The sequence below is a fragment of the Curtobacterium sp. MCBD17_023 genome (assembly GCF_003224415.1).
Taxonomy (GTDB): Bacteria; Actinomycetota; Actinomycetes; order Actinomycetales; family Microbacteriaceae; genus Curtobacterium.
In genome coordinates this window covers 57337-115007 of record NZ_QKLJ01000002.1, presented here as the reverse complement: position 1 = coordinate 115007, position 57671 = coordinate 57337, and the positions used below count along the sequence as shown (strand labels likewise).

The 57671-nt window shown below is 70.9% G+C and carries 51 protein-coding genes and 1 pseudogene (2 of these 52 only partly in view); 7 read left to right on the top strand and 45 right to left on the bottom strand.

The window, feature by feature from the left end:
• The 12 genes from DEI84_RS03110 to hrcA form a co-directional block, all read right to left on the bottom strand.
• Positions 1–1104, bottom strand: the 5' portion of a protein-coding gene (locus DEI84_RS03110; protein WP_110889641.1) for an ABC transporter permease. The gene continues 291 nt to the left of window position 1, outside the view; only the first 1104 of its 1395 coding nucleotides appear in the window; its start codon is at positions 1102–1104; its stop codon lies beyond the left edge, outside the window.
• Entirely contained in the window at positions 1101–1850 is a 750-nt protein-coding gene (locus DEI84_RS03105) for an ABC transporter ATP-binding protein (RefSeq protein WP_110825318.1), read from the bottom strand. Before DEI84_RS03105 ends, DEI84_RS03110 begins: the two co-directional genes overlap by 4 nt.
• Before the next feature lie 108 nt (positions 1851–1958).
• Positions 1959–2654: a response regulator transcription factor gene (locus tag DEI84_RS03100; protein ID WP_110889640.1), complete on the bottom strand. Its 696-nt coding sequence runs from the start codon at positions 2652–2654 to the stop codon at positions 1959–1961.
• Positions 2651–3892, bottom strand: a complete 1242-nt coding sequence (locus tag DEI84_RS03095) for a sensor histidine kinase (protein ID WP_110889864.1) — start codon at positions 3890–3892, stop codon at positions 2651–2653. Before DEI84_RS03095 ends, DEI84_RS03100 begins: the two co-directional genes overlap by 4 nt.
• A gap of 86 nt (positions 3893–3978) precedes the next feature.
• A complete protein-coding gene (gene era, locus DEI84_RS03090) occupies positions 3979–4917 on the bottom strand; it encodes a GTPase Era (protein WP_110825316.1) in 939 nt (312 codons plus the stop codon).
• On the bottom strand, positions 4914–6236 hold the full coding sequence (locus DEI84_RS03085; protein WP_110889863.1) for a hemolysin family protein: 1323 nt from the start codon (positions 6234–6236) through the stop codon (positions 4914–4916). Before DEI84_RS03085 ends, era begins: the two co-directional genes overlap by 4 nt.
• Before the next feature lie 5 nt (positions 6237–6241).
• Entirely contained in the window at positions 6242–6703 is a 462-nt protein-coding gene (gene ybeY / locus DEI84_RS03080) for an rRNA maturation RNase YbeY (RefSeq protein WP_110825315.1), read from the bottom strand.
• On the bottom strand, positions 6700–7794 hold the full coding sequence (locus tag DEI84_RS03075; protein ID WP_110825314.1) for a PhoH family protein: 1095 nt from the start codon (positions 7792–7794) through the stop codon (positions 6700–6702). The genes ybeY and DEI84_RS03075 overlap by 4 nt, the downstream gene beginning before the upstream one ends.
• Positions 7745–8098 (bottom strand): histidine triad nucleotide-binding protein, encoded by a 354-nt coding sequence (locus DEI84_RS03070; RefSeq protein ID WP_110889639.1) that lies wholly within the window; start codon positions 8096–8098, stop codon positions 7745–7747. The genes DEI84_RS03075 and DEI84_RS03070 overlap by 50 nt, the downstream gene beginning before the upstream one ends.
• A 76-nt stretch (positions 8099–8174) precedes the next feature.
• Positions 8175–8939, bottom strand: a complete 765-nt coding sequence (locus DEI84_RS03065) for a 16S rRNA (uracil(1498)-N(3))-methyltransferase (RefSeq protein ID WP_110889638.1) — start codon at positions 8937–8939, stop codon at positions 8175–8177.
• Positions 8939–10051, bottom strand: coding sequence for a molecular chaperone DnaJ (dnaJ, locus tag DEI84_RS03060; protein WP_110825311.1), 1113 nt, complete (start codon positions 10049–10051; stop codon positions 8939–8941). Before dnaJ ends, DEI84_RS03065 begins: the two co-directional genes overlap by 1 nt.
• 51 nt (positions 10052–10102) lie before the next feature.
• Entirely contained in the window at positions 10103–11125 is a 1023-nt protein-coding gene (gene hrcA, locus DEI84_RS03055; protein WP_110825310.1) for a heat-inducible transcriptional repressor HrcA, read from the bottom strand.
• A 123-nt stretch (positions 11126–11248) separates the two neighbouring features.
• On the opposite strand from hrcA, the gene DEI84_RS15905 reads away from it, so the two are divergent.
• Entirely contained in the window at positions 11249–11752 is a 504-nt protein-coding gene (locus DEI84_RS15905) for a DUF4870 domain-containing protein (protein WP_258371683.1), read from the top strand.
• Positions 11753–11765: 13 nt separating this feature from the next.
• On the opposite strand, the gene hemW is transcribed toward DEI84_RS15905, so the two are convergent.
• Complete coding sequence (gene hemW / locus DEI84_RS03045) at positions 11766–12983, bottom strand: radical SAM family heme chaperone HemW (RefSeq protein WP_110889637.1); 1218 nt, start codon at positions 12981–12983, stop codon at positions 11766–11768.
• Between the two features lie 29 nt (positions 12984–13012).
• Here hemW and DEI84_RS03040 point away from each other — a divergent pair, with 29 nt between their 5' ends.
• Complete coding sequence (locus DEI84_RS03040; RefSeq protein ID WP_181420332.1) at positions 13013–13723, top strand: HAD family hydrolase; 711 nt, start codon at positions 13013–13015, stop codon at positions 13721–13723.
• A gap of 98 nt (positions 13724–13821) precedes the next feature.
• Here the strand turns inward: DEI84_RS03040 and DEI84_RS03035 are convergent, their stop codons facing one another.
• The 3 genes from DEI84_RS03035 to DEI84_RS03025 form a co-directional block, all read right to left on the bottom strand.
• A complete protein-coding gene (locus tag DEI84_RS03035; RefSeq protein WP_258367534.1) occupies positions 13822–14466 on the bottom strand; it encodes a DUF1990 family protein in 645 nt (214 codons plus the stop codon).
• On the bottom strand, positions 14463–16310 hold the full coding sequence (lepA, locus tag DEI84_RS03030) for a translation elongation factor 4 (protein WP_110889635.1): 1848 nt from the start codon (positions 16308–16310) through the stop codon (positions 14463–14465). The genes DEI84_RS03035 and lepA overlap by 4 nt, the downstream gene beginning before the upstream one ends.
• A gap of 85 nt (positions 16311–16395) precedes the next feature.
• Complete coding sequence (locus DEI84_RS03025; protein ID WP_110889634.1) at positions 16396–17535, bottom strand: pyridoxal phosphate-dependent aminotransferase; 1140 nt, start codon at positions 17533–17535, stop codon at positions 16396–16398.
• A 191-nt stretch (positions 17536–17726) separates the two neighbouring features.
• On the opposite strand from DEI84_RS03025, the gene rpsT reads away from it, so the two are divergent.
• Complete coding sequence (rpsT, locus tag DEI84_RS03020) at positions 17727–17987, top strand: 30S ribosomal protein S20 (protein ID WP_110889633.1); 261 nt, start codon at positions 17727–17729, stop codon at positions 17985–17987.
• A 399-nt stretch (positions 17988–18386) separates the two neighbouring features.
• Here rpsT and holA read toward each other — a convergent pair whose 3' ends face one another.
• Positions 18387–19406, bottom strand: a complete 1020-nt coding sequence (holA, locus tag DEI84_RS03015) for a DNA polymerase III subunit delta (RefSeq protein ID WP_110825304.1) — start codon at positions 19404–19406, stop codon at positions 18387–18389.
• 791 nt (positions 19407–20197) lie between these two features.
• A pseudogene (locus DEI84_RS16065) lies at positions 20198–21271 on the bottom strand (ComEC/Rec2 family competence protein); the annotation flags it as partial.
• Between DEI84_RS16065 and DEI84_RS15900 the strand changes: the two are divergent.
• Positions 21248–21577: a hypothetical protein gene (locus tag DEI84_RS15900; protein WP_258371682.1), complete on the top strand. Its 330-nt coding sequence runs from the start codon at positions 21248–21250 to the stop codon at positions 21575–21577. The pseudogene DEI84_RS16065 and the gene DEI84_RS15900 sit on opposite strands and share 24 nt — an antisense overlap.
• Before the next feature lie 581 nt (positions 21578–22158).
• Here the strand turns inward: DEI84_RS15900 and DEI84_RS02995 are convergent.
• The 12 genes from DEI84_RS02995 to DEI84_RS15445 form a co-directional block, all read right to left on the bottom strand.
• A complete protein-coding gene (locus tag DEI84_RS02995; protein ID WP_110889631.1) occupies positions 22159–22902 on the bottom strand; it encodes a ComEA family DNA-binding protein in 744 nt (247 codons plus the stop codon).
• A 133-nt stretch (positions 22903–23035) separates the two neighbouring features.
• Positions 23036–23230 carry a hypothetical protein gene (locus DEI84_RS02990; RefSeq protein ID WP_110889630.1) on the bottom strand — a complete coding sequence of 65 codons (195 nt, stop codon included), beginning with the start codon at positions 23228–23230 and terminating at the stop codon, positions 23036–23038.
• Between the two features lie 120 nt (positions 23231–23350).
• A complete protein-coding gene (gene leuS, locus DEI84_RS02985) occupies positions 23351–25906 on the bottom strand; it encodes a leucine--tRNA ligase (RefSeq protein ID WP_110889629.1) in 2556 nt (851 codons plus the stop codon).
• A gap of 50 nt (positions 25907–25956) precedes the next feature.
• Entirely contained in the window at positions 25957–27672 is a 1716-nt protein-coding gene (gene cydC / locus DEI84_RS02980; protein WP_110889628.1) for a thiol reductant ABC exporter subunit CydC, read from the bottom strand.
• Complete coding sequence (gene cydD / locus DEI84_RS02975) at positions 27669–29387, bottom strand: thiol reductant ABC exporter subunit CydD (protein WP_110889627.1); 1719 nt, start codon at positions 29385–29387, stop codon at positions 27669–27671. The genes cydC and cydD overlap by 4 nt, the downstream gene beginning before the upstream one ends.
• Before the next feature lie 13 nt (positions 29388–29400).
• The gene (gene cydB / locus DEI84_RS02970; protein WP_110825300.1) at positions 29401–30405 is read right to left on the bottom strand and encodes a cytochrome d ubiquinol oxidase subunit II; all 1005 of its coding nucleotides are present in this window, start codon (positions 30403–30405) and stop codon (positions 29401–29403) included.
• A gap of 1 nt (position 30406) precedes the next feature.
• Positions 30407–31819, bottom strand: a complete 1413-nt coding sequence (locus DEI84_RS02965; protein ID WP_110889626.1) for a cytochrome ubiquinol oxidase subunit I — start codon at positions 31817–31819, stop codon at positions 30407–30409.
• 315 nt (positions 31820–32134) lie between these two features.
• Entirely contained in the window at positions 32135–33058 is a 924-nt protein-coding gene (locus tag DEI84_RS02960; protein ID WP_110889625.1) for an ABC transporter substrate-binding protein, read from the bottom strand.
• The gene (locus DEI84_RS02955) at positions 33055–33783 is read right to left on the bottom strand and encodes an ABC transporter permease (protein ID WP_110889860.1); all 729 of its coding nucleotides are present in this window, start codon (positions 33781–33783) and stop codon (positions 33055–33057) included. The genes DEI84_RS02960 and DEI84_RS02955 overlap by 4 nt, the downstream gene beginning before the upstream one ends.
• Positions 33780–34496 (bottom strand): ABC transporter permease, encoded by a 717-nt coding sequence (locus tag DEI84_RS02950; protein WP_110889624.1) that lies wholly within the window; start codon positions 34494–34496, stop codon positions 33780–33782. The genes DEI84_RS02955 and DEI84_RS02950 overlap by 4 nt, the downstream gene beginning before the upstream one ends.
• Positions 34493–35401 (bottom strand): ABC transporter ATP-binding protein, encoded by a 909-nt coding sequence (locus tag DEI84_RS02945; RefSeq protein ID WP_110889623.1) that lies wholly within the window; start codon positions 35399–35401, stop codon positions 34493–34495. The genes DEI84_RS02950 and DEI84_RS02945 overlap by 4 nt, the downstream gene beginning before the upstream one ends.
• Positions 35402–35600: 199 nt before the next feature.
• The gene (locus tag DEI84_RS15445) at positions 35601–36248 is read right to left on the bottom strand and encodes a TetR/AcrR family transcriptional regulator (protein ID WP_181419594.1); all 648 of its coding nucleotides are present in this window, start codon (positions 36246–36248) and stop codon (positions 35601–35603) included.
• Between the two features lie 141 nt (positions 36249–36389).
• Between DEI84_RS15445 and DEI84_RS02930 the strand changes: the two genes are divergently transcribed.
• Both DEI84_RS02930 and DEI84_RS02925 read left to right on the top strand, forming a co-directional pair.
• Positions 36390–37547 carry an App1 family protein gene (locus DEI84_RS02930; RefSeq protein ID WP_110825294.1) on the top strand — a complete coding sequence of 386 codons (1158 nt, stop codon included), beginning with the start codon at positions 36390–36392 and terminating at the stop codon, positions 37545–37547.
• Positions 37548–37664: 117 nt separating this feature from the next.
• Positions 37665–39536, top strand: coding sequence for a glycoside hydrolase family 15 protein (locus DEI84_RS02925; protein ID WP_110889622.1), 1872 nt, complete (start codon positions 37665–37667; stop codon positions 39534–39536).
• 331 nt (positions 39537–39867) lie between these two features.
• On the opposite strand, the gene DEI84_RS02920 is transcribed toward DEI84_RS02925, so the two are convergent.
• From DEI84_RS02920 to DEI84_RS02895, 6 genes are all read right to left on the bottom strand, one after another.
• Positions 39868–41241 carry a glucose-6-phosphate dehydrogenase gene (locus DEI84_RS02920; protein ID WP_110889621.1) on the bottom strand — a complete coding sequence of 458 codons (1374 nt, stop codon included), beginning with the start codon at positions 41239–41241 and terminating at the stop codon, positions 39868–39870.
• 226 nt (positions 41242–41467) lie between these two features.
• Positions 41468–41884: a cytochrome c oxidase subunit 4 gene (locus DEI84_RS02915; protein ID WP_110825291.1), complete on the bottom strand. Its 417-nt coding sequence runs from the start codon at positions 41882–41884 to the stop codon at positions 41468–41470.
• 6 nt (positions 41885–41890) lie between these two features.
• Positions 41891–43630 carry a cytochrome c oxidase subunit I gene (gene ctaD / locus DEI84_RS02910; RefSeq protein ID WP_181419595.1) on the bottom strand — a complete coding sequence of 580 codons (1740 nt, stop codon included), beginning with the start codon at positions 43628–43630 and terminating at the stop codon, positions 41891–41893.
• A gap of 12 nt (positions 43631–43642) precedes the next feature.
• On the bottom strand, positions 43643–44545 hold the full coding sequence (coxB, locus tag DEI84_RS02905; RefSeq protein ID WP_110825512.1) for a cytochrome c oxidase subunit II: 903 nt from the start codon (positions 44543–44545) through the stop codon (positions 43643–43645).
• Between the two features lie 307 nt (positions 44546–44852).
• On the bottom strand, positions 44853–45221 hold the full coding sequence (locus DEI84_RS02900; protein WP_110825290.1) for an iron-sulfur cluster assembly accessory protein: 369 nt from the start codon (positions 45219–45221) through the stop codon (positions 44853–44855).
• A 104-nt stretch (positions 45222–45325) separates the two neighbouring features.
• Positions 45326–46789 (bottom strand): dipeptidase, encoded by a 1464-nt coding sequence (locus DEI84_RS02895; protein WP_110889620.1) that lies wholly within the window; start codon positions 46787–46789, stop codon positions 45326–45328.
• A gap of 51 nt (positions 46790–46840) precedes the next feature.
• Between DEI84_RS02895 and DEI84_RS02890 the strand changes: the two genes are divergently transcribed.
• Positions 46841–47416, top strand: a complete 576-nt coding sequence (locus tag DEI84_RS02890; RefSeq protein WP_110825288.1) for a DUF3043 domain-containing protein — start codon at positions 46841–46843, stop codon at positions 47414–47416.
• Between the two features lie 398 nt (positions 47417–47814).
• Here DEI84_RS02890 and DEI84_RS02885 read toward each other — a convergent pair whose 3' ends face one another.
• The 9 genes from DEI84_RS02885 to DEI84_RS02845 all read right to left on the bottom strand — a co-directional run.
• A complete protein-coding gene (locus tag DEI84_RS02885) occupies positions 47815–48816 on the bottom strand; it encodes a quinone-dependent dihydroorotate dehydrogenase (protein WP_375537642.1) in 1002 nt (333 codons plus the stop codon).
• A gap of 62 nt (positions 48817–48878) precedes the next feature.
• The gene (gene nrdR / locus DEI84_RS02880; protein WP_110825286.1) at positions 48879–49382 is read right to left on the bottom strand and encodes a transcriptional regulator NrdR; all 504 of its coding nucleotides are present in this window, start codon (positions 49380–49382) and stop codon (positions 48879–48881) included.
• Between the two features lie 12 nt (positions 49383–49394).
• Positions 49395–50702, bottom strand: a complete 1308-nt coding sequence (gene hisD / locus DEI84_RS02875; RefSeq protein WP_110889618.1) for a histidinol dehydrogenase — start codon at positions 50700–50702, stop codon at positions 49395–49397.
• A 76-nt stretch (positions 50703–50778) separates the two neighbouring features.
• Positions 50779–54261 carry a DNA polymerase III subunit alpha gene (gene dnaE, locus DEI84_RS02870; RefSeq protein ID WP_375342305.1) on the bottom strand — a complete coding sequence of 1161 codons (3483 nt, stop codon included), beginning with the start codon at positions 54259–54261 and terminating at the stop codon, positions 50779–50781.
• Between the two features lie 173 nt (positions 54262–54434).
• Positions 54435–55358 (bottom strand): RluA family pseudouridine synthase, encoded by a 924-nt coding sequence (locus tag DEI84_RS02865; protein ID WP_110889616.1) that lies wholly within the window; start codon positions 55356–55358, stop codon positions 54435–54437.
• A gap of 10 nt (positions 55359–55368) precedes the next feature.
• A complete protein-coding gene (lspA, locus tag DEI84_RS02860; RefSeq protein ID WP_258368848.1) occupies positions 55369–56040 on the bottom strand; it encodes a signal peptidase II in 672 nt (223 codons plus the stop codon).
• Between the two features lie 2 nt (positions 56041–56042).
• Positions 56043–56723: a DivIVA domain-containing protein gene (locus tag DEI84_RS02855; protein ID WP_110889615.1), complete on the bottom strand. Its 681-nt coding sequence runs from the start codon at positions 56721–56723 to the stop codon at positions 56043–56045.
• Between the two features lie 190 nt (positions 56724–56913).
• Positions 56914–57210 carry a YggT family protein gene (locus tag DEI84_RS02850; RefSeq protein ID WP_110825280.1) on the bottom strand — a complete coding sequence of 99 codons (297 nt, stop codon included), beginning with the start codon at positions 57208–57210 and terminating at the stop codon, positions 56914–56916.
• A 117-nt stretch (positions 57211–57327) separates the two neighbouring features.
• Positions 57328–57671 carry the 3' portion of a cell division protein SepF gene (locus DEI84_RS02845; protein ID WP_110889614.1) on the bottom strand. It continues 238 nt past the right edge of the window, so 344 of the gene's 582 nt are visible here — the last part of the coding sequence; the start codon falls outside the window, past its right edge; it ends in the stop codon at positions 57328–57330.

Sequence of the window (57671 nt, the reverse complement as noted above, 5' to 3'; positions counted from 1 at the left end):
CAGCCCGAGCTCCCGACGGCGCTGCAGGACGCCGAGCGCGAGGGCGTTGACGACCCCGACGGCGGCGATCACGGCCGAGAACCCGACGATCACGCTCACGACGGCGTTGAGCTGCTCGAAGAAGCTCCGCTGCTCCTCGAGCATCGCGGGCGTCATGCCGTCCACGCCGGACAGGGTCGACTCGGTGACGTGCTGCATGATGCCGAGCGCCACGGCGAAGGTCACGAGCAGCGTGACACCGATGACGAGCCCGATGGTGGCACGGGCGGACCGCGCCGGAGCACGCATGGCGTTGCGTCCGGCGAGCAGGACCACCGGGTCGTGCGCGCCGACCCGGCCGATCGCCTGCAGCACCGGGGGCATGACGATCGTCGCGCCGACGGCGACCCCGGCGAAGGAGACGAACCCGCCGAGCGCCGCCGGCAGGACGGCGAGCGGGGTGACGGCGCTCATCGCGAGCCCGAGGACGGCGAGGAGCGCGCCGCCGGACATGAGGACGATCGCCCAGACCCTGCGGGCGGTGCCGGACCGGACGTCGTCGTGGCTCGGCTCGACGCTCGACGACAGGGCCTCGAGCGGGGTGACCGTGAGCACGCGGCGCGACCCCGCGGCGAAGGCGCCCCAGGTCGCGAGGACCACCGCGACCACCGGCAGGACGAGCTCCCACGGCACGAGGGTGTACGAGCGGTCCGGCAGGAAGCCGTTCCCGCGGAGGACGGTCACGAACACCGCCGACAGCCCCGTGCCGACCAGGGCGCCGACGACCCCGCCGACCAGCCCGACGAGCAGCCCGGTGCGGGTGATGCGGGACCGGATGGACGCCCCCGTGGCGCCGACGAGCCGCTGCAGGGCGATGACGCGGGTCTGCCCGGCGATGAGGGTCGCGCACGTGTTGGCGGTGACGATCGCCCCGACGTACAGGGCGATGCCGAGGAAGAGCCACCCGATCACCGAGAGGATCGCCTTGACGGTGGCGACGTCGTCCAGCGGGCTCATCGCCATCGCCTCGGTGACGATGCCGGGTGCGATGACGAGCGCGGAGCCGAACGTCGTGCCGAGCGCCGCGACGAGGACGGTCGGAGCGAACTGTCGGAGCCCGTTCACGCGGCGGCCTCCATCCCGAGCATCGTGGCGGAGATGTCCGCTGCGGCCATCGCGGGGCGGTCGGCGACGATCCGGCCGTCGGCCAGGAACAGGATCCGGTCCGCGTTCGCCGCCGCCACGGGGTCGTGCGTGACCATCACGACGCTCTGCCCCCAGTCGGCGACCGCACCGCGCAGGATGGCGAGCACGTCACGGCCGGTGCGGGAGTCGAGCGCGCCGGTCGGCTCGTCGGCGACCACGACGGCGGGTCGGGAGGCCAGCGCGCGGGCGATGGCGACGCGCTGCTGCTGCCCGCCGGAGAGCTGGTGGGGTCGGTGCGTGAGACGGTTGCCGAGGCCGAGCATGTCGACGAGGCGGTCGATCCACGCCGACTCCTCGCGGTCCGGCTTGTGGCCGCCGAGCAGGAACGGCAGCCGGATGTTCTCGCTGACGTCGAGCGTCGGCACGAGATTGAAGGACTGGAACACGAAGCCGAGACGGCGACGACGGAGTTCGGTGAGCTCCCGGTCGCCGAGGCCGGTGATGTCCGTGCCGTCGATGGTGATGCGACCGGACGACACCTGGTCGAGTCCGGCGGCGACGTGCATGAGGGTGGACTTGCCGGAGCCGGACGGGCCCATGACGGCCGTGAACTCGCCCGCGCCGATGTCGACGCTGACGTCGTCGAGCGCAGTCACCCGGCGCGAGGCGTCACCGTAGTGCTTGGACACGTGGTCGAGACGGATGATCGGAGCGTGGTTGGTCATGGCTCCACGATCGCGTCCGGGAGGACCGTCCCGCGTCCGTCGCCTGGCTCGCGTCCGTCATCCGCTCGGCTCGGTTCCCCCGTCCGGGTCCGCCTGACGGATGATGTTTCAGTCGCCCTTGGTGACGAGCCCGTACTCGTGGGCGAAGACGACCAGGCGGACGCGGTCCCGCAGTTCGAGCTTCGTCAGGACCCGCGAGATGTGCGTCTTCACGGTCGCCTCGCTGACGTACTCGTGCTTCGCGATCTCGGCGTTGCTGAACCCCCGGGCCGCGAGGTCGAAGATCTCGCGCTCGCGGGGCGTCAGGTCCGCGAAGGCGGGCGGCACGCTCTGCCGCTGCTCTGCCGGGTCCTCGTAGCGACGCAGGAGCTCGCGGGTCGCCGAGGCCGCGAACACCGTCGTGCCCGCGTGCACCGTGCGGATCGCCGCGAGCAGGAACTCGGGGTCGGCGTCCTTCAGCACGAAGCCGCTCGCACCGGCCCGGATGGCCTTCGCGGCGGCTTCGTCGAAGTCGAAGGTGGTGAGGACGAGCACCTTGGCGGACGCACCGCTGTCGACGATCCTGGCCGTGGCGGTGATGCCGTCCATGACCGGCATCCGGACGTCCATGAGCACGACGTCCGGGCGGCTCTGCCGGACGAGTTCCACGCCCTCCGCGCCGTCACCCGCTTCGCCGACGAACTGCAGGTCGGGCTGCGACCCGATGAGCATCCGGATCCCGGTGCGGAAGAGTGCCTGGTCGTCGACGAGGGCGACGCGGATCCGTGCCGGCTCGGTGCTGCTCGTGCTGTCCGCGGTGGTCATCTCGTGCTGCGCTCCTGATCGGTGGACGGGATCGTGGCCCGGGGCATCTGCCCGGTGGCGGGTTGGGCGGGCATCCGGACCTCGACGGCGAAGTCGTCGCCTCGGGGTCCCGCGGTCATGCTCCCGCCGGACATGGTGGCACGCTCGCGCATGCCGACGAGTCCGTGTCCGGTACCGGGTCCCGCTCGGTCGTCCTCGGCGCGGCGGTTCACGACGGCGATCTCGACCGTGTCCGGGCGGTAGGTCAGTCTGGCCCGGACGGGTGCACCGCGCGCGCCGTGCTTGTACGCGTTCGTCAGGCTCTCCTGCACGATGCGGTACACGGCGAGCTGCGTGGTCGTCGGCAGCGCGGACGGGTCGCCCTCGCGCTCGACCTGCACGTCGAGGCCGACCTCCCGCATCTGGCCGACGAGCTGTTCGATGTCGTCGACGTCCGGCGTGGGCGCGGTGCCCTGCTCGTGGCGGAGTGCTCCGAGCAGCTCGCGGACGTCCCCGAGGGCCCGACGTGCGGTCGACCCGATCGTGCCGAGTGCTTCGTCGGCGAGGGACGGGTCGGCGCGCAGGGCGTACCGTGCGCCGTCGGCCTGGGCGATCACCACCGCGAGTGAGTGCGCCACGATGTCGTGCATGTCGCGGGCGATGCGTACCCGTTCCTGCTCGATCGCCACGGCGCGGTCGGCCCGGGCGGCGTCACGCTCGGCGAGCAGCTGCGCCTCCCGGCTCATGCCCGCGGCACGCCGGGCGCGGGCGACGACACCACCGAGCCACGGCAGGAGGAGGACGGCGAGGACGATGACGAGGTACGCCAGCAGCGTCTTCAGCGTCTGGTCCCACGCGTCGGCCTGCGAGGACCCGTAGTCGACCTGCCGGGCCCACTCCTGGGCCGCCGAGTAGACCGCCGCGACCACGCTCCCGAGGACGGCCGACACGAGCCCGGCGACGCGGGTCTTCCGACCGCCGTACGCGCTCGTCGTGTACATGACGCCCGCGATCATGATGTCGAAGAGGTTGCCGCGCTGCGCCGTCACCATCTGGAACACCGCGGTCAGCCACGCGAGCGCGAGCGCCAGACCGGGAGCGGACCGCCGCAGCGCGAGCGCGACGACGAAGCCGCCGATTGCCGCGAGGATGACGACCTGGTCGACCCCGCCGACCGACAGCACGGCGAAGACCCCGCCGGCGAAGAGGGCGATCAGGACGTCGACCACGACCTGGTTGCGGAGCATCGGACGGAACACCTGACCACGGTAGGCGGCGGGATGCGTCGCGCGCGTCCGACGACGGGATGACCCCTGCTCCGCGGTCCGCATCGGCCTGGTCCGGGTCAGAACCCGAGGCGTCCGAGCTGCTTCGGGTCCCGCTGCCACTCCTTGGCGACCTTCACGCGGATGTTGAGGTAGACGTGCCGCCCCAGGAGCCCCTCGATCTCGACGCGGGCACGGGTGCCGACGTCCTTGAGCCGACCGCCCTTGTGACCGATCACGATGGCTTTCTGGCTGTCCCGCTCGACGAACAGGTTCGCGAAGACCCGCAGCGGGCCGTCCGGGTCGTCGTCCGCGTCCGGCTCGACGACGTCCTCGATGACGACCGCGAGCGAGTGCGGGAGTTCGTCCCGCACGCCCTCGAGCGCGGCTTCCCGGATGAGCTCGCCGATGCGCTCCTCGTCGGTCTCCTCGGTCACGGCCTGGTCGTCGTACAGCTGCGGCGACTCCGGCAGCAGCGACACGACCTCGTCGAGGAGGTCCTCGAGCTGCAGGCCCTCGGTGCCCGACGTGGGGATGATCGCGTCCCACTCGCGCAGTCGCGAGACCGCGAGCAGCTGCTCGGCGACCTTCTCCTTGCCGGCACGGTCGATCTTCGTGACGATCGCGACCTTCCGAGCGCGCGGGTACTGGTCGAGGGTGTCGTTGATGAAGCGGTCGCCCGGGCCGATCGGCTCGTTCGCCGGCACGCAGAAGCCGATGACGTCGACGTCGCCGAGCGTCGACTGCACGAGGTCGTTGAGCCGCTCACCGAGCAGCGTGCGCGGCCGGTGCACCCCGGGGGTGTCGACGACGATGACCTGTCCGTTCGGCCGGTGCACGATCCCGCGGATGGCGCGGCGCGTCGTCTGCGGCTTCGAGGACGTGATCGCGACCTTCTGCCCGACCAGGGCGTTCGTCAGCGTGGACTTGCCGACGTTCGGACGGCCGACGAAGGAGACGAACCCCGCACGGTAGGGGGTGGTCGTCTCGGGGGCGGCGTCGGTTCCGGGGTCCGTCATGTGGTTCGTGTTCCCGTCGTGGTGGTGTCGGTGTCGCCGAAGGCCTGCTCGGCCGACGCGAGGTCGGTGGTGCGCTCGGCGAGCACCGTGATGAGGTGGCGCCGCTTGCCCTCGACGCGGTCGGCGGTGAGCACGACGCCGGACACGGTGACGGTGTCCCCCGCGGACGGCAGGTGGCCGAGCTCCTTCGTGAGCAGACCGCCGGCCGTGTCGACGTCGTCGTCGTCGAGCTCGATGCCGAACAGGTCGCCGAGCTCGTCGATCGGGAGCCGCGCCGAGATGCGCCAGCGCCCCGGCTCGACCTCGGCGCGGTCGACCACGGCACGGTCGTACTCGTCCGAGATGTCCCCGACGAGCTCCTCGATGAGGTCCTCCATCGTCACCAGGCCGGCGACCCCGCCGTACTCGTCGACCACGAGCACGAGGTGGTTCTTCGCGAGCTGCATGTGGCGGAGGGTGTCGTCCGCGGGCTTCGACTCCGGCAGGAACTCCGCCGGTCGGAGCATCGTGCGGACCGACCGCGACCCGACCTCGGGCCGTTCGTACAGGGCACGGGCGAGGTCGCGGAGGTACGCCACGCCGAGCACGTCGTCGCTGTCGCGACCGGTCACCGGCATCCGGGACACGCCCGTGGCGAGGAACTGCTCCATGACGGCGGCGACCGTGTCGTGCGCGTCGGCCGTCACCATGTCGGTGCGCGGCACCATCACCTCGCGGACCAGGGTGTCGCTGAACGCGAAGACCGAGTGGATGAGTTCGCGGTCGTCGGCCTCGAGCACGTTGCTCTCCGTGGCCTCGTCGACGAGCGACAGCAGCTGCTCCTCGCTCGAGACACTGGAGGCGCTCCGGACCCGGCCCGGCGTCACCCGGTCGCCGATCGCCACGAGGAGCCCGGCGAGCGGACCGAGCACGATGCGGACACCGCGGACGAGTCCGCCCGTCGCGGCGATGATGCCCTCGGCGTGCGCGCGACCGACACTGCGCGGGCTCGAGCCGACGAGCACGAAGGACACCGCGGTCATGATCGCCGCGGACAGGATCAGCGCGATCCACCACGTGTCGGTCACCCGGACGAGGGCGATCGTCACGAGGACCGCGGCGGCCGTCTCGGCGAGCACGCGGAAGAAGTTGAGGGCGTTGACGTGCGCGCCGGGGTCGTCCGCCAGCGCCTCGACGGCACGGCGGCGCTTGCTCCCGCGGGCGATCTCCTCGAGGTCCGCGCGGGACAGCACGGAGAGCGCGGAGTCGGCGGCCGCGAGCAGTCCACCGAGGACCACCAGCACGAACGCCACCGCGAGCAGACCGGTGACGAGGAGCACTGCGGTCACCGCCCCCGACGCTGGGCGGCGAAACCGCGGAGGATCTCGCCCTGCAGGCCGAACATCTCGGCCTTCTCGTCCGGCTCGGCGTGGTCGAACCCGAGCAGGTGGAGGATGCCGTGGCAGGTGAGCAGGAGGATCTCGTCGAGGGTGGAGTGCCCCGCGGTCCGCGCCTGCTCCTCGGCCACCTGCGGGCAGACGACGATGTCACCGAGGAGCCCGGCCGGCGTCGGCTCGTCCTCGGTGCCGGGACGCAACTCGTCCATCGGGAAGCTCAGGACGTCGGTGGGGCCGGGCTCGTCCATCCACCGGATGTGCAGCTGCTCCATCGCGCCCTCGTCGACGAAGACGATCGCGAGCTCGGCGTCGGCGTGCACGTGCATGGCGTCGAGCGCGAAGGCGGCGAGGCGCTGCACGGTGTCCTCGTCCACCGCGACGCCGGACTCGTTGTTGAGCTCGATGCTCACCGGGTGCCTCCTCGGCGGTCGTCCTGGTGCTCGGAGCGCTTCGCGGCCTGCTCGGCGAGCCGTTCCTCGTCGTGGACCGTGTAGGCGTCGACGATCTTCCCGACCAGGGTGTGGCGGACCACGTCCTCGCTGCCGAGGCGGGCGAAGTGGATGTCCTCGACGTCCCGCAGGATCCGCGTCACGAGACGCAGTCCCGAGACGTTGCCCGGCAGGTCGACCTGCGTGATGTCGCCGGTGATCACCATCTTCGAGCCGAAGCCCAGACGGGTGAGGAACATCTTCATCTGCTCGGGCGTGGTGTTCTGCGCCTCGTCGAGCACCACGAAGGAGTCGTTGAGCGTCCGCCCGCGCATGTAGGCGAGCGGTGCGACCTCCACCGTGCCGGCAGCGAGGAGCTTCGGGACGAGCTCCGGGTCCATCATCTCGTTGAGCGCGTCGTACAGCGGGCGGAGGTACGGGTCGATCTTGTCGGTCAGCGTCCCCGGCAGGAACCCGAGCCGCTCACCGGCCTCGACCGCGGGGCGGGTGAGGATGATCCGGGAGACCTCACGGCGCTGCAGGGCCTGGACGGCCTTCGCCATCGCCAGGTACGTCTTGCCGGTACCGGCCGGCCCGATGCCGAACGTGATGGTGTTCTCGTCGATCGCGTCGACGTACGCCCGCTGCCCGTCCGTCTTCGGACGGACCGACTTGCCGCGGCTCGACACGATCGGCGTGCCGAACACGTCGGACGGGCTGCGGTCCGCGTCGATGATGCGGGCCGAGTTCGGGATGTCCGACTGGCCGATGTCCTGCCCGCGCCGGACCATGCCGACGAGTTCGTCGACGAGCGCACGCGCGCGGGTGACGTCACGCTCCGGACCGGACAGCGAGACCTGGTTGCCGCGCACGAGCACGGTCACGCTCGGGTACTGGCGCTCGACGGTCTTCAGCAGGCGGTCCTGCGGCCCGAGCAACTGCACCATGGCGATGCCATCGACGGTGAGCTCTGAGACGGACACGGGCTCGGAGACGGACTCCGGCTCGGTGGTGGCTGGTTCGTCAGCTGGCAAGGGTGCCTTCCTGCAGGTCTCCTGCGAGTACGTGCGCATGCACGTGGAACACGGTCTGACCGGCGGCTTCGCCGGAGTTGAACACAAGTCGGAACTGACCGCCCGCACGCTCGTCGGCGATGCGCTGGGCGGTCGCCACGACGTGGGCGAGCAGTCCGGGGTCCGCGCTCGCGAGCTCGCTCACGGTCGCGTACTCCTGGGTCTTCGGGACGACGAGCACGTGGACCGGGGCCTTCGGCGCGATGTCCTCGAAGGCGATGATGCGGTCGTCCTCGGCGACGATCGTGGCCGGGATCTCACGCGCGACGATCTTCGTGAAGACGCTGGGCTCGGTGCTGGTCATGGCACCATCGTAGAACGCGCGACCGACGCCATGCCTTCCCGCCGTCCGAGCCGGGTCCGATCAACGCGGTGGCCGCTCACCAGCGTCCGAGCCGTGCCTGCAGCACCGCGAGGGCGGCCGGTCCGGCGGTGGAGGTCCGCAGCACGGTGTCGCCCAGGCGCACCCGGAAGGCGCCGGCCGTCTCGAGCCGTTCGAGTTCGGACGGGTCGATGCCGCCCTCCGGGCCGACGACGAGCGCGATCTCGTCCGTCTCCGCCGGTGGTTCCCAGGTGGCCAACCGGACCGTCGCGGTCGGTTCCAGCAGGACCAGCGTGCGCCGCGCCTCCCGTCCGGGTGCCGCCGGACCGGCTCCTGCCCCTCCGGCGAGCTGCGCCGTGGTCACCGGAGCGAGCACCTGCGGGACCCGTGACCGGATCGCCTGCTTCGACGCCTCCTGCGCGATGGCCGCCCAGCGGGCACGGCCCTTCTCGACCTTCGGGCCGTCCCAGCGCGAGACGCTGCGGGCGGCCGCCCACGGCACGACGCGGTCGACGCCGATCTCGGTCGCGGCCTGCACGGCCATCTCGTCCCGTCCGCCCTTCGCGAGGGCCTGCACGAGGGTCAGCGACGGCCGCGGGGCCTCGTCGACCTCCACCGCCTCGACCGTCAGGACCAGCGAGTCCTTGCCGACCGAGGCCACCGGTCCCGTGACGACCGTGCCCCGGCCGTCCGACAGCCGGAGCTCCTCGCCGACGCGGACCCGCGACACCGTCACCGCGTGCCGGCCCTCGGCGCCGTCGAGCGACACCCGGGCGCCCACGGCGACGTCGTCGAGCGCGTCGACGAGGTAGAGCGAGGCCATCAGAAGTTGAAGAACCGGTCGCGGAGCTTGCCGAACATGCCCTGCTGGAAGCGGGACAGCTGCGGGGCGCCGGCCTTGTGCGTCTTCGCCAACTGTTCGACGAGCTGCCGCTCCTTGTGCGAGAGCTTGGTCGGGGTGACCACGTGCACGCCGACCTTCAGGTCGCCACGGCCCGAGCCGCGCAGCTTCGTGACGCCGCGGTCCTTGATCACCAGGACGTCGGCGCTCTGCACGCCCGGACGGAGTTCGAGCTCCACCGGACCGTCCAGCCCGTCGATGGTCGTCGTGGCGCCGAGGATCGCGTCCGTCATGGGCACCTCGAGCGTGGCGAGGAGGTCGTCGCCGTCGCGGCTGAACACGTCGTGGTGGCGCACCCGGACCTCGAGGTACAGGTCGCCGGCGGGACCACCGGCGGGACCGACCTCGCCCTGGCCGGGCATCTGCAGTCGGAGACCGGTGTCGACGCCGGCGGGGACGTCCACCGGGACCGTCCGACGGGCCCGGACACGGCCCTGGCCCTGGCAGGTCGGGCAGGGGTTCGGGATCACGGTGCCGTAGCCGCGGCAGGTGCCGCAGGGGGCGCTCGTCACGACGTTGCCGAGGAGCGAGCGGACCTGGCGCTGGATGTGTCCGGAGCCGCCGCAGATGTCACACGTCTGCGGACTCGTCCCGGGCGCGCAGCACGAGCCACCGCACGTGTCGCAGAGGACCGCCGTGTCGACCTCGAGGTCCTTGTGGGTGCCGAAGACGACCTCGTCGAGGTCGACCTCCAGCCGGAGCAGGGCGTCGCCGCCGCGCTCGGCACGACTGCGTGGACCGGTCCCCCGGCCGCCACCGCCGCCGCCGCCCCCGAAGAAGGCGTCGAAGATGTCGCTGAAGCCGGCGCCCCCACCGCCGAAGGGGCTGTCCTGCCCACCGGCGTCGTAGCGACGACGCTGTTCCGGGTCGCTCAGGACGTCGTACGCGTGCGTGACGTCCTTGAAGCGCTCTGCCGCGTCGGGGCTCGGGTTCACGTCGGGGTGGAGTTCCCGCGCGAGCCGCCGGTACGCCTTCTTGATGTCGGCATCGGAGGCGTCGCGCGGGACGCCGAGGACGTCGTAGTGGTCTGCCAAGTGTTCCTCAGGGGGTGCGTGGGTGGGCGGGGGTGGTGACGGACGCGGCGGTCAGTTCTCGCCGAGCAGCCGCGACAGGTAGCGGGCGACCGCTCGGACAGCGGCCATGTTCGTGCCGTAGTCCATCCTGGTCGGACCGAGGACGCCGAGTCTGGCGATCTCGCCGCGCGCGGCGAGGTAGCCGCCCGCGACGATGCTCGTCGCGTCGAGACCGTACTCCGCGTTCTCGGCACCGATGCTCGCCGCGACCGCGATGTCGTCGACCTGCATCTCCCCGAACAAGCGGAGCAGGGTGACCTGTTCCTCGATGGCCTCGAGCACCGGGAAGAGTCCGCCGGAGAAGTCCTGTTCGCTCTTGGCCAGGTTCGCCGCGCCGGCCATCAGCAGGCGGTCCTGACGGTTCGCCGCGACCTGCTCGACCAGGCTCGCCACGACCACACCGGCGAGCGGCTGGACCTCCGGACGGAGCTGACCGGGGATGGCGCGGAGCGCGTGCGGTGCATCCTGCAGCGGCAGGCCCACCGTGGCGCCGTTCACGACGGACCGCACCTCGGTCAGGGCGGACTCGTCGAACGGGACGTCGGTCTCGATCACGCGCTGCTCGACCCGGGCGGTGTCGGTGATGAGGACCACCATGAGCCGGGTGTCGGCGAGACGGACCAGTTCGACGTGCTGCACGCGGGCGTGACCCATCGTGGGGTACTGCACGAGCGCGACCTGGTTCGTCAACTGGCTCAGCAGCCGGACCGTCCGGGTGAGGACGTCGTCGAGGTCGTTCGACGCACCGAGGAAGGTCTCGATCGCCTGGCGCTGGGCACCCGAGAGCGGTCGTGCGGCCGCGAGGTGGTCGACGAACACCCGGTAGCCCTTGTCGGTGGGCACCCGCCCAGACGAGGTGTGCGGCGCGATGATGAGCTGCTCGTCCTCGAGCTGCGCCATGTCGTTCCGGATCGTGGCCGCGCTCACGCCGAACGCGTGCCGCTCGACGATCGTCTTCGAGCCGACGGGCTCGCGGGAGGCGACGTAGTCGCGCACGATGGCCTTGAGGACCTCGAGACTGCGTTCGCTGACCATCGGTTCCCCTTCCGCTCGTGCTGACCTGCGACCGGCTGGCACTCTCACCGGTCGAGTGCTGATCTTACGCCTGACCGCCGACGTCGCGGGACTTCTGCACAGGTGGCTCGGTACGCTGCGGGCATGAGCTACGGACAGGAGCCCGGCGGCCCCGAGCAGCACCGGGACGGCAAGCCCGACGGACGGCAGTACCCCGGTGGCCAGTACCCGGGTGGTCAGCAGCCCGGCAACGGTCAGCAGTACGGCGGGTGGGAGCGCCCCGGGCAGCAGTATCCGGCCGGGTACCAGCCGCCGCAGCCGATGACCCCCGAGGACCAGCGCCTCTGGGCGACCCTGACGCACGTCGGCGGCATCTTCTTCAACATCCTGGTCCCGCTCGTCGCCTACCTCGTGCTGCGGGACCGCGGACAGTTCGTCCGCGAGCACACCCGGGTGGCACTGAACTTCCACATCACGATGGCCATCGCCTACTTCGCCGGCGGCCTGACGTCCGTGCTCGGCATCGGGTTCCTCGTCATCGCGGCCGCCGCGATCGTGTCGATCGTGTTCGGCATCATGGCCGCCATCGCTGCGAACCAGGGCCAGTTCTACAAGTACCCGCTCTCGATCGAGTTCATCAAGCCCTGACCTCGTCCGGGAGCTAGTCGAGCAGGTCGCGCACGACGGCGTCCGCCAGCAGGCGGCCCTGCAACGTCAGCTCCAGGGAGCCGCCGAGGGCAGCCCGACCGTCCACGAGCCCACGTGCGATGAGCCCGGCGACGCGGCTCCGGGCCTCCTGGCGGAGTTCGTCGATGCGCAGCTCACCGCGCACCCGCGCGGCGAGCAGCACGCGCTCCACGTACCGTGTCTCGGCGTCCAACGTCTCGCGACCGGCCGCCGGCGACACGTCCTGCAGCACCCGGTTCGCGTACGCGGCCGGGTGCTTGACGTTCCACCAGCGCGTCCCGGCGACCGCCGAGTGCGCACCGGGGCCGACGCCCCACCAGTCGTGGCCCTTCCAGTAGGACAGGTTGTGGCGGCTCGCGTGCTGCGGGCCGCGCGCCCAGTTCGAGACCTCGTACCAGTCGTACCCGGCGTCCCGGAGCACCCGGTCGGCGAGCTCGTACATGTCCGCGGCGAGGTCGTCGTCCGGTGCGGGGAGTTCCCCCCGCGAGACCGCGCGACCCATCGCGGTGCCGTCCTCGACGATGAGCGAGTACGCCGAGACGTGGTCCGGCGCGCAGGCGATCGCGGCGTCGAGCGACGTCCGCCAGTCGTCGAGGGACTCCCCCGGCGTCGAGTAGATGAGGTCGAGGCTGACGTCGAGACCCTGCTGCTTCGCGAGGTCGACGACGACCGGCACCCGCTCGGGGTCGTGCGTGCGGTCGAGGGTCGCGAGCACGTGCGGGACCGCGGACTGCATGCCGTAGCTCATCCGCGTGAAGCCCGCCCGCTGCAGGGTGGCGATCGAGTCGGCGTCGACGGAGTCCGGGTTCGCCTCGGTCGTGACCTCGGCCCCGGGGACGATGCCCCACGTGTCCTCGATCGCCCTGAGGATCATCGCCAGGTCGGACGCCGGCAGCATCGTCGGGGTGCCACCGCCGAAGAAGACCGTCGAGACCGGGCGGCGCGGGACGCCGGAGCGCTCGAGCACCTGGTCGGCGAAGGCGATCTCCCGCAGCGCGTGCCCGGCGTAGTCGTCACGCCGCACCCCGCGGAGCTCGGACGCGGTGTACGTGTTGAAGTCGCAGTACCCGCAGCGCACCCGGCAGAACGGCACGTGGACGTAGACGCCGAAGGGGACCTCGCCGGTCCCGGGGGCCGGTTCGACCAGTCCGTCCGCGGGAGCGGGGTCGGCGATCGGGAGAGCACTCGGCATGGGGTCCATTCTCCGTCATCATGGACGGCATGGAGCACCAGCCCGTCACTCCCCCGGCCCCCGTCCCCACCACGGTGTTGTGGGACATCGACGGCACGCTCGTGCGCAACGCCGCGTCACCGGGCAACCTGTACCACCTGGCGCTCGAGCGGGCGCTCGGTCGCGACCTACCGCTGCTCGTCGGCCACCAGCACGGCCGGACCGACGCCGGCATCATCGTCGAGCACGTCCGAGCGCACCACCTGGAGGACGAGCTCGTGCCGACGGTGAGCGGGCACCTGCGCGACCTGTCGGAGGAGCGTCACCGGTCCGGGGACCGCCGCACACCCGCCCCGGGCGCGATCGACCTCGTCCGGCACTTCGCCGCGATCGGCTGGCGGAACGGCCTGCTCACCGGCAACTCCGCCCACCGTGCCCGGATCAAGCTGCTCGGCGCGGGCTTCGACGTCGACGCCTTCGATTGGGACCACTCGTACTTCGGGGACGAGCAGGTCGAGCGGTCCGGGGTGACGGCCCTCGCGGCCGCCGCACTCAGCGGGACCCGGGCGGTGATCGTCGGCGACACGCCCCGCGACGGCGAGGCCGCGGACGCCGTCGGGATCCCGTTCCTCGCGGTCGCGACCGGCGTCTACGACGTCGACGCACTCCGGGCGACGAGCGCTGTGGCGGTCGCCCGCGACTGCGTCGCGGACGCACGCCTCATCGAGGACGCGATCACGCGTCTCGCGCCGCTGGCCTAGGGAGGGGTGACCGGAGCGTCGGACCCGCTGCGGGCCTCCAGGCCGGGAGGCCCGACGTCGGTCCGTCAGGTGGGTCGCCCGGGTGGGTGACGGCCTGGTCAGTCGCCGCGCAGGGCGGCGAGGTACTTCTCGGCCATCACGCGCTGCTGGCGGCGCACCAGGGGGGCCACGAAACGCCACTTCCGGCTCGCCGGCTGCGAGAACTGCCGGACCTGCAGCCACACCGACCCGTCCGGCGTGCGCTCGACGACGAAGGACTCCTCGCCCGACAGCGGGTGCCCCTCGAGGGTGCCGTAGGCGAAGCCCTTCCGGTCGCGCTCGTCGATGATCGCCACGACCCGCACCGGCGCGTGCACCGTCTGCCCGAACGCGTGCATCGTCAGCGTCGCCGTCGTGCCCGCCGTCACGAGCGGGGTGCCGTCCGGCGTCGTCCGCTCGACCCGGGCCGACCCGATGGAGGCCGGGGCGATCGGGACGCCGTGCTCGTCGAACGTGACCGGGTTGTACCGCACCTCGTCGTCCTCGGGCGCGTCCTCGACCCGCACGCCCATGCCGCTGCGCTCCTGGATCTGCCACGTCAGCGCCTGCATGACGGCGGTCTCGAAGCGCTGGTCACCGTGCCCGATGCGGGCGCGGGACTCGGCGGGCGTGAAGCCCTCCGGCGGGTAGGTCATCAGGTCGGAGGCCTGGGTGGCGCCGACCGCGCCGTAGGTCAGCGCCGTCCGGTGCTGCCCGCGGCTCACTTCTTCTTCTCTTCCACGTCGCCGGAGAGCGCCGCGATGAAGGCCTCCTGCGGGACCTCGACCCGACCGATGGTCTTCATGCGCTTCTTGCCCTCCTTCTGCTTCTCGAGGAGCTTGCGCTTCCGGGTGATGTCACCGCCGTAGCACTTCGCCAGGACGTCCTTGCGCATGGCGCGGATGCTCTCGCGGGCGATGATGCGGGCGCCGATCGCGGCCTGGATCGGGACCTCGAACTGCTGACGCGGGATGAGCTTCCGCAGGCGCTCGGTCATGAGCGTGCCGTACGCGTAGGCCTTCTCACGGTGCACGATCGCGCTGAAGGCGTCGACCTGGTCGCCCTGCAGCAGGATGTCGACCTTCACGAGGTCGGCCGCCTGGTCGCCGGTGGGCTCGTAGTCGAGACTGGCGTAGCCCTGCGTCTTGCTCTTCAGCTGGTCGAAGAAGTCGAACACGATCTCGCCGAGCGGGATCTCGTAGCGGATCTCGACCCGGTCCTCGCCGAGGTACTCCATGCCGAGCAGCGACCCGCGCCGCTGCTGGCAGAGGTCCATGATCGCGCCGACGTAGTCCTTCGGGGCGAGGATGGCCGCGCGGACCATCGGTTCGCGGACCTCGACGATGCGGCCGGTCGGGAACTCCGACGGGTTCGTGACCTCGGTGACGGTGTTGTCCTCGGTCGTGACCTCGTAGACCACGCTCGGCGCGGTCGTGATGAGGTCGAGGTCGAACTCGCGCCGCAGCCGCTCGGTGATGATCTCGAGGTGCAGCAGGCCGAGGAAGCCGCAGCGGAAGCCGAAGCCGAGGGCCACCGACGTCTCCGGCTCGTAGACCAGCGCCGCGTCGGACAGCTTCAGCTTGTCGAGCGCCTCTCGGAGCACCGGGTAGTCGCTGCCGTCGATCGGGTAGAGGCCCGAGAACACCATCGGCTTCGGGTCCGTGTACCCGGACAGTGCCTCGGTCGCCGGACGCTGCGCGCTCGTGACCGTGTCACCGACCTTCGACTGGCGGACGTCCTTCACGCCGGTGATGAGGTACCCGACCTCGCCGACGGAAAGCCCCTTGGTCGGCGTCGGCTCCGGGCTCGACACCCCGATCTCGAGGATCTCGTGCGTCGACTTGGTCGACATCATCTGGACCTTCTCGCGCGGCTTGATCGAACCGTCGATCATGCGCACGTACGTCACGACACCGCGGTAGCTGTCGTACACGGAGTCGAAGATCATCGCGCGGGGTGCGGCGTCGACCGTGCCGACGGGCGCCGGGACGGTCCGCACCACGCGGTCGAGCAGCTCCGCGACGCCCTGTCCGGTCTTGCCGGAGACCCGCAGCACGTCCTCCGGCTCCCCGCCGATGAGCTGCGCGAGCTCGGCGGCGTACTTCTCCGGCTCGGCGGCCGGCAGGTCGATCTTGTTGAGGACCGGGATGATCTCGAGGTCGTTCTCGAGCGCCAGGTACAGGTTCGCGAGCGTCTGGGCCTCGATGCCCTGTGCGGCGTCGACGAGCAGGATCGCGCCCTCGCACGCGGCCAGGGAGCGGGACACCTCGTACGAGAAGTCGACGTGGCCCGGCGTGTCGATCATGTTCAGCGCGAAGGTCTCGCCGTCGAGCTCCCACGGCATGCGGACGGCCTGGGACTTGATCGTGATGCCCCGCTCGCGCTCGATGTCCATCCGGTCGAGGTACTGCGCACGCATCGCCCGGTCCTCGACGATGCCGGTGATCGACAGCATGCGGTCGGCCAGCGTGGACTTGCCGTGGTCGATGTGCGCGATGATGCAGAAGTTGCGGATCGCGGCGGCCGGCGTCGAGGCGGGCTCGAGCGGCGCAGATGCTTGTGGGCTCACGGTTCCTCGGGGTGGGTCGGACGGTCCGACGATTGTCCCATGCTCGCGCCTCGGCGGCGCGCAGTGTGCAGGTGACCGTGGACGGTCAGGGCGTCGGCAGGGCCCCGAGACCGCGACGGAGGTCCTCCGGCGTCGCCGCGAGACAGACGCGGATCCAGCCCTCGCCGGTCCGACCGAACGCGCTGCCCGGTGCGACGGCGACCCGCTCACGCTGCAGGAACGCGAGCGCCCACTCGGCGACGTCCCCGTCCGTCGCGTGCGACACGTCGATCCAGAGGTAGAACGCGCCCTTCGGGTCGTTGTACCGGATGCCGGCGGCGTCGAGCACGCCGGTCGCGACCTCCAGGTTCCGGCGGTAGTGCTCGCGGGCGTCCTGCACGGGCGAGTGGTCGCCGACGATCGCCGCCAGGGCGGCCCACTGGTCGGGTTCGGCCACGCAGCTGATGATCGACTCCTGCACGGTCCGCATCGTCGGACCGAGGCCCTTCGGGGTCACGAGGTAGCCGACCCGGACGCCGGTCATCGCGTACGTCTTGCTCAGCGAGAAAGCCGAGAACACCCGGTCGTCCTCGTCGAGCGACGCCAGGCTGACGTGCCGGGTGCCGTAGGTGAAGTACTCGTACACCTCGTCGCTGATCACCCACAGGTCGTGGCGCTTCGCGAGGGCCAGCAGGTCCCGCAGCGTCTGCTCGCCGAAGACGGAGCCGAGGGGGTTGGACGGCGAGTTGACGACGATGGCGCGCGTGCGGTCGGTGATCCGCGCCTCCAGGGCGGCCAGGTCGGGCTCGAAACCGTGCGCCGGCGACAACTGGTACGGCACCGGGTCGGCACCGATGATGTGCGCGTTCATCGTGAAGGTCGTGTACCCGGGATCCGGCACGAGGACCTCGTCCCCGGGCGAGAGCACGAGCGTCATCGCGGTGAACAGCGCCTGCGTCGCCCCGACCGTCACCCACACCTGCTCGAGGTCGACGTCCACCCGGTTCTCGCGCCGGAGCTTCTCCTGGATCGCCTGGCGCAGCTGCGGGATGCCGCCGTTCGGGCCGTAGTCGGTGCGGTCCTCGGCCCATGCGCGGCGGGCGGCGTCACCGATGTGCTTCGCGACCGTGACGTCCGGCTCGCCGATCACGAGCATCGTCACGTCGTCGAGGAGTGACGCCTGCTCGAAGACCCGGCGGATGCCCGAGGGCGGGACGGTGTCGATGCGGGGCGCGAGGGACGGCATCCCGTCACCGTAACCCGTCACGATCCCGCCGCGTGTCCGACGTGTTGCGCTTTGGTGACGCGGGGTCGGCCTGGTAACGTTGCTGGCTGGCTTACGCGTTCCGTCGCCCACGGGTGGAACGCGATGCGACGAAGGGCCCCTCTACCCGGGATCGCAACCACCCGTCCGAGACGAAACCAGGAGCAACACGCATGGCGAACATCAAGTCGCAGCTCAAGCGCATCAAGACCAACCAGAAGGCCACCGACCGCAACAAGGCGTACAAGTCGGAGCTGAAGACGTACATCCGTCACACCAACGAGGCCATCGCCTCGGGCGACAAGGACAAGGCCGTCGCCGCCCTGTCGCTCGCCGCGAAGAAGCTCGACAAGGCCGTGAGCAAGGGTGTCATCCACAAGAACCAGGCCGCGAACCGCAAGTCGGCCATCGCGAAGAAGGTCTCGGCGCTCTGATCTGAGTCGCTGACGACCGAAGGCCCTGCACCGGTGGTGCGGGGCCTTCGTCGTTCCCGGGTGCTGCGGTGCGGCGCGGTGCTGCGTCGGTGCGGTGCGGCCGCGCGGCGTCAACTGGTTTCCGCCCGCCGCATCCGGTCCACACCACGGGGATCAGCGGTTCGAACGGGAAGTCGTTGTGCGCTGCCGGACGGAACCGCGGCTGGTCGAGGTCGGCGCGTGGGGCGCCGACGGTCGGCGCGCAGGCGCCGCGGCATCGACGGTCGGCGTGCAGACGCGGCGGCACCGGGGTCGGCGCGCAGACGCGGCGGCATCGGGGTCGGCGCGCAGACGCGGCGGCATCGGCGGTCGGCGCGCAGACGCGGCGGCGCCGACGCTCGGCCGGGAGGCCCGGAAGCGTCAGCGGGCCTCGCCGCGCCGGGCGATGGTGCGGACCATGAGCTCGAGGGCGAAGTGCGCGTCACGGGAGCCGCCCTTCACGGCGGCGTCCGCCTCAGCGATGCTCGTGATCGCGTTCGCGAGGCCGGCTTCGCTCCACCCGGCGACGTCGCGCTGCGCGCGCTGCACCTGCCACGGCGCCAGGCCGAGCGCGGAGGCGGCTTGTCCGCTCGAGCCGCGGAAGGAACTCACCTTCGCCATCGTGCGGATCTTGCTCGCGAAGGCGGCGACGATCGGGACCGGGGCTTCACCGGTCGCGAGGGCGTGCCGCAGTTCGACGATCGCCGGGGCGGACCGACCGGCGAGGGCGATGTCCGCCACCTTGAAGGCGTTCGTCTCGACCCGCCCGCCGTAGTACTTGTCGACGGTGCGGTCGGTGATCTCGTCGGCTTCGTCGGCGAGGAGCTGCCGGCACGCGGCGGCGAGTTCGGCGAGGTCGTCGGCGAACGCGGCGACGAGCGTCCGCACCGCCGACGGCGCGATCTTCCGACGGGCGGCACGGAACTCCGCGTTGACGAAGTCGATCCGGTCGGTGTCGCGCTTGATCTCGTCGCACTGGACCTCGATGCCGCCGCCGACCCCGCTGCGGATGGTGTCGAGGAGCTTCTTGCCCCGCACTCCCCCACCGTGTCGGAGCACCAGGGTGACGTCGTCGGCGGGACCCTGGAGGTACGAGATGCTCTCGGTGATGAAGGCGTCCGTGCACTTCTCGACGTTCGTGACGCGCACGAGACGGGGTTCGCCGAACAGGGACGGGCTCGCCAGGGTCGCCAGCAGGCCCGGGGCGTACTGGTCGGCCTCGAGGTCGTGGACCTCGAGTGCCGGGTCCTCACCGACGAGCAGGTCGCGCAGCATGCCGATCGAGCGCTCGGCCAGGAAGGTCTCGGCACCGGTGACCAGGACGACCGGGGCGGGACGGATCGCCGACCACGGGACCTGGTCGATCTTCGCTGCGGCGCGCGCGGGCTTCTTGGCGGGCATGCGGGTCCTTCCGGTGGTGCTGGGCGGCGACGCCGGCCCTCCCGCTGCACGGTCGGCAGGAGCGGTCGGGGTCGCCTCGATCCTACGGGCGTCAGCCGACGGCCCGGGCCGACGACGGAGACCGGGGCTGCGGGCCTGCTGCCGGTGCGGTGGATGCCCTGGTCCGGACCGTCGTCGTCATCGTGGCGCTCGGTCCACACCTCGAGCGGGCGAGGACCGGCCGGACCGTCGCTTCCTCCGGGAGCACCGTCATCGGCACCGTCGTCCCCGTCCGTCGGTTCTCCGCCCCGGATGACGATCGTGCCCGACCGGTCCGTCCGGTACGGGGTGGTACCGGCATCGACGAGCATCTCCAGCGCCCGCTCCGTCGGGTGCCCGTAGTCGTTGTCCGCCCCGACGCCGATCAATCCGACACGGGCGGCGAGCAGGCGGTAGAGGTCCGGGTCTTGGTCGGCGGATCCGTGGTGCGCGACCTTGACGACGTCCACCGGGGACAGGGTCTCCGGTGGGGCCGTCCGCAGGAGCCGCCGTTGCGCGTCCTCCCCCAGGTCCCCGAGCAACAGCGCCGTCGTGCACCCCGGGCAACGCCGGCCCGGTGCCGGGTCGATCCGTAGGACGATGCTCGCCGCGTTGCCCGAACGGTCGTCGCCCGCTGGTGGCCAGATCACCCGCCATCGCAGGTCGCCGAGCACGCCCCCGGTCCCGTCGGCGGTACGGCGGACGTCGACACCGGCCGTCTGGAGCTCGGACACCACGCGCACGTCCGCGGGCCGGCCGACCGGTCCGACGAGGGCGATGTCCACCTCACCCGCGACCTCGTCGACCGCACCGACGTGGTCACGGTCGAAGTGCGTCAGGACGAGCAGGTCGATGTGCTCGACGCCGAGCAGGGTGAGGCATGCCCGGAGTCGCTCGGGGTCGTCGCCGGTGTCGACCAGTGCCGTCTGCCCGTCGCTCCTGAGCAGGGTCGCGTCGCCCTGGCCGACGTCGCACATCGCGGTGGTCCAGCCCGTCGGCACCGTACTGCGGACGAGCACGTCGGGCACGGTGACCGCACCGACACCGAGGACGACCGTCACCGCCGCTCCGACGCAGGCCAGCCGTCGGACCCGCCCTGGACGGAGCACCGCGACCACCAGCGCGGCGCAGACCACGGTCGCGAGGAGCACCCCGACCGGGGCAGCCGGCCACGGGGCCGAGGCCGCCGGCAGTGCCGCGGCACGGTCCGCGATCTCCCCGATGCCGGCAGCGGGGACCCACCCGACCGTCGCGAGGAGCTGCGCTCCGGACGGCCACAGCGGGGCGAGGAGGCACGCCACGAGCCCCACGACGGTCGCGACCGGTGCGAGCACCTCGGCGAGCAGGTTGGCCGGCACGGCGTAGGTCGGCAGCGTGGGAGACAGTGCGACCGTCACGGGCCAGCACGCGACCTGTGCGGCGACGGGCACGGCGACCGCGGCGGCCACCGGGGGCCAGAACCGCCGCGTGAGCAGCTCCGTCAGCGGCGGGCCGAGGACCACGATCCCGGAGGCCGCCAGGACCGAGAGCGTGAACGCGGGTGACCGTGCCACCCACGGGTCTGCGACGAGCATCCCGATGGCCGCGAGCGCGACGAGCGGCACACCGCGTACCGGCCGGCCGGTCACGTGCACGACGAGCGCCACGATCGCCATCACGGACGCCCGGGTGATGGACGGGTCCGGCCGCACGAGCACCACGAACCCGAGCAACACCACGACGGCAGCGCCGGCACGCACCGCACGAGGAGCACCGACCGCCCGTCCGAGCAGCACCACCAACGCGACGATGACGGCGCAGTTCGACCCGGAGACGGCAGTGAGGTGGGTCAGGGCAGCGGCTTCCATGGCCCGCTCGGTGTCCGCGTCGAGTCCGGACCGGTCGCCGATGGCCAACCCGCGGAGCAGTGCGGCACCGGGTTCCGGCAGGTCGGCGGTGACGGCGACGAAGGCGGACCGGGCGACTGCGGTGCCGCCGAGCAGGCCGTGCGGCGGTGCGGCCGGACCGAGGTCACCACGGACGAAGAGGACGAACGCGGTCGGCGCTCCGGGCTCGTCGGCCTCGAGCTGACCGCGCACCTGGACGACCGACCCGGCCGCGACTGCCTCCCGACGCGGTTCGAGCGCGGGCACGATCCGGACCGGGACGCGTAGGCCGTCGTGCCGCGGGGTGCGCGCTCCGACCGCCAGGAGCGTCCCGACCACGGACCGGTCGGCGGGCGGGAGGTCACGGTCGAGGCGCACCTGCGCGTGGACGGTCCGGCCGGAGACGGCGCGGACGGCCGGTGGCTCTCGTCGTCCCTGGCCCACCGCGACCGCCACGGACACCAGAGCGACGAGGAGCGCGGCCGTGAGCACCAGGGCCGCCACTGCCCGCACCGAGGCGGTCACACCCGGTCCGGAGGGTCGTCGGTCGACGGCGAAGCTGCCCGACCGCGCCGGTCCCTCCCGGCGTCGGAGCACGACCGTCACGAGCGCCACCACTGCCACGGCGGCCGCCACCGCACCGACCCAGGCAGCTGCATGGGGAGCGCCGACCACGAGCGCGACGACGACCCACGTGCCTGCGGCCGGCCCGGCGAGCCGGAGGTCGGCCACGGAGGCGCGCTGCCCCCGTCCGGCGGCGACCGGGACGGCACCGTGGACGTCGAGGTCGCGTGCGCGCGGTTCGTGCGGCGCCGTCCGAGGCGTCTGCACCCCCGTCGACCCCGTGCTCGCACCCGTCGTCCTCGTGTTCACACGCGCACCCGGTCCCGGAGCTCAGCGAAGCGCGCGTCGCCGATGCCGCTGACCTCGAGCAGGTCCTCGACGGCCTGGAAGCTGCCGTGCTCCTCCCGCCAGGTCAGGATGCGCTGGGCCATGGCCGGACCGATCCCGGGGAGCGTCTCGAGCGTCGTGGCATCGGCGGTGTTGAGGTCCACGACCGCGCCCGCTGGCGATCCCCCGTCCGCCCCGGCTCCAGCTCCGGATCCGGGCCCGGTCGCACCTCCGCCGCCACCGCCTGCCGGGAGTTCGGCGGGCACCTCGGTCTCCCCGACGCGGGGGACGTACAGCCGCTCACCGTCGACGACGGGCCGCGCCAGGTTCAGTCGGGTGAGGTCGGCGTCCGCCGCGGCTCCCCCGGCCGCGTCGAGTGCATCGGCGACCCGGTCGCTCGCGGCCACCCGCACCACACCGGGATGCGCCACCGCCCCGACCACGTACACGACGGCGACGGTGTCGGGCGCGGACGCTCCCGCACCCGCGGCACCGCTCGAGGCCTGCAGGCTCGGCTCGACCGGTGTCCCGGTCGACCGCGCAGCGGCAGCTCCGTCGTCGGACGCGGCCACCGTCGGCGCGCCCGACACCACCGTCACGCCCGTGCCGACGCTGCCGTCGCCGTCGGCGCCCCCGCCCAGCCAGACCACGCCGACCGCGACCAGCACCACGACGCCGACGAGCACCAGGGCGGCACGGGGCGAGAGCGCGAAGCGGGACATGCCGGAACGCTACGGAGCCCGGTTCCCGGATCCGGCCCGGCGGGTTGCACCTGTGGACGACCGCCGCCCCCCGGTCAGATGTGGAGGGACGTCCTCCGCTCGACGCCTGGCACGCTGGGACGGACCTGCGGTCTCAACGCTCGTCCTGGTTCCGCAGGCTCCACACGGCTCGGCCCAGGGTGATGGGCATCACGAGGACCAACAACAGCCACGAGCCGATGTTCGCCGTGTCGAGGACCGCGTTCACGATGCCCACGAGCAGCAGCAGGCTCGACGAGACCATCGTGGTCAGGGCGAACCCCCGCGGCCACGGTCGCCGTGGCACCACGTCTGGACCGTACCGGTCGCTGCGCTGGTCGGTCCCGGCCGGGACCTCGGTCTCGGCCGGGACACGGCGACGACGCCGGAGGCGGTGGGCGCACTCCTGGCGTACGGCATGCCCCGACCGCTACCCCTTGATCGCGATGTTCACGAGCTTCGGCGCCCGCACGATGACCTTCACGATCTCCCGGTCCCCGATGTACCGCTGCACAGCCGCCGAGTCCCGGGCGAGCTGCTCGAGCTCGTCCGCCTCGATCGACTTCGACACTTCAAACGAGTCGCGCACCTTGCCGTTGACCTGCACGACCGCGGTCAGGGTCTCCTGCACGAGCAACGTCGGGTCGGCCTTCCGCCACCCGAACGTCGCGACCGGCGAGTCGTAGCCGAGCGTCTGCCACATCTCCTCGCCGGTGTACGGCGCGAAGACGCTCAGGCCCAGGGCGATCGTCTCCGCGGCCTCGCGCACGGCGGGGTCGGCGGCGCCGGGGCCGCTGTCGATCGCCTTGCGGGTGACGTTGACCAGGTCCATGAGCCGCGCGATCACGACGTTGAACTTGAACGACTCCATCAGGCCCGGGGCGTCGGACAGGAAGCGGTGGGTGGCCTGGCGGACACCACGGTCCCCGGTGGACCACACCGCGTCGGGCGTCGAGGTGACGTCGACGGCGATGCGGTACGCGCGGGCCAGGAAGCGTGCGGAGGCCGCCGGCGAGACGTCCTCCCAGTTGATGTCGTCCTCGGGCGGTCCCGCGAAGCCCATCACGAGACGGATCGCGTCGACGCCGTGTGCGTCGAGCTCGTCGCCGAGCGAGACGCCGCCCTTCGACTTCGACATCTTCGAGCCACCGGAGAGCACCATGCCCTGGTTGAGCAGCGCCGAGAACGGCTCGGTGAAGTCGAGGTACCCGAGGTCGAAGAGCACCTTCGTGACGAAGCGTGCGTAGAGCAGGTGCAGGATCGCGTGCTCGACGCCGCCGATGTACTGGTCGACCGGGGCCCACTTGTTGACGAGCGCCGGGTCGAACGCCTGCGTCTCGTCCTGCGGGGACAGGAAGCGCAGGAAGTACCACGACGAGTCGACGAAGGTGTCCATCGTGTCCGGGTCGCGGCGGGCGGGGCTGCCGTCCACCGGGTTCGGCACGTTGACCCACTCGGTCGCGCCGCCGAGGGGCGACGTGCCCTTCGGCTTGAGGTCGAGGCCCTCGGTGTCCGGCAGGACCACGGGCAGCTGGTCCTCGGGCACCGGGTACTGGGTGCCGTCCTCGCCGTGGATGATCGGGATCGGGGTGCCCCAGAAGCGCTGGCGGGAGATGAGCCAGTCACGCAGGCGGTACGTCTTGGCGGCGCGCCCGGTGCCGCGCTCCTCGAGCAGGCCGATCGCCGCGGTGATGGCGTGCTGCTTGCTCATGCCGTCGAGCGGTCCGGAGTTGATCATCCGGCCCTGCCCGGTGAGTGCCTCCCCCGTGGAGACCGGGTCGAGCGCCGGCAGGTCCTCGAGCGTCGCACCCTCGGGGATGACCGGGATCGCGCCGGTGACGGCCTGGTTCGTGTCGACGACCACCTTGACGGGCAGGTCGAAGGCTCGGGCGAAGTCGAGGTCGCGCTGGTCGTGGGCGGGGACGGCCATGACGGCTCCGTGCCCGTAGTCGGCGAGGACGTAGTCGGCAGCCCAGAGCGGCAGGCGCTCCCCGGTGAGCGGGTGGATCGCCGAGCGGCCGAGCGGCACACCGGTCTTCGGGCGGTCGGCGTTCTGCCGGTCGATGTCCGACGCCTTCTGCGTGGCGACCAGGTACTCCTGGAAGGCGGCGCGGGTGGCGTCGTCGACGGACGGGTCGGCGACGAGTTCCGCGGCCAGGTCCGAGTCGGGCGCCACGACCAGGAAGGTCACACCGTGGATGGTGTCCGGACGGGTGGTGAAGACCGTGACGGGCTCGTCCCGACCCTCGATGACGAAGTCGACGTCGGCGCCGACCGAGCGGCCGATCCAGTTGCGCTGCATCGCGATGACCTTCGACGGCCACCGTCCCTCGAGCTGGTTGAGGTCGTCGAGCAGCCGGTCCGCGTAGTCCGTGATCTTGAAGTACCACTGCGTGAGCTTCTTCTTGACGACGACGGCGCCGGAACGGTCCGAGGTGCCGTCGGGCAGGACCTGCTCGTTGGCCAGGACGGTCTGGTCCACCGGGTCCCAGTTGACCCAGCTGTCCTTCCGGTACGCCAGGCCCTTCTCGTACATCTTGAGGAACAGCCACTGGTTCCACTTGTAGTACTCGGGGTCCGAGGTGTGGATCTCGGTCGACCAGTCGAACGACGGCGCGTAGCGCTTGAAGGAGGCCTTCTGCTGCGCGATGTTCGCGTAGGTCCAGTCCTTCGGGTCGACGCCCCGCTTGATCGCCGCGTTCTCGGCGGGCAGCCCGAACGAGTCCCAGCCGATGGGGTGGAGCACGTTGAAGCCCTGCTGCCGCCAGTACCGCGCCACGAAGTCGCCGAGCGCCCAGTTCTCGGCGTGCCCCATGTGCAGGTCACCGGACGGGTACGGGAACATCTCGAGGATGTACTTGCGCGGGCGCTTGTCGTCGGGGTCGGCGGTGAAGAGGCCGAGCTCTTCCCACCGTGCCTGCCACTTCTCCTGGATGCGCCGGAAGTCGTAGGTGTGCGGGTCCTCGACGTGCTGCTCGATGGTCACGGTCCACAACGATACAAGCCGGGAGGCTCCTCCTGCGTCCTCCGGTCGGCTCACGCCGCGAGCAGGCGTCCGTCCGCCATCCGGAGGGTCCGGTCGACGAGGTCGGCCGGCACCGGCACGTGGGAGACGACGAGGAGCGTGCGCCCCGCTGCGCGGGCCGTCGACACCAGGTCGCGCAGGACGGCGTCGCCGAGGTCGGGGTCGATGTCGGCGGTCGGTTCGTCGAGCACGAGGACCGGGAAGGCGTGCAGGAGCGCCCGCGCGAGCGCCAGTCGGTGGGCCTGCCCGCCGGACACGAGCGTCCCGCGCTCCCCCACGCCCGCGTCGAGTCCACCGCGTCGGGCCACCCACTCGCCGAGACCGACGCGGTCGAGCACCGCGAGCAGGTCCGCGTCCGTCGCACTGTCCCTGGCGAACAGCAGGTTCTGGCGGACCGACTGGTCGAACACGAACGGGTCCTGCTCGATGAGCCCCACCCGGGCGCGGACGGCGTCGGGGTGCAGCGTCCGCGCCTCCACGCCGTCCAGCGTGTAGCTGCCCGTGTGGTCGACGAACCGGACGAGTGCGTCGACGAGGGACGACTTGCCCGACCCGCTCGGCCCGCGCAGCACGACGACCTCGCCGGGCTCGAGGTCGAACGACACCCCGTCCACCGCAGGTGCCGCGGCACCGGGCCACCGGACGGAGAGGTCCCGCACGCGGACGGCCACGGTCGCGGGCGCGGCGAGTTCCTCGGCGGGGGCCGCGGCGTCCGGCTCCGGTACCAGGCCTGCGGGCAGCTCGGCGGGCACGACCTGCTCGACACGCTCCGCGGCCGCGCGCACCCGGCGCAGGGTCAGGACCGCCAGCGGCACGACGCCGACGACCTCGAACAGGGCGAGCGGGACGAACACCGCCAGCGCCCAGAGCGGACCGTCGAGGGCACCCGACACCACCGCGGGCGCACCGACGGCGAGGACACCGAGGACGGCGGCACCGCCGACGAGCCCGACGAGCGCGCCGACGAGGGACTCCACCGCCCCGCGGCGACGGACGGCACGCGTGACGCGGTCGTCCAGCCGCGCGATGTGCGCGAGCCGTTCCTCGAGGGTGCCGAACGCGGCGAAGACGTCGAGCGTCCGCACGGTGTCGAGCACGAGGTCGGCGACGTGCCCGCGGTCCGCAGCGGTCTCCCGGTCCGACCGGGTCGCGACGACGCTCGTGACGACCGTGCCGACGAGCGCGGCGACGCCGAGCGCCAGCAGGAGCACGAGGGCGGCCGGCGGGGACACGAACGCGACCGCGACCACGGAGAGCAGAGCCGCGACCCCGGCCGAGACGAGCGGGCCGACCACCCGGATGGGCAGGTCCTGCAGGCGGTCGGTGTCGGTGACCAGCCGTGTCAAGAGGTCGCCGCGACCGGACGACCCGAGTCCGGCCGGCGCGACGGAGGCGAGTCTGCGGTACATCTCGGTGCGCACGACGGCGAGTTGCCGGAACGATGCGTCGTGACCGGACAGGCGGTCGACGTACCGGAGGGCGGCGCGGCCGAGCGCGAAGGCGCGGACGCCGACCATGACGAGGGTGAGGTACAGGATCGGCGGGTGCTCGGCGGCCCGGGTGATGAGGTACCCGCTCGCGGCGAGGAGCGCGACGGCGCACAACGCGCTGAGCACGCCGGCGGCGACCGCCTTCGCCCATCCGCGACCACGGGGCATCGCGAGCCGGAGGACCGACGGAGGACGGGCCTCCCGGGCGGTCCCGGTCGTGCCGTCGGGCGCGCTCATGCGGACACCGCCTGCGCGGTCCGGACGGCGACCGAGCCGTCGGGGGTGGTCGACACGACGACGTCGGCCGCTGCGACGACGGCCGGACGGTGGCTGGCGACGACCACGACCGCGCCGCCGTCCGCGAGCCGCCGCACGGCGGCGACCACGAGCGCCTCGGACTCGGCATCGAGCGCCGACGTCGGCTCGTCGAGGAGCACCAGCGGCGTGCTGGCGGTCGCGGCCCGGTACAGCCCGCGCGCCACGGCGACGCGTTGCGCCTCACCGCCCGACAGTCCGGCACCGCCGGAGCCGACCGCCAGGCCCGGGTCCACGCCCAGCCCGACCGCACCGAGCGCGCTCCGTACCTGTGCGGCGTCGCCTCCGGCGGCGGACAGGGTCACGTTCTCGGCGACGGTGCCGCGGACGAGCCGCGCCCGCTGGTCCACCCAGGTGGTCCGGTCCGCCACGGACACGTCGGCCGGACCGGGGACGACGACCGTGCCCTCGTGCGGGAGCACACCGCGGAGTGCGGCGAGGAGGCTCGACTTGCCGGATCCGCTCGGTCCGGCGAGCGCGACCACGGTCCCGGCGGGAGCGGTCAGGTCGACCGGGCCGATGACGACGTCCGGCCGGTGCACGGTCACGCCGCTGAGGACCAGCGCGCCGGCGTCCCCGGTCCCCGTCGGCCGGCTGGGCACCGTCGACGACTCGGGGACGGCCCGCTGCGGGTCGGCGTGCTGGGGGTCGGCGTGCTGGGGGTCGGCGTGCTGAGGCTCGGAGAGCACGTCGAGGACGGCCTGCGAGGCCTCGACCCCGTCCTGGGCCGCGTGGAAGTCGGCGCCGACCTGCCGGATCGGGGCGAACGCCTCGGGTGCGAGGACGAGCACGAACATCGCCGCGCCGAGGCCGAGCGACCCGTCCACGAGCCGGATGCCGATCGACACCGCGACCAGGGCGACGGACAGGCTCGCGGCAAGTTCGAGCGCGAACCCGCTGACGAACGACAGTCGGAGCACGCCCAGGGTGCCGCGGCGGTACTCGTCGGTGACCCGGTCGATCCGACCGACCTGCCGCCGGGCCCGTCCGAACACCTTGAGGGTCGCCAGGCCCTCGACCGCCTCCGTGAACGCCCCGCCGAGTCGGGCGAGCGCGTCCGCCTGACGGCGCTGCAGTGTCTGCGTGGCCAGACCGATGAGGACCATGAAGACCGGGATGACCGGCATCGCGCACACGATGACGACGGCGCTCGTCAGGTCCCCGAGCGCGATCGCGACCACGAGGACCGGGGTCGCGACCGCCGTGAGCGCGAGCTGCGGCAGGTAGCGGCCGAAGTACGCGTCGAGGGCGTCGAGACCCGGACCGAGCGTCGTGGCGAACCCGGCGCTCGACCGACCGGCGAGCCACCCGGGGCCCCGGTCGGCTGCGCGCCGGAGCACGGCGGCGCGGAGTTCGCTCTTCACGCGGGCCCCCGCGCGCGCCGCCAGGTCGTCGGTGGCCCATGCCGCGAGCGCGCGGAGCAGGAACGCCGCGCCGAGGAGCGCGAGTGTGGCCGGGAACGTCCCGGGCACCTGCCCGTCCCGGACCGCGTCGACGACCTGGGTCACCGCCGCGGCGATGCCCCAGGCGATCCCGATGGTGGCGGTCGTCCGCACCACGCCCGTCCCCGCGGCGGCGAGGACGAACCCGCGCGCGGTCCGGGACAGCCGGAGCAGACGGGGGTCGAGCGGCTTCATCCGGGCCTCCTGGTCAGTGCGCGGCCTGCGCGACGGTCGCGCGCGAGACCCGCTTGCGGAAGACCCAGTACGTCCACGCCTGGTACGCGAGCACGAGCGGCAGGAACACCACCGCGACCCAGCTCATCACGGTCAACGTGTAGTCGCCGGAGGAGGCATTCGCGACGGTGAGGCTGTTCGCCGGGTCGTTCGACGCCGGCATGACGTCGGGGAACACGGCGGTGAACATGGCCAGGACGACCGCGCCGATCGTGACGGCCATGAGCGTGAACGCTCGCCCCTCCCGCCCACGGGCGGCGCAGAGGACCGCGACCACCAGCGCGACCGCGGCGACGGCGGACAGCACGAGCGACGCCGGGGTGGCGCGGACGGACGCCATCGTGACGAGGAACGCGGCGGCCACCGCGATGGTGAGGACGCCGGAGCGTTTCGCCAGCCGGATGGCCCGCTCCCGCATCTCCCCCTCGGTCTTCAGCGCGACGAAGACGACGCCGTGCGTGAAGAACACCAGGAGCGTCGTCACGCCGGTGAGCAGGGCGAAGGGGTTGAGCAGGTCGAACAGGGTGCCGGTGTAGTCGTGCCCGGCGTCCATCGGGATCCCCCGCACGACGTTGCCGAACGCGACGCCCCACAGGAACGACGGCACCGCGCTGCCGACGATGATCATGAGGTCGAAGCGGCGCTTCCACTCGAGGCGCTTGTCCTGGTGGCGGTACTCGAACGACACCCCGCGGGCGATGAGCGCGGCCAGGATGAGCAGCAGCGCCAGGTAGAAGCCGGAGAACATCGTCGCGTACCACTCCGGGAACGCCGCGAACAGGCACGCTCCGGCGACGATGACCCAGGTCTCGTTGAGGTCCCAGACGGGGCCGATGGTGTTGATGAGCACGCGTCGGTCGGTGTCGTCCTTGCCGAGGAACGGCAGGGACATCCCGACACCGAAGTCGAACCCGTCGAGCACGAAGTACCCGACGAAGAACAGTCCGACGATCGCGAACCAGAGAACAGGCAGGTCCATCTCAGTACACCGTCACTTCGTGCTCGACCTCGCCGGTCTCCTCGTCGACCTCGGCCGGAGCGGCCGGGCCCTCCTGGGCGACCTTCTTGATGAGTCGGAACTCGACCACCGCGAGGGATCCGTAGATGAGCGTGAACACGACGAGCGAGATGAGCACCTCGAGGCCGGTCACGTTCGGGGAGACGCCGTCGGCGGTCTTCAGCAGTCCGAACACGAGCCACGGCTGACGACCCATCTCGGTGAAGACCCAGCCGACGATCATCGCGGCCATCGGCAGCGGGACCGCCCAGATCGCGATGCGCCACATCCAGCGCTGCTGCGGGAAGCGGCCCTTGCGGGTGAGCCAGAGCCCGGCGAGCGACACCATCACGGCGCCGACGCCGAGGGCGATCATCCAGCGGAAGGACCAGTAGGTCACCCAGATGACCGGCTTGTAGTCCCCGGGGCCGTACACCTGCGTGTACTGCGCCTGCAGGTCGTTGATGCCCTCGACCGTGCCGGTGAACGTGTGGGTCGACAGGAAGGAGAGCAGGTACGGGATGCGGATCGAGAACAGCTCGCGGACACCGTCGGGGGTGCCGAGGGTGAAGACCGAGAACGAGGCGTCCTTGCCGGTCGCGGTGCCGTAGAGTGCCTCGGCCGCGGCCATCTTCATCGGCTGCGTCTCGACCATGGTCAGGCCGAGCTGATCCCCGGTGAGGACGGTGAGCGCCCCGGCCGCGACCATCGTCCACAGCCCGAACTTGAGCGCCGGCATCATCGTCTCGAGGTTCTGGTTGCGCGAGAGGTGGAACGCGGCGACCGAGATGATCACGCCGGCCGCGACCATGAAGCACGCGAAGACGGTGTGCGGGAACGCGGCGAGGGCGACCTTGTTGCCGAGGACGGCCCAGATGTCGGTGAGCTCCGCGCGGCCCTTGGCCTCGTTCAGCGCGTACCCGACCGGGTGCTGCATGAAGGCGTTGGCGGCGATGATGAAGTACGCCGACATGATCGTGCCCGCGCTGACGCACCAGATGCTCGCCAGGTGGAGCTTCTTCGGCAGGCGGTCCCAGCCGAAGATCCAGACGCCGATGAAGGCCGCCTCGAAGAAGAACGCCAGGATGCCCTCGAGCGCGAGCGGGGCACCGAAGACGTCGCCGACGAACCGCGAGTAGTCCGACCAGTTCATCCCGAACTGGAACTCCTGCACGATGCCGGTGACGACACCCATCGCGAAGTTGATGAGGAAGATGCGCCCGAAGAAGCGGGTCAGCTGCAGGTAGTGCGCGCGACCGGTGCGGACCCAGGCCGTCTGGAACACCGCGACGACGACCGCCATGCCGATCGTCAGCGGGACGAAGAGGAAGTGGTAGATCGTCGTCAGACCGAACTGCCACCGCGACAGGAGGAGCGGATCGAGGAGGTCGTTCATGCGGCCGGGCCCGTCGGGATCGCCGCGCGCTGTTCGTGCACGTTGAGATGCTTCCTGTGGAAGGGGTTCTGCTCGTTGCCGTCACGTCGTCGGGACCCTTCGACGGTACTGCTGGACGCCCCACTTCGACAAGTTGTAGAGACCCCTCCTGCACATACGTGCACGGCTCCTGCACGGCACAACCGTGCGGAACACATGTCACTCCGGGGGCACATCCGTGCGGAACAGCTGTGCCCGTCGACACCCCTCCCGGGAACGGCGACAGGCGCCGGGCTGGAGGCCCGACGCCTGTCTTCGAGAACGAGGATCCGCCTCCTAGAGGAGACCCTTCTCCGTCAGGAACTCCTTGGCGATGTCCGCGGACTTCTCCTTGTCGACCGTGCTCTTCGTGTTCAGGTCGATGAGCGCTTCGGTCGTCAGGACCTCGCTGACCTCGTCGATCGCGTCGGCGGCCTTCTCGTCGACCTTGTCGGACACGACCGGCGTGACGTTCTGCGGCACGATGAGGTTCTCCGGGTCCTTCAGCGTGACGAAGCCGTTCGCCTTGATGCTCGGGTCCGCGGTGTAGATGTCGGCGAGCTGGACGGTGCCGTCCTTGAGCGCCTTGACCGTGAGCGCGCCGCCCGAGTCCTCGATCGCCTTCGACTCGACGTCGACGCCGTACACGGACTTGAGGCCCTTCGGGCCGTACGGCCGCGTCTGGTTCTCGGAGTTCGCCCCGACGGTCAGCTTCTCCTTCACGTTCTTCAGGTCGGCCAGGCTCGTCACGTCGTTCTCCTCGGAGAACTCCTTCGTCACGGTGTAGCTGTCCTGGTCGGTGGCCTCGGCGGCGTCCAGGGCACGGATGCCCTTCGGCAGCGCCGACTCGAGCTCGTCGGCGATGTCCGACTCGCTCTTCGCGGTCGAGTCCTTGTCGTAGTACTGCAGCAGGTTGCCGCTGTACTCCGGCATCACGTCGACCGCGCCCTTCTGCAGCTGGGGAAGGTAGACCTCGCGCTGACCGATCTGGTAGTTGCGCTCGACCGTGAAGCCGTCCTTCTCGAGGACCTGCGCGTAGAGCTCGGCGATGATCTCGTTCGAGTAGTAGGCCTGCGACCCGACGACGATGGTCTTCGAGTCGGACGGGGCGCTGGAGCCGCTGTCGAGCGGGCTGCTGGACGAGCAGCCGGCGAGTGCCGCTGCCGCGCCCAGGGCGACCGCTGCGGCGAGGCCGGCGCGGAGCTTGGGTGCTGTGATCACGAGGGGGTTCCTTCCGGGATGGGTTTGCGGGGCCGCTCACGCGATCCCGAGCGTCGTCGTGACCCGCGCTCGGCGACGCCCGCGGGCACCACCGCCCGCTGGAGCACGGCGAAGACGACTTCGAACGCGATCGCCAGGACGATCACGAGGACGGAGGCGCCGAGCATCATGGCGTAGTCCTGGGTCTTGAGCCCGAGGAACACGTAGCCGCCGAGGCCACCGGATCCGACGTACGCGGCGAGGGTGGCGGTCGCGACGACCTGCAGCACGGCAGCACGGATGCCGCCGACGAGCAGTGGGAGCCCGAGGGGGATCTCGACCTTGGTCAGGATCTGCCACCCGGTCATGCCCTGTGCGCGTGCCGCGTCGACGGTGACCGGGTCGACGGACTCGATCCCTGCGTAGGCACCGGCGAGCACCGACGGGATCGCCAGGATGACGAGCGCGAGCAGCGGCGCCTGCAGGTTCACGCCGAGCAGGAGGCCGAACAGTGTCAGCACGCCGAGGGTCGGCAGCGCGCGGACGCCGCCGGAGAGCGCGATCGCGACGCCGCGCGCCCTGCCGGTGTGGCCGATGAGGTACCCGATCGGCACGGCGATCACCGCGGCGATGACGACGGCGACCAGAGAGATCCAGATGTGCTCCCACAGCCGGACCGGGATGCCGTTCGGGCCCGGGTAGTTGGCGGGGTCGAGCACCCACGCGAAGGCCTGTCCGATGATCACGAGGACACCTCCGCGGTCTGCAGCACGCGCCGCGCGGCCCGCTCCGACCCGGTCGACGCGCGCGTCCACGGCATCACCATCCGGCCGATCAGCACGAGCAGCCCGTCGATCGCGAACGCGAGGACGAGGACCATGACGATGCCCGCCACGATCTCCTCGGGGATGTTCCGCCCGATGCCGTCGGTGAACAGCGACCCGAGACTCCGGATGCCGAGCACCGCGCCGACCGTGGTGAGCGAGATGGTCGACACCGACACGACCCGGAGACCGGCGAGCAGGACCGGACCGGCGAGCGGCAGGTCGACGCGGAAGAAGCGCTGCACGCCGGAGTAGCCCATCGCAGTCGCCGCCGACGTGGTGGCCGGGTCGACCGACCCGAGCCCGTCCACGGTCGACCGCACCATGAGCGCGAGGCCGTACAGCGTCAACCCGACGACGACGTTGACGGGGTCCTGCAGCCCGGTGCCGATGATGCCGGGCAGCGCGATGAAGAGCGGGAGTGACGGCACGGCGTAGAGCAGCCCGGCGACGGTGACGATGCCGCCGCCGAACCCGCTGCTGAGTCGCGCGGCGCCGGGACGACGGAGTCGGACGACCAGCCACCCGATCGGGATCGACACCAGGAACGCGATGACGATCGGCGGCAGGGCGACGGCCAGGTGCGCCAGCGTGTCGTCCCCGATCGTGTCGAGGTTCGACAGCACCCACTTCACCGGGTGCTCCCACCCTGCGCCGCAGCACCCGGGACGCGTGCGGGCGTCCCGGCCTCGGAGCGGACAGCGGCAGCGGCGTCGACGACGCCTGTGGGACCGGTCAGGACGCCGGCGGCGCGGCCGTCCCCGTCGACGACGATCGGACCGGTCGGGGTCTGTTCGACCCGGAGCGCGCGGCGCCCCCGCCCGGCTCCGATGAAGTTCGCGACGAAGTCGTCGGCCGGCGCGGACAGGATCTCCGCCGGGGTGCCGAGCTGGGCGATCTCGCCGCCCTTCTTGAGGATGACGACCTGGTCGCCGAGCTTGAACGCCTCGTCGATGTCGTGCGTCACGAAGACGACGGTCTTGCCGAGCTCGCGCTGGAGCCGGATCAGCTCGTCCTGCAGGTCGTTGCGCACGAGGGGGTCGACGGCACCGAACGGTTCGTCCATCAGGAGGATGTTCGGGTCGACGGCGAGCCCGCGGGCCACACCGACCCGCTGCTGCTGGCCGCCGGAGAGCTGGGAGGGGTACCGGTCCGCGAGGGAGCGGTCGAGGCCGACTGTGTCCATGAGCTCGAGGGCACGCGCCCGCGCGTCCGCCTTCGGGACCCCGGTCAGCACCGGCACCGTGGCGATGTTGTCCGCGACCTTCCGGTGCGGCAGCAGGCCGGCGTTCTGCATGACGTAGCCGATCCGGCGGCGGAGCTGCACGGGGTCGACGCCGGCGATGTCCTCGCCGTCGATCTGGACGGAGCCCGCCGTGGGGTCGATCATCCGGTTGATCATCCGGAGCAGCGTGGTCTTGCCGCATCCACTCGATCCGACGAACACCGTCGTGGTCCGCGAGGGGATCACGAGGTCGAACGACTCGACGGCGGTCGTGCCGTCCGGGTAGGTCTTGCGCACCGAGCGGAACTCGATCATGGGTGCCCTTCTTGGTGGAGGTAGCCCGACTCCGGAGACAGTACAGGTCCGGGCCCATACCGGACCGGTCGTGTCGGCGCATGACGCCTGGCGGACATCGGTGCGGTTCCCGCGCAGTCCGGACAGGTCCGGACGCACGGACGCCCGCCCCTCGTGTTCGGAGGGACGGGCGTCGCGGTTCGGTCCGGCGGACGACCGGTCAGGAGGCTCGGATCACCGACTCCAGGTAGGGCCGGCTCATCGCGCGGTACGCGTCGATGAGCGCGTGGTCCGGGTTCTCGCGGTCGACGTGCGCGCGGGCGAGGACGGCGTGTGCCGACTCGGCGAGCACGACCCAGGCGCGGCTCAGCGCCTCCGACTGCGGCAGGTCGAAGCGCTCCCGCATGACGACGCCGACGGCACCGCCCAGGGCCGCCAGCCGGTCGGCGTCCTCGTCCCCGGAGGTGGTGTCGATGTCGGCGAAGCGGATCGCCCGGAAGCCGGGCTCGGTGCGGTACATCTCGGCGGTCATCTCGATGAGGGCGTCGCAGCCCTCCTGCCAGGTGGTGGCGCCGGACGCGTCGAGCGTCTCGACGAACCGAGCGGCGAGGCGCTGGGTGCAGCGGATCGCGAGCGCCTCGACGACGGCGATCCGATCCGGGAAGTACCGGTAGACCGTGCCGATGGACGCTCCGGCACGTTCGGCGACCATGGCGGTCGTCAGGCGCTCGAACCCGATCTCGTCGATCACCGCCGCGGCGGCGTCGAGCAGACCTGCGAGGCGGGCCGAGCTCCGTGCCTGGACCGGCTCGTTCCTGAGCAGTGATGATCCCCCTGGCAGAGCGTTCGGAACCTCGGTGACGAGCACGTGTTCTCCTTCTCGCGGTGACCGCGGGCTGAATGACTGAGACGGCAACTCTGACAGAGACCGCCTTGGTCTTGGCTGCGATTCCCGGGGTGTCGGGCGCTGACCGGGCTCCTCGTCACCCCCGCATGGGATGATGGTGCGATGCCCGAGACGACGCCTCCGGACCCTGCTGCGCCCCGGGACACCAGCACTCCCCCGCAGCGCGACGCCCGGTCCGTCGAACGGGAACACGACCGTCGTGAGCAGGCGCCGTGGGGCATCCAGCAGTGGGAGACAGCGATCCCCGAGCCGATCCTGCACCGCGCGGCCCGGATCGAGGACGCCGTGCAGGAGTTCCGCGAGCAGCACGCCCGGAAGCGCGGCCAGGTCCCGACCGTGATCCCGTACACGGGGTACGGCGCGCCGGGGTGGGTCCGCGTGCTCTGCCGGGTGCTCCTGACCCGCCGCGGCCTGGCGTCGGACGTGTCGTACTCCGGGGTCCGCGGCTGGCGCAGCTTCACGAGCGTCGCCGTCGACCACGCCGAGGTCACGATCACGGCGGGGGGCTCGACGCACACCGTGACGAGCGACCGCGGCGGCGTGGTCGACACGATCGTCCCGATCGACCTCGAACCGGGCTGGCAGAAGATCCGGCTGTCCGCCGGCGGCATGCGCGACGTCGACGCCGACGTCTTCGTGGTGCACCCGGACACCCGCTTCGGCCTGCTCTCCGACATCGACGACACCGTGATGGTCACGAGCCTCCCCCGTCCGATGCTGGCGGCGTGGAACTCCTTCGTGCTGACCGAGCACGCCCGCCGTCCGGTGCCCGGCATGTCGGTCCTCTACGAACGCGTCCTCGCGCAGCACCCGGGCGCGCCGACGGTCTACCTGTCCACCGGTGCCTGGAACGTCGCGCCCACCCTCGGGCGGTTCCTCTCCCGCAACATGTACCCGTCCGGCACGCTCCTGCTCACCGACTGGGGCCCGACGCACGACCGCTTCTTCCGCAGCGGGCAGCAGCACAAGCAGGACAACCTGCGGCGCCTCGCCCGGGACTTCCCGGACGTGCAGTGGCTCCTCGTCGGCGACGACGGCCAGCACGACGAGCACCTGTACGGCGAGTTCGTCCGCGAGCACCCCGACAACGTCGCCGCGGTCGCCATCCGGCAGCTCTCCACGAGCGAGGCCGTCCTCGCCGGTGGCCGTTCCCGGGCGCAGGAGCGGACGAGGGACTCGACGAAGCCCTGGGTCTACGCACCCGACGGTGCCGGGCTCTGGACGGAGCTCGGCCGGGTCGGGATCGCCGACGTCGACTGACCGACCGCCCGCCCTGCTCGTCCGGACCGCGCCGCTTCGCCCGAAGTGATGCCGGGTGTGATCTGAACGCACCCTCAGCGCAGGTGCCCACGGGGACCGGGTGGTTCGATCGAGGACATGGCTCAGCGCATCGAGGACCACGCCCTCATCGGGGACTGCCACACCGCTGCTCTCGTGACGCGGGACGGCGACGTCGACTGGGCGTGCCTGCCCCGGTTCGACAGTGCCTCCACCTTCGCCGCGCTGCTCGGCGACGAGCACGACGGGCAGTGGTCGCTCCGCCCGACCGACGGCACCGCGACCCCCGTCCGCCGACACGACGGCGACTCCCTCGTGCTGTCGACGGTGTGGACGACCCCGACCGGCGTCGTCGAGGTCACCGACTTCATGCCGGTCGACGAGCACCGCGCCTCGATCGTCCGGCGGGTGCGCGGCCTCACCGGCTCCGTCGAGGTGCGACAGGTGCTCCGCATCCGGTTCGGCTACGGCGACGTCCTCCCCTGGATCCGCCAGGTCGGGGACGACGACGAGCCCGTGCTCGTCGCCACGGCCGGTCCGGACGCGGTCGTCGTCCGCGGGCCCCGGTTCCGCGCGGACGACCACCGGCACGTCGTGACGACGACCATCCACGACGGTGACGTCCTCGACACCACGCTCACCTGGTTCCCGTCGCACCGCGAACCCCCGGAGCCGTTCGACGTCGACGATGCACTCCACCGGACCCGCGACTGGTGGCACGACTGGACGTCCCGGACGCGGGCCGAGGGCACGTACGCGCCCGCCGTCCGGAGTTCGCTCATGTACCTGCGGGCGATGACCCACGCCGAGACCGGCGGCGTCGTGGCGGCCGCGACCACGAGCCTCCCGGAGGACCCCGGCGGCGAACGCAACTGGGACTACCGCTTCGTGTGGCTCCGCGACGCGTCCATGGCGCTCGCGTCCCTCATCGCCCACGGGTACCGCGACGAAGCCGCCGACTGGCGCAGGTGGTTGCTCCGTGCGATCGCCGGGGACCCGGACGACGTGCAGATCATGTACGGCATCGCCGGCGAACGCGAGCTGCCGGAACGGACACTGGAACACCCGACCGGCTACGCCGACTCGACGCCGGTCCGCGTCGGCAACGGCGCGTACACGCAGTACCAGGGCGACGTGTTCGGCGAGGTGCTGTCGGCGCTGCACGACGCCCGCGAGCTCGGCGTCGAGGAGAGCGGGGCCTCGTGGTCGCTGCAACGCGCCCTGCTCGCGCACGTCGAGGAGCACTGGCAGGACGCGGACAACGGGATCTGGGAGATGCGTGGGCCGCGGCGGCACTTCACACACTCGCGGGCGATGATCTGGGCTGCCTTCGACCGCGGGGTCGCCGCCTGCGAGGAGTTCGGGCTCGAGGGACCGGTCGAACGGTGGCGGTCCCTGCGCGACCAGGTGCGCGCCGAGATCGAGGAGCACGCCTGGAACGCCGAGCGTGGCTCCTACCGGCAGCACTACGACACCGACGAGGTCGACGCCAGCCTGCTCGTCCTGCCGCAGATCGGGTACTGCCGGCCGGACGACCCGCGGATGCTCGGGACCGTCGCGGCGATCGAGGAGGACCTGCGCGTCGGCGACGACGGCCTCGTGCTGCGGTACCGGACGTCCTCCGGCTTCGACGGACTGAGCGGGACGGAGCACCCGTTCCTCGCCTGCTCGTTCTGGCTCGTCGAGCAGTACGCCGGTTCCGGGCGCCTGGCCGACGCCGAGCGGCTCATGGACGTGCTCGTCGGCTACGCGAACGACGTCGGCATGCTCTCCGAGGAGGTCGACGTCGCCACGGGGCACCACATCGGCAACACCCCGCAGGCGCTGTCGCACCTCACCCTCGTCACGGCGGCCGACGCGATCGCGCGGGCGCAGGGCGCGGCCGCGGGTCACCGGACGCGCGCGGCGCAGCACAGCGGCGGCACGGCGAGCGTCACCGGTGCCGGCGCGCGAGCGGGGAACACCGCCTGACCCGCGGGCGGGCTGCTCCGCGGCGGCCCTCGAGGTTCGGGAACTGCGGGACCCGCTCCGCGAGGTTCGACAACGTCGGAACCCCGCTCGGCGAGGTTCTGCGATGTCGGGACCCCGCGCGGCCAGGTTCCGGAACTGCGGAACCCCGCCGCGCGCACACGGCGTGTCCTGGAACCTCGACGAGCACACCCCCAGCCCACCGGCCCGGCAACAGCGGCCCGCTCGGCAACCAGCGGTCCGCTCCGTAACCAGCGCCCGGCTCTGCCCGGAACGGACGGGAGGCCCGGTACCAACTGGTACCGGGCCTCCTGTCAGGACGTCGTGCCGTGCGTCAGGACGAGCTGACCCACTCGGCCGGCCCACGGGAACCGGCGCGGTACTCCTCGAGCGGGACCGCTCCGGACTTCCACGCCGAGACGACCGGCTCGACGATCTCCCAGCAGCGCTCCGCCACGTCACCGCGGATGGAGAGCAGCGGGTCGTCGTGGAAGATGCCGTTGAGCACCTCGCCGTAGGGCGTCAGCTCGCCGTCGTCGAAGGACGACGACAGGGTGACCTGGCCCATCTCGAACGGGTTGCCGCCACCGTTCGCCGAAACCGACAGCTCGATCTCGTCCGGGTTGAGGACGATGCGCAGCGTGTCGGCCTTCGGGCGACCGGTCAGGCCGGACGGCAGGCGGGTCACCGGCTTGAAGGTGATGAGCACCTCCTTGCGGCTCGCGCCGAGCGCCTTGCCCGAGCGGAGGGTGAAGGGGACGCCGGCCCAGCGGGCGGTGTCGACCTCGACCTCGATCTCGGCGAGCGTCTCGGTCTCGCGCGACGCGTCGACGCCGTCCTCCTCCTGGTACGAGGGGAGCTCCTTGCCGTCGATCGTGCCGGCGGTGTAGACCGCGCGACGGGAGGCGATGGTGGCGTCGTCGCCCTTGAGGCGGGTGGAGCGGAGCACACGGGCCAACGAGGACCGGAACTCGACCGAGTCGATCGCGGCCGGGGCGTCCATGGTCACGAGGGCCAGGATCTGCAGCAGGTGCGACTGGATCATGTCGACGAGGGCGCCTGCCTCGTCGTAGTACTGGGCGCGGTTCTCGAGGCCGAGGGTCTCGTCGTAGAAGACGTCGACCTTCTCGATGTTCTCGGCGTTCCAGATCGGCTCGAACAGGCGGTTCGCGAAGCGCAGGCCGATGATGTTGAGCACCGTCGTGCGACCGAGGAAGTGGTCGGTGCGGTGGACCCGCTCCTCCGGAACCAGCTCGAGCACGGTCTTGTTGAGTGCCTCGGCCGACGCGACGTCGGTGCCGAACGGCTTCTCGAACGCCAGGGTGGTGCCCTCGGGGAGCTCGACGTCCTGCAGGGCCTCGCAGATGTCCGAGGCGATCTGCGGCGGGAGGGCGAAGTACAGGATCGGCTCGGCGTCGGCCGCGGCGAGCAGCGCCTTCAGGTGCTCCGGGTCGGTGGGGTCGCCCTGGATGAACTGCGTCGACTCGATGGTCGCGTCGACCTCCGGGCCCGTCACGTCCTGCGACGCGAACGACTTCGTGACGATGTCCTTCCACTGCTCCTCGCTGCGGGCGCTGCGACCCGTGCCGATGAGCTGCACCGGGACCGACCGGCCGCTCTGGAGGAACGTGCCGAGACCGGGCAGGAGGAGGCGGGAGGCGAGGTCGCCCGTCGCGCCGAAGATGATGAGGGTGCGCTTGTCGGTCACCTGAGGTGACTCCTTTCGCTTGTGGACGGTCCGCTGGACCTCAGGCCGCGAGCATGCGGTCCTCAGGACCCAAGGCCCATCGTGCCCGGGTTGTTCCCGGGCCGTTGTCGAGAAGTGGGCGATGTGGATGACCGGGGCGTCGAGCTCTCCTGTGGAGGCCCGGATCACCCCGGACGCAGTTCGGGCGGCACCGAGATGGTGCCGCCCGAAGCGCGTGGAGTGGAGGTCAGTGCCCGAAGTTGCCGCGGTAGTACTCGTAGACCCAGCCGACCAGGGTGATCGCGACGAGCGCGAGACCGATCGGCACGATCCACAGACCGGCGGCGACGCCGAGGAAGCAGACCGCGATGGCCGCGGCCAGGAAGATCGGCCACCACGACCACGGGCTGAAGTGCCCGAGCTCGGCGTCGCCGTCCTCGATGTTCGCGTCCTGGCGGTCCTCCGGCAGCACCCCGCCCTGTGCCGACATGACGCGGCCCAGGTAGAAGGCGATGAACGCGGACATGATCCCGGTCAGGCCGATCGAGAGGGTACCGACCCACTCGATGTTGCCGTAGTAGATGACCGACCAGATCGTGTACGCGGCGTCCGCGATCACGAAGAAGATGAACAGGATCCAGAACAGATTGGTGTTGGCGCGCATGGCGTGTTACTTCACCTCGCCCTTCGCGGCGTCGTAGGTCGGAGCGTCGGGAGCGTCCTTCGCGGGTCCCACACCGACCGGCACGCCGGCTTCCGGGTGGTTCAGGTCGAACGCCGGGGACTCCGAACGGATCCGCGGGATCGACGTGAAGTTGTGCCGCGGCGGCGGGCAGGAGGTCGCCCACTCGAGCGAGCGGCCGTATCCCCACGGGTCGTTCACGGCGACCTTCGGCGCGTTCCGAGCCGTCACGTAGACGTTGAAGATGAACGGCAGGAACGAGATGCCGAGGATCATCGAGCCGACCGTGGACACCTGGTTCATCCACGTGAAGTTGTCGTCCGGCAGGTAGGTCGCGTACCGACGGGGCATGCCCACGACACCGAGCCAGTGCTGGATGAGGAACGTCGTGTGGAACCCGACGAAGAGCAGCCAGAAGTGGATCTTGCCGAGACGCTCGTTGAGCATCTTGCCCGTGAACTTCGGCCACCAGAAGTAGAAGCCGGAGAACATCGCGAACACGACGGTGCCGAAGACCACGTAGTGGAAGTGCGCGACGACGAAGTACGAGTCGGACACGTGGAAGTCGAGCGGCGGCGAGGCGAGGATCACGCCGGTCAGGCCACCGAACGTGAAGGTGACGAGGAAGCCGATCGCCCAGAGGATCGGGGTCTCGAACGTCACCGAGCCGCGCCACATGGTGCCGACCCAGTTGAAGATCTTCACGCCGGTCGGGACCGCGATGAGCATCGTCATGAGCGAGAACCACGGCAGCAGCACGCCGCCGGTGACGTACATGTGGTGCGCCCACACCGTGATCGACAGGGCCGCGATGGTGATGGTCGCGTAGACGAGGGTCTTGTACCCGAAGATCGGCTTGCGGCTGAAGACCGGGAAGACCTCGGAGACGATGCCGAAGAACGGCAGCGCGATGATGTACACCTCGGGGTGCCCGAAGAACCAGAACAGGTGCTGCCAGAGCAGTGCCCCACCGTTGGCCGGGTTGAAGATCTGAGCGTCGAACACGCGGTCGAGACCGAGGCCGAACAGCGCCGCCGCGAGGACCGGGAAGGCCATCAGCACGAGGAGGCTCGTCACGAGGACGTTCCAGGTGAAGATCGACATGCGGAACATCGTCATGCCCGGGGCACGCATCGTGATGATCGTGGTGATGAAGTTGACCGCACCGAGGATCGTGGAGAAGCCGGTCATGCCGAGACCGAAGACCCACAACGTGCCACCCAACCCTGGTGTGAACGTCGTGTCACTCAGTGGCGCATAGGCGAACCACCCGAACGAAGCTGCACCCTGCGGGGTGAGGAAGCCGCCGACGGCGATGGCGCTGCCGAAGAAGTACATCCAGAACGCCAGGCCGTTCAGACGCGGGAACGCCACGTCCGGCGCGCCGATCTGCAGCGGCATGATCGCGTTCGCGAAGCCCGAGAAGAGCGGCGTCGCGAACATCAGCAGCATGATCGTGCCGTGCATCGTGAAGAGCTGGTTGTACTGCTCCTTGGTCGGCACGACCTGGAGACCCGGCTCGAACAGCTGCGCGCGGATGACGAGCGCCATGATGCCCGCGAGCAGGAAGTAGAGGAACGAGGTGATCAGGTACATGTACCCGATCGTCTTGTGGTCGGTGGACGTCGCCCACCGCACGATGATGTTGCCCTTGCGACCGACCTTCGATGCCTGGAAGTCCGGCGTCGAGGGCCTGGTGGTCGCCTGGCCGACGAATGACGTTGTCATTGAGACGCGCCCTTACTTCTTGTCGCTCGACGCCTCGGCAGGCGCCTCGTTGTTCGGCTGGTTCGTGTTGGTGTCGTACTCGTTGCCGAGCAGACCGACGTTGCCCTCGTCTGCGAGGGACTGGAGGTAGTCGTCGTACTCCGCCTGCGACACGACCTTCACCTGGAAGAGCATCAGCGAGTGGTACTCACCGCAGAGCTCGGCACACTTGCCCTGGTACGTGCCTTCCTTCTCCGGGATGAAGTACTCGTAGTTCGTCTTCCCCGGGAGCATGTCCTTCTTGTAGAGGAAGTCGATGACCCAGAAGGAGTGGTTGACGTCGCGCGAGCTGAGCTCGATCTCGACCTTCTTGCCGACCGGCAGGTACAGCGTCGGGAGCAGCGACTCGTCGACCGCCCCGCCGCCGTTCTCTTCTTCCTGGGCCTGGATGCCCTGGTAGTAGACGCTGTCGTTCGGGTTCTTCTGGTCGATGTAGTTGAAGTCCCAGCCCCAGCGCTTGCCGTAGACGTGCACGGTGGCGTCCGGCTGCGCGAAGGGCTTCTCGATCGCTTCCTGGTCCTTCGCGGTGAAGGCGAAGAAGCCGAGCACGAGGATGAGCGGCACGAGCGTGTAGAAGATCTCGAGCGGCATGTTGTACCGCATCTGCACGGGCAGGCCGGTCTGGCCCTTCCGGCGGCGGTAGACGATCGCGGCCCAGATGACGAGGCCCCACACGATCAGACCGACCGCCAGCAGGACGATCCAGCTCGTCGTCCACAGGCCGACGATGCGGCTCGTGTGGTTGGTGACGTCCTTCGTCTCCTCCGTGCCGGGGAGCCATCCGTTCAGCTGCTGCTGCGAGCAACCAGCCAGTGCGATGACCAGACCGACGGCCACCGGGACGGCCGCCCAACGTATACGGCGATTCGAACGCACTGTTACCTCTCGGAAAGACGTGGGCCGGATCCAGTCGGTGGTCGACTGGCTGACGACGAGGATCCCGTCGACGAGCTCCGCGGTCGGCACGAGGCCGGCACATGGGTGGCTCCCAGCTTGGTTGGAACACTCCTAGCTTACTCGCAGCCGTCGACACCGAGCGCACAACCGACACGCGTTGTGGACGGAACGAGGGCTGCGGAAGCCGGTTTCCCCTGGTCATCGACGTCGGGGAACCGGTCCGGGGACGCGAACGGGGAGCGACCGTGTCGGTCGCTCCCCGTTCGCGTGTCGGATCGTCGGACGATCAGTGGAAGCTGTCGCCACACGCGCAGCTGCCCTGCGCGTTCGGGTTGTCGATCGTGAAGCCCTGCTTCTGGATGGTGTCCTCGAAGTCGATCGTGGCGCCGTCGAGGTAGGGGACGCTCATCTTGTCGACGACGACCTCCACCCCGTCGAACTCCGCGGTGGCGTCACCGTCGAGGAGCCGCTCGTCGAAGTACAGCTGGTAGATCAGGCCCGAGCAGCCGCCGGGCTGGACGGCGAGGCGCAGGCGGAGGTCGTCGCGGCCTTCCTGCTCGAGCAGGCTGGCCACCTTCGCCGAAGCCGCGTCGCTCAGCAGCACACCGTGCGACGGGGCGTCGGTCGCTGCTTCGGTCGTGATGGTGTCGCTCATCGGCGTCTCCCTCGTTGGCGGTGACGTTCACCGGCCGTCGCGTCGATTCTAAGCACGCGCACCGACCTCCGGGACCCCGGTTCAGCACCTGTGGAGGAGACACCTCATGCGCGGCCCTGCAGGCGGGCGAGCAGGACGGCCTCGGACAGGACGGCACGGTGCAGCACGCCGAGGTGCTGCGACTCGTTGGGGCTGTGCGCCCGGGTGTCCGGGTCCTCGACGCCGGTCACGAGGATCTGCGCCTCCGGGAACTCCGCGGCCAGGTCCGAGACGAACGGGATGGACCCGCCGATGCCCTGCTCCACCGGGTCGGTGCCCCAGCCCTCGGACATCGCGGTGCGGGCCTCGCGGACCGCCCAGCCGGACGCGTCCACCAGGAAACCGTCACCGGTGTCGACCTCCGTGATCTCCATCCGGGCGCCGAAGGGGACGCGATCGCGGAGGTGGGCCTCCACGGCGGCGAACGCCTCGGTGGCGGCCTGGCCGGGCGCGACCCGTACCGACACCCGCGCCGAGACGGTGGGCAGCAGCGTGTTCGACGCGTTCGCGACGCTCGGGACGTCGAGACCGGTCACGGTGATCGACGGCTGGAACCACATCCGGGACAGCACGGGACCGCTGCCCACGGGACGCGCACCGTCGACCAGGGCGGCCTCGGCCGCGAAGTCCGCCTCGGAGCGCTCCGGCACGGGCGCGTCGTGCGCGGTCAGCCCCGCGACCGCGACCGCTCCGTCGTCGTCGTGCAGCGAGGCGAGCAGACGCACCATCGGCATCATGGCGTCCGGCGCCGCTCCCCCGTACATGCCGCTGTGGCTCGCGTGCTCGAGGGTCGTCACGGTGAGCTTGAAGGTGGTGTTGCCGCGCAGGGACACCGTGATCGCCGGCACCTCGGTCGACCAGTTGTCGCTGTCCGCGACGACGATGACGTCGGCGGCGAGGTGGTCACGCTGCTCCCGCAGGAACGTACGGAAGGAGCGGGAGCCGAACTCCTCCTCGCCCTCGACGAACAGCACGATGCCGACGTCCAGGTCGTCGCCGAACTGGGCGCGCACGGCACGGAGCGCCGCGACGTGGGTCATCACGCCGGCCTTGTCGTCCGAGGCACCGCGCCCGTACAGGCGGTCACCGCGGAGCGTCGGCTCGAACGGCGGGGTCTCCCAGAGCGCGTCGTCGCCCTGCGGCTGCACGTCGTGGTGCGCGTACAGCATGACGGTCGGCTTGCCGTTGCGGGCAGGGCGCACCGCGAGCACCGCCGGCTGGCCGAGTTCGGTGTCCGTGTCGGCAGTGTCGGTCGGGGTGTCGCCCTCGACGGCGGAGCGGATGATGCGGACCTCGTCGAACACACCGGTCGACCGCACCAGATCGGCCACCGCCTCCGCGCTGCGCTGCACCTGGGCGGGGTCGAACGCGGACCACGACACCGACGGGATGCGGACCAGGGCGGACAGGTCGGCGATCGTCGTGGGCAGTGCACCGTGCACGTGCTCGCGCAGCGCCTCGAGCAGGGCGGGGTCGGTCGCGGGTGCCTGGGACCCGGCGTCGGGGCTGTGCTTCTCGGAGTCGGTCATGGCCGGTAATCTAGAGGACGTCCAGCCCGCACAACGCCGTTAGGAACCACCGTGGCGAAGGCAGCCCCCAAGACCAACGTGACCGTGAACCCCGGTGACGACGACCTCGTCGCACACGGCAAGGGTCGCCCGACGCCCTCGCGACGCGAGCGGGAAGCCGCGAACCGGCGTCCGATCGTCGGCAACTCCCCCGCGGACAAGAAGGCCGCCCGGGCGCGTCTGAACACCGAGCGCGAGCGTGCGCGGGTCGGCATGGCGAACGGCGAGGAGCGCTACCTCCCGGCGAAGGACCGGGGCGAGGAGCGCCGCTTCATCCGCGACTTCATCGACGCCCGCTGGAACGTCGGCGAGGTCATGATGCCCGTCCTCGTGCTCTTCCTGATCGTCGGCTTCGTCGCCGCGCAGACGCCCGCGGCCTCGTACTCGCTGCTGTTCATCTGGGCGTTCGTGCTGCTCTTCGTGCTCGACTGCACGGTCATCTGGTTCATGCTGCGTCGACGCTTCGCCGCCGCCGGCCGGACCTTCCAGCGCGGGAACTTCCTCTACATCCTCACGCGCGGGTGGCAGCTGCGGTTCCTCCGCCTGCCCAAGCCGCAGGTCAAGCGCGGGCAGTACCCGACGCTCTGACACAGATTCGACGCTCTGACACAGACCCATTGCTCTGAAACAGGGCCTTCCGCCGGCGGCCGGCGGACGAGAGCGCCGTCGACCTCCGGGTCGGCGGCGCTCTCGTCGTCCAGGGGCGCCGATCGCGTCGGGCGATCGGCCGGGAGGCGCGGCGCCAGCCCGACGCGCACCTCCCGCTGACGGGCGGCTCGGTTCCAGCCCGACGCGCACCTCCCGCTGACGGGAGGCCCGGTACCAGCCCGGCGCGCGCCTCCCGGCCGACGGTGCGCAACGCGGGACGCAGGTCGCGGTCCGGCATGGGACGGGTCGTCAGCGGAGCAGCACGACGCACTGCGTCGTCCGCGGAGCCGTTGACGCATCAGCTGTGGCGCAGTCGCGTCAGCTGCGGCGCAGTCGCGTCAGCTGTGGCGCAGTCGCCGCCGCCGGAGCCGGTTGATCCGCATCGCCCAGGTCGGCCCCTCGTAGAGGAACGCGGTGTAGCCCTGCACGAGCGTCGCACCGGCCTCGATCCGCGCCTGGACGTCCGCCTCCGACGTGACGCCGCCCACCGCGATGACGCAGAACCCCGCGGGCACGGCGGCACGGACGCGTCGCAGCACCGCGAGCGAGCGCTCCCCGAGCGGTGCGCCGGACAGCCCGCCCGCACCCATCGCCCGGACGTCGGCGGCCGGGGTGGTCAGTCCGCCGCGCTCGACGGTGGTGTTCGTCGCGATGACCCCGGCCAGGCCCAGGTCGACCGCGAGTCCGGCGATGGCGTCGATCTGCTCGTCCGTCAGGTCCGGCGCGATCTTGACGAGGACCGGGGTGCGCCCGGCGGCCTCGTGCACGGCGGCGAGCAGCGGGCGGAGGTGGTCGAGTTCCTGCAGTCCGCGGAGGCCCGGCGTGTTCGGCGAGCTGACGTTCACGGCCAGGTAGTCGGCGAAGGGCGCGAGCAGGCGCGTCGATTCGAGGTAGTCCTCGACGGCGTCCTCGACCGAGACCACCCGGCTCTTCCCGATGTTCACGCCGATGACCGGGCGCCCCGGGTTCCGGCGGGCACGCTCGAGGCGTCCGGCGGCCTTGACGGCGCCGTGGTTGTTGAAGCCCATCCGGTTGATGAGCGCACGGTCGGCGATCAGTCGGAAGAGCCGCGGACGCTCGTTGCCCGGCTGGGGTCGCGCCGTGACGGTGCCGACCTCGACGTGCCCGAACCCGAGCACGCCGAGTCCGGCGATCGCGCGGGCGTCCTTGTCGAACCCGGCGGCCATCCCGAACCGGGACGGGAAGTGGATGCCCATCGTGGTGATCCCGTCCTCGGCGGACGGCCGCGCGGAGCGCTCGACGGCACCGGCGACGACGGGCACCTTCGGCAGCCACCGGATGACGGCGAACGCGAGGTGGTGCGCCCGTTCGGGGTCCATCTTCGCGAAGACCGTGCGGAACACCACGCCGTAGCCGGCGCGGACGAGCGTCTCGACGCCGCTCACGCGCTGGCGCCGTCCGTGCTGCGGTCGGGGGCGCGGAGCTCCCGGGGGCCGGCGTGGTGGTCGATCCGCAGCTGCCCGATCGCGTCCTCGAAGTCCTCGAGCGAGTCGAACGCCTGGTACACGCTCGCGTAGCGGAGGTACGCGACCTCGTCGAGCTCGCGGAGCGGGCTGAGGATGGCCAGGCCGATGTCGTTCGCCTCGATCTGGCTCGCGCCGGAGGACCGCACGATCTCCTCCACCCGCTGCGCGAGCACCGCGAGGTCGGAGTCCGTCACCGGGCGCCCCTGGCAGGCCTTCCGTACGCCGGAGATGATCTTCTCGCGACTGAACGGTTCGAGGACGCCGTTGCGCTTGACGACGCTGAGCGACGCGGTCTCGGTCGTCGAGAACCGCCGCCCGCAGTTCGGACACTGGCGGCGGCGGCGGATGGAGGTTCCGTCGTCGCTCGTCCGGGAGTCGACGACGCGGGAGTCCGGGTGGCGGCAGAAGGGGCAGAACATGGCGCCCCCAGGCTAGCGGTTCGTGCGTTCCGACACGGCCGCACCGTGCGCCGGCAGCTGTTCCTCGGTCGAGAGCGCCACGATGTGCGGGACCACCTCGGCGAGTGCCTGCGCGGTGTACCGCACCACCTGCTGGGGCCGGAGGAAGGTGGACGCGGACAGCCCGGAGCCGAACCGTGCCTGGCCGCCGGTCGGCAGGACGTGGTTCGACCCGGCCAGGTAGTCACCGAGGCTGACGGGCGCGTGCGGCCCGACGAACACCGCGCCGGCGGCGTCGATGTCCGCGAGCACGGCGTCGTCGTCCGCGGTCTGGATCTCGAGGTGCTCCGGCCCGTACGCGTTGCTCACGGTCGCGGCGTCGGTGAGCGAGTTCACCAGGACGATCGCGGACTGCGGTCCGTCGAGCGCTGTCTGGAGGCGCGTGGCCGTCCCGAGCACCGCCGTGCGCTCCGGGATCACCGCCTCCACCGCGTCGGCGAACGCGGCCGAGGTCGTCACGAGCACGCTGCCGGCCTGCTCGTCGTGCTCCGCCTGGCTGATGAGGTCGGCGGCGACGTACCCGGGGTCGGCCGTGTCGTCGGCGATCACGAGGATCTCGGAGGCACCGGCCTCGGAGTCGATGCCGACGACGCCCCGGACGAGGCGCTTCGCGGCGGCGACGTAGTTGTTCCCCGGGCCGGTGACCAGGTCGACCGGGTCGAGACCGATCTCGGGCACGCCGTACGCCAGCGCGCCGACCGCGCCGGCGCCGCCCATCGCGTAGACCTCGTCCACGCCGAGCAGTCCGGCCGCGGCGAGGATCGTCGGGTGCACGCGTCCCCCGTGGTCGCGCTGCGGCGGGGAGACGAGGGCGATGGAGCCGACGCCGGCGACCTGCGCGGGGACGACGTTCATGACGACGCTCGACGGGTAGACGGCCTTGCCGCCGGGCACGTAGAGGCCGACGCGACGCATGGGCTGCCACCGCTGGTGCACCTCGGCTCCGTCGGCGAGCGTGGTCACGGACCCGGTGGGCACCTGCGCCGCGCTGGCGGCCCGGACCCGGCGGATCGCCTCGTCGAGGGCGACCCGGAGCTCGGGTGCGAGGCCCGCGACGGCCGCGTCGATCTCGGCGGCCGGGACCCGCACGTGCTCCGGCGCTCCACCGTCGAAGCGTTCCGCCTGCTCGTGCAGCGCGGCCGCGCCGTGCTCGCGGACGGCGTCCACGAGGTCCCGGGCCGCGGCCGTGGCGCTGCTGACGTCACCGGCGGCACGCGGCATGAGACGGAGGAGTTCGGCGCGGGGCGGGAGCCCGCCGCGGAGGTCGATTCGCTGCATCATGAGGCCCCCAGCGTACCGAGCACCACCGTCGGCCGGGGACGACGGCGGTGCTCGGTCGCGGTTGGGGCCGGAGCCGTCAGACCAGGCAGCGCGGCCCGAGCAGGCTCTTCAGCTCGCCGAACAGGTCCGGTGTCAGCGCGACCGGGAACGGCAGCTCGAACGTCCGGGCGACGTCGTCCTTGAGGAGCTTCAACCGCACCTCGGTGTCGCCCTGGTGCCGACCGAGCACGGCCGCCAGTTCGGTCACCGTCTGTGTGGTGGCCTGGCGCTCCGGCAGGGACAGCGTGAGCGGCCCGGACCCCATCGCGTCGCCGACGTTCGGCTGGAACATGCTCACGGCGTGCAGGGCCTTGCCGTCGTCGCGGACGTTGACGCGGCCGCGCAGGACCACGATCGAGTCCGGGACGAGCGACGGCCCGAACTCCTGGTACGTCTTGCCGAGGAACATCACGCCGATCTGGCCGCCGAAGTCCTCGATGTCGACGATCCCGTACGGGTTGCCGCTCGTCTTCGCCACGCGGTGCTGCACGCTCGTCAGGAGCCCGGCGACCGTGACCGTCTCGCCCTCCACCGAGTCGTCCGCTCCGAGCAGGTCGGCGATGGTGATCGACTGGTGCTTCGCGAGTTCGATCTCGAGCCCGGCGAGCGGGTGGTCCGACACGTAGAGCCCGAGCATGTCCCGCTCGAACGCCAGCTTGTCGCGCTTGGACCACTCCGGCCGCTCCGGCACCTGGGACACCGTGAGCGATGCGGGCTGCTCCTCCGCGACCTCGGCGAACAGGGAGTCGAAGTCGAACCCGACGTTGCCGTTGGCCTCGTCGCGCTTGACCTTCACCGCGGCCTCGACCGCGCCCTCGTGGATCTCGACCAGGGCACGGCGGCTGTCGCCGAACCCGTCGAACGCGCCCGCCTTGATGAGCGACTCGACCGTCCGCTTGTTCGCCGACGAGATCGGGATCTTGCGGAGGAAGTCGTGGAAGGACTCGAAGGCGCCCTTCTCGGTGCGCGCCGCAACGATGTCGTCGACGACGTTGAACCCGACGTTGCGGATGGCTCCCATGCCGAAACGGATGTCGTCCCCGACGGCGGCGAAGAACCCGATCGACTCGTTCACGTCCGGCGGCATGACCCGGATGCCCATCCTGCGGCACTCGTTCAGGTAGAGCGCGAGCTTGTCACGGGCGTCGCCGACGCTCGTCAGCAGCGCCGCCATGTACTCGGCCGGGTAGTGCGCCTTGAGGTACGCGGTCCAGAACGACACGACGCCGTACGCGGCCGAGTGCGCCTTGTTGAAGGCGTAGTCGGAGAACGGCAGCAGGATGTCCCACAGCGTCCCGATCGCCGCGTCGGAGTACCCGTTGTCCTTCATGCCCTGCTGGAACCCGGCGTACTGCTTGTCCAGCTCGGACTTCTTCTTCTTGCCCATCGCGCGGCGGAGGATGTCCGCCTGGCCGAGGGAGAACCCGGCGACCTTCTGCGCGATGGCCATGACCTGCTCCTGGTAGATGATCAGGCCGTAGGTCCCGCCGAGGATCTCCGCCAGGGGCTCCTCGAGCTCGGGGTGGATCGGGGTGATCGCCTGCTCACCGTTCTTGCGCAGCGCGTAGTTCGTGTGCGAGTTCGCACCCATCGGCCCCGGTCGGTACAGGGCGATGAGCGCGGAGATGTCCTCGAAGTTGTCCGGCTTCATGAGGCGGAGGAGCCCGCGCATCGGGCCGCCGTCGAGCTGGAACACGCCGAGCGTGTCGCCGCGCTGCAGGAGCGCGTAGGCCTCGGGGTCCTCGAGGCCCATGGTCTCGAGGTCGAGGTCGATCCCGCGGTTGCTCTTGATGTTGTCGAGGGCGTCGCTGATGATCGTGAGGTTCCGGAGGCCCAGGAAGTCCATCTTGATCAGGCCGAGCGACTCCGCTGCCGGGTAGTCGAACTGCGTGACGATCTGGCCGTCCTGCTCCCGCTTCATGATCGGGATGATGTCGATCAGCGGGTCGCTCGACATGATGACGCCGGCGGCGTGCACGCCCCACTGCCGCTTCAGCCCCTCGAGCCCCAGCGCGGTGTCGAACACCGTCTTGGCCTCCGGGTCGGTCTCGACGACGGTCCGGACGTCCACGGCTTCCTTGTACCGCGGGTGGTCCTTGTCGAAGATGCCGGTGAGCGGGATGTCCTTGCCCATCACGGGCGGCGGCATCGCCTTCGTGAGCTTCTCGCCCATCCCGAAGGGGAACCCGAGCACGCGCGACGAGTCCTTGAGGGCCTGCTTCGCCTTGATCGTGCCGTACGTGACGATCTGCGCGACGCGCTCCGACCCGTACTTCTCGGTGACGTACTTGATCGCCTCACCGCGGCGCCGGTCGTCGAAGTCGACGTCGAAGTCGGGCATCGAGACGCGGTCCGGGTTGAGGAACCGCTCGAAGATGAGACCGTGCCGGATGGGGTCGAGGTCGGTGATGCGCATCGCGTAGGCGACCATCGAGCCGGCGCCGGACCCGCGACCCGGGCCGACCCGGATGCCGTTGTTCTTCGACCAGTTGATGAAGTCGGCGACCACCAGGAAGTACCCCGGGAAGCCCATCTGGTTGATGATGCCGACCTCGTAGTCGGCACGCTCCTGGACGTCGGCCGGGATGCCGCCGGGGTAGCGGTACTGCAGCCCCTTCGCCACCTCCTTCTCGAACCAGGAGTGCTCGGTCTCCCCCTCCGGCACGGGGAACTTCGGCATGTAGTTGGCGGAGGTGTCGAACTCGACGTCGCAGCGCTCGGCGATGAGGAGCGTGTTGTCACACGCCTCGAGGTTGTCGCGGAAGACGTGCCGCATCTGCGCAGGCGTCTTCAGGTAGAACTCGTCGGCGTCGAACTTGAAGCGGTTCGGGTCGTTGAGCGTCGACCCCGACTGCACGCAGAGCAGCGCCGCGTGCGAGGTGGCGTCGTGCGCGTGCGTGTAGTGCAGGTCGTTCGTGCCGACCAGCGGGATGTCGAGGTCCTTCGCCAGGCGGATGAGGTCGCTCATGATCCGGCGCTCGATCTCGAGTCCGTGGTCCATGACCTCGGCGAAGTAGTTCTCCTTGCCGAAGATGTCGCGGTAGTCCGCGGCGGCCTGGACGGCCTCGTCGTACTGCCCGAGCCGCAGACGCGTCTGGATCTCGCCCGACGGGCATCCCGTCGTCGCGATGATGCCCTCGTGGTGTTCCTGCAGGAGCTCGATGTCCATGCGGGGCTTGAAGTAGTACCCCTCGAGCGACGCCTTCGAGGACAGCCGGAACAGGTTGTGCATGCCCGTGGTGTTCTCGGCGAACATCGTCATGTGCGTGTACGAGCCGGCACCCGAGACGTCGTCACCGCCACCGTCGCCCCAGCGCACACGGGTCTTGTCCGACCGGTGGGTGCGCGGCGTGATGTAGGCCTCGGTCCCGATGATCGGCTTGACGCCGCCCGCCTTCGCGGTCTTCCAGAACTCGAACGCCCCGAACATGTTGCCGTGGTCGGTCACCGCCACGGCCGGCATGCCCTGCGCGGCGGTCTCCGCCACGAGGTCGGAGAGCCTGGCGGCACCGTCGAGCATCGAGTACTCGCTGTGCACGTGCAGGTGGACGAAGGAGTCGGAATCCGACACGGAACCTCCGGTTCGTACGGTCTGCTGCGGGGTGGGGACAGCCTAACCGCGACCGGTGACGATCCCGAGCGTGTCGCGGAGGACGCCGTGCGGTCGACCGGTTCTGCTGGTCGTGTTCCCGGTCAGGCCGCGCGGATCCGGTCGAGCGCCTGCTGCAGGTCGTCCGGGTAGGACGCCTGGAACTCCACCCACTCCCCGGTCCGCGGGTGCGCGAAGCCGAGCCGGACGGCGTCGAGCCACTGCCGGGTGAGGCCGAGCTCGCCCGCCAGCACCGGGTCGGCGCCGTACATGGTGTCGCCGACCAGCGGGTGGCGTGTCGCGGCCATGTGCACGCGGATCTGGTGGGTGCGCCCGGTCTCCAGGTGCACCTCGAGCAGGGTCGCGGACCGGAACGCCTCGAGCGTCCCGTAGTGCGTGACGCTCGGCTTGCCGTCGGCGGTGACGGCGAACTTCCAGTCGCTCGACGGGTGCCGACCGATCGGGGCGTCGATCGTGCCGGACGTCGGGTCCGGGTGGCCCTGCGCGAGCGCGTGGTACACCTTCTCGACGGTCCGCTCCTTGAACGCCCGCTTCAGGTGCGTGTAGGCGAGTTCGGTCTTCGCGACGACCATCAGGCCCGACGTGCCGACGTCGAGGCGGTGCACGATGCCCGCACGTTCGGCGGCGCCGGAGGTCGCGATCGTGAAGCCCGCGGCGGCGAGCCCACCGGGCACCGTCGGACCGTCCCAGCCCGGGGACGGATGTGCTGCCACCCCGATCGGCTTGTCGACGACGACGATGTCCTCGTCGTCGTGCACGACGGTCATGCCCGGGACGACGGCGGGGACGATGCGCGGCGGTGCCTTCGGGTGCCACTCCACCTCGAGCCACGTGTCGGCGTGCAACCGGTCGGACTTGTCGACGACGACGCCGTCGACCCGGACACCGCCGGCCGCGACGACGTCCGCGGCGAAGGACCGGCTGAAGCCGAGGAGCTTCGCGATGGCGGTGTCGACACGCTCACCGGCGAGCCCGTCGGGCACGGGCAGACTGCGGGACTCGCTCATGCTGTCCGCGTCACGTCGCGTCGTGCCCGAGGGCGTCGTGCGTGCGACCGTCGTGCCGGCTGCCGTCGGGCCGGGAGGCCCGACCCGCGTCCGGCGCGTGCCCCGCGTCCGTCGTGTCGGTGGCGTCGGCCTGTGCCGCGGCCGTCCGGCGCGCCTGCTTGTCCGACACCGACCGCGTCCCGTCGAGGTTCACCCCGAACACCACGAGCAGCACGAACACCACCATGCTGATGCAGATGAACGAGTCCGCGACGTTGTAGATCGCGGGCATCATCCACGGCGTCGAGATGAAGTCGACGACGTGCCCGCGTCCGAAGCCGGGCTCCCGGAAGAGCCGGTCGGTCAGGTTGCCGAGAGCACCGCCCAGGAGCATGCCGAGGACGAGTGCCCACCACATCGACCGGATCCGACGCGCATACACGACGATCGCGACGACCACCGCGGCCGAGATGAGCGAGAACACCCATGTCATGTTGACCGCGAAGGAGAACGCGGCACCCGGGTTGCGGACCGAGAGGAACTGCAGGGCGTCCCCGAGCACCGGGACGACGACGCCTTCCGGCAGCTCCGCGACGACGAGCGCCTTCGTGACCTGGTCGGCGGCCAGCACCACGACAGCGGCGAAGGCCAGTGCCGCGATCGCGCGTGCACTGACCTTCGCTCGTGGGACGGGTCGGTCCAACGTCAGTTGCCGAAGCCCTGCGCCGAGGCCGGGGCCGGGGCGAAGCCGGACTGCTCGGTGCTGGCCGACGAGTCGAGCTCGGCGAGCTGGCCCTGGATGTAGCTCTTGAGCTGCGCACGGTAATCGCGCTCGAACGTGCGGAGCTCGTCGATCTTGCCCTCGAGCTGCGTGCGCTCCTGGTCGAGGACCGCGACACGCTGACGGTTCTGGTTCTCGGTCTCGTCGATGATCTGACGCTGCTTCGCTTCGGCCTCGGAGACGAGGCGGGCGGCCTGCGCCTGGCCCTCGGCGATGAGGGCGTCACGCTTCTCGACACCTTCACGCACGTGCTCCTCGTGCAGACGACGAGCGAGCGTCAGGAGGTTCGTGGTGCCCTCGGTGTCCTCGTCCGGGTTGACCGTGGTGCTCGGTGCGGCGGCGGCGACCGGGGCGGGCTCCGGAGCAGCGGCGACCGGGGCCGGCTCGGGCGTCGGTGCCGGCGCGGGCTCGTCGTCCTTGGCGAGCGACGGCGCGGAGCCGGCGGACTCGAGGCGCTGGCGCAGCTCCTCGTTCTCCTGGTTCAGGCGACGCAGCTCGGCCACGATCTCGTCGAGGAAGTCGTCGACCTCGTCCTGGTCGTAGCCCTCGCGGAACTTGGTCGGCTGGAACCGCTTGTTGACTACGTCTTCCGGCGTCAAAGCCATTGCCGTCACCTCAATAGAACTGCTGAACGTGTGGAACCGGGGCCCTGCTGGCCGTCCGTGCTGAACCTACCAGCGGGACTCCCGGTGCGGATGTCCCGCCGGGGCGGGGCATCGATCCCGACCACCGTACACCGAGGGCGGGGCCGAACCGTGTCGGATCGCCGCGTGGCGCGTGTCGGACGGACCGGGATCAGACGAATCGGTAGGCCAGGGACTGGACCACGACGCGCAGGATGATGACGACGAGCATCACGATCGTCCACCCGAAGTCGAGCATCACCGGACCGAGTCGGAGCGGCGGCAGCACGCGGCGAACGGCCTTGATCGGCGGATCGGTCACCGTGTAGACGAACTCCGCGATGACGAGCAGCACGCGCTGCGGCCGCCAGCCGCGGTTGAACGACTGGACCAGGTCGAGGATGAAACGCCCCCACATGATGAAGAAGTAGAGCGTCAGGACCAGGGAGAGGATCGTGAAGATGAACACGTTTCGGCTCGCTCGTCTCGTGTGACCGGTACCGGGACGGGCCGGTCACGGGGCGGGTGGGCCTGGGTGCCGCGCGGTGTCCCGGGACCCGTCGGACCCCGGTACCGCACGGGCGGCTCAGGACTGGGCGAAGAAGTTCGCCTCGATGTCGGACTCTACCTCAGCCGGCTCGCCGCTCACTGCGATGTGCGCGGGCGACAGCAGGAAGACCTTGTTCGTGACGCGCTCGATCTTGCCGTAGAGACCGAGCGACAGGCCGCTCGCGAAGTCGATCATGCGACGGGCGTCCGTCTCGGTCATCTGCGAGAGGTTGATGATCACGGGGATGCCGTCGCGGAAGCTCTCGGCGATGGACTGGGCGTCCTTGTACTCGCGCGGGTGGACGGTGAGGATCTCGTTCATTTCCTGGACCGGGGTCGCCTTCTGTGCGGTCGTGTGCGAGCGGCGGAGCGGGGTGACCT

Excerpts from the sequence above, each read along its gene's own strand:
- DEI84_RS03105 (WP_110825318.1), bottom strand. The coding sequence starts at position 1,850 with ATGACCAACCACGCTCCGATCATCCGTCTCGACCACGTGTCCAAGCAC.
- DEI84_RS03100 (WP_110889640.1), bottom strand. The coding sequence starts at position 2,654 with ATGACCACCGCGGACAGCACGAGCAGCACCGAGCCGGCACGGATCCGC.
- era (WP_110825316.1), bottom strand. The coding sequence starts at position 4,917 with ATGACGGACCCCGGAACCGACGCCGCCCCCGAGACGACCACCCCCTAC.
- DEI84_RS03075 (WP_110825314.1), bottom strand. The coding sequence starts at position 7,794 with ATGCGCACGTACTCGCAGGAGACCTGCAGGAAGGCACCCTTGCCAGCT.
- DEI84_RS03070 (WP_110889639.1), bottom strand. The coding sequence starts at position 8,098 with ATGACCAGCACCGAGCCCAGCGTCTTCACGAAGATCGTCGCGCGTGAG.
- DEI84_RS03065 (WP_110889638.1), bottom strand. The coding sequence starts at position 8,939 with ATGGCCTCGCTCTACCTCGTCGACGCGCTCGACGACGTCGCCGTGGGC.
- hrcA (WP_110825310.1), bottom strand. The coding sequence starts at position 11,125 with ATGGTCAGCGAACGCAGTCTCGAGGTCCTCAAGGCCATCGTGCGCGAC.
- DEI84_RS15905 (WP_258371683.1), top strand. The coding sequence starts at position 11,249 with ATGAGCTACGGACAGGAGCCCGGCGGCCCCGAGCAGCACCGGGACGGC.
- hemW (WP_110889637.1), bottom strand. The coding sequence starts at position 12,983 with ATGCCGAGTGCTCTCCCGATCGCCGACCCCGCTCCCGCGGACGGACTG.
- DEI84_RS03040 (WP_181420332.1), top strand. The coding sequence starts at position 13,013 with ATGGAGCACCAGCCCGTCACTCCCCCGGCCCCCGTCCCCACCACGGTG.
- DEI84_RS03025 (WP_110889634.1), bottom strand. The coding sequence starts at position 17,535 with ATGCCGTCCCTCGCGCCCCGCATCGACACCGTCCCGCCCTCGGGCATC.
- rpsT (WP_110889633.1), top strand. The coding sequence starts at position 17,727 with ATGGCGAACATCAAGTCGCAGCTCAAGCGCATCAAGACCAACCAGAAG.
- holA (WP_110825304.1), bottom strand. The coding sequence starts at position 19,406 with ATGCCCGCCAAGAAGCCCGCGCGCGCCGCAGCGAAGATCGACCAGGTC.
- DEI84_RS02995 (WP_110889631.1), bottom strand. The coding sequence starts at position 22,902 with ATGTCCCGCTTCGCGCTCTCGCCCCGTGCCGCCCTGGTGCTCGTCGGC.
- cydC (WP_110889628.1), bottom strand. The coding sequence starts at position 27,672 with ATGAGCGCGCCCGACGGCACGACCGGGACCGCCCGGGAGGCCCGTCCT.
- cydD (WP_110889627.1), bottom strand. The coding sequence starts at position 29,387 with ATGAAGCCGCTCGACCCCCGTCTGCTCCGGCTGTCCCGGACCGCGCGC.
- cydB (WP_110825300.1), bottom strand. The coding sequence starts at position 30,405 with ATGGACCTGCCTGTTCTCTGGTTCGCGATCGTCGGACTGTTCTTCGTC.
- DEI84_RS02965 (WP_110889626.1), bottom strand. The coding sequence starts at position 31,819 with ATGAACGACCTCCTCGATCCGCTCCTCCTGTCGCGGTGGCAGTTCGGT.
- DEI84_RS02945 (WP_110889623.1), bottom strand. The coding sequence starts at position 35,401 with ATGATCGAGTTCCGCTCGGTGCGCAAGACCTACCCGGACGGCACGACC.
- DEI84_RS02930 (WP_110825294.1), top strand. The coding sequence starts at position 36,390 with ATGCCCGAGACGACGCCTCCGGACCCTGCTGCGCCCCGGGACACCAGC.
- DEI84_RS02925 (WP_110889622.1), top strand. The coding sequence starts at position 37,665 with ATGGCTCAGCGCATCGAGGACCACGCCCTCATCGGGGACTGCCACACC.
- DEI84_RS02915 (WP_110825291.1), bottom strand. The coding sequence starts at position 41,884 with ATGCGCGCCAACACCAATCTGTTCTGGATCCTGTTCATCTTCTTCGTG.
- ctaD (WP_181419595.1), bottom strand. The coding sequence starts at position 43,630 with ATGACAACGTCATTCGTCGGCCAGGCGACCACCAGGCCCTCGACGCCG.
- DEI84_RS02900 (WP_110825290.1), bottom strand. The coding sequence starts at position 45,221 with ATGAGCGACACCATCACGACCGAAGCAGCGACCGACGCCCCGTCGCAC.
- DEI84_RS02895 (WP_110889620.1), bottom strand. The coding sequence starts at position 46,789 with ATGACCGACTCCGAGAAGCACAGCCCCGACGCCGGGTCCCAGGCACCC.
- DEI84_RS02885 (WP_375537642.1), bottom strand. The coding sequence starts at position 48,816 with ATGGACCCCGAACGGGCGCACCACCTCGCGTTCGCCGTCATCCGGTGG.
- nrdR (WP_110825286.1), bottom strand. The coding sequence starts at position 49,382 with ATGTTCTGCCCCTTCTGCCGCCACCCGGACTCCCGCGTCGTCGACTCC.
- hisD (WP_110889618.1), bottom strand. The coding sequence starts at position 50,702 with ATGATGCAGCGAATCGACCTCCGCGGCGGGCTCCCGCCCCGCGCCGAA.
- dnaE (WP_375342305.1), bottom strand. The coding sequence starts at position 54,261 with ATGCTCGACGGTGCCGCCAGGCTCTCCGACCTCGTGGCGGAGACCGCC.
- DEI84_RS02865 (WP_110889616.1), bottom strand. The coding sequence starts at position 55,358 with ATGAGCGAGTCCCGCAGTCTGCCCGTGCCCGACGGGCTCGCCGGTGAG.
- DEI84_RS02855 (WP_110889615.1), bottom strand. The coding sequence starts at position 56,723 with ATGGCTTTGACGCCGGAAGACGTAGTCAACAAGCGGTTCCAGCCGACC.